At 65.5% G+C, this 55,226-nt stretch carries 56 protein-coding genes (2 of these 56 only partly in view); 17 read left to right on the forward strand and 39 right to left on the reverse strand.

Translation table 11 applies throughout. The annotated features are described in order from the left end of the window. Positions 1-1,112, reverse strand: partial view of an FAD-binding oxidoreductase gene (locus OOB33_RS03885; protein WP_102768791.1) — the 5' portion only. It extends 298 nt beyond the left edge of the window; 1,112 of the gene's 1,410 nt are visible here — the first part of the coding sequence; the start codon lies at positions 1,110-1,112; its stop codon lies off the left edge, out of view. Continuing rightward, positions 1,109-3,547 carry a penicillin acylase family protein gene (locus tag OOB33_RS03890; protein WP_271007736.1) on the reverse strand — a complete coding sequence of 813 codons (2,439 nt, stop codon included), beginning with the start codon at positions 3,545-3,547 and terminating at the stop codon, positions 1,109-1,111. The genes OOB33_RS03885 and OOB33_RS03890 overlap by 4 nt, the downstream gene beginning before the upstream one ends. Positions 3,548-3,736: 189 nt before the next feature. On the opposite strand from OOB33_RS03890, the gene OOB33_RS03895 reads away from it, so the two are divergent. The 3 genes from OOB33_RS03895 to OOB33_RS03905 all read left to right on the forward strand — a co-directional run bounded on the left by OOB33_RS03895 (position 3,737) and on the right by OOB33_RS03905 (position 6,343). Then, positions 3,737-5,236 (forward strand): OmpP1/FadL family transporter, encoded by a 1,500-nt coding sequence (locus tag OOB33_RS03895; protein ID WP_271007737.1) that lies wholly within the window; start codon positions 3,737-3,739, stop codon positions 5,234-5,236. Positions 5,237-5,435: 199 nt separating this feature from the next. Then, complete coding sequence (locus OOB33_RS03900) at positions 5,436-5,672, forward strand: hypothetical protein (protein WP_171828513.1); 237 nt, start codon at positions 5,436-5,438, stop codon at positions 5,670-5,672. A gap of 71 nt (positions 5,673-5,743) precedes the next feature. After that, positions 5,744-6,343 carry a cob(I)yrinic acid a,c-diamide adenosyltransferase gene (locus tag OOB33_RS03905; protein WP_102768787.1) on the forward strand — a complete coding sequence of 200 codons (600 nt, stop codon included), beginning with the start codon at positions 5,744-5,746 and terminating at the stop codon, positions 6,341-6,343. Positions 6,344-6,351: 8 nt separating this feature from the next. Here the strand turns inward: OOB33_RS03905 and OOB33_RS03910 are convergent, their stop codons facing one another. Next, positions 6,352-7,338 carry a helix-turn-helix transcriptional regulator gene (locus tag OOB33_RS03910; RefSeq protein ID WP_271007738.1) on the reverse strand — a complete coding sequence of 329 codons (987 nt, stop codon included), beginning with the start codon at positions 7,336-7,338 and terminating at the stop codon, positions 6,352-6,354. A gap of 103 nt (positions 7,339-7,441) precedes the next feature. Between OOB33_RS03910 and OOB33_RS03915 the strand changes: the two genes are divergently transcribed. Then, positions 7,442-8,596 carry a hypothetical protein gene (locus OOB33_RS03915; protein WP_271007739.1) on the forward strand — a complete coding sequence of 385 codons (1,155 nt, stop codon included), beginning with the start codon at positions 7,442-7,444 and terminating at the stop codon, positions 8,594-8,596. Between the two features lie 23 nt (positions 8,597-8,619). Here the strand turns inward: OOB33_RS03915 and OOB33_RS03920 are convergent, their stop codons facing one another. From OOB33_RS03920 to OOB33_RS03945, 6 genes are all read right to left on the reverse strand, one after another. Then, the gene (locus OOB33_RS03920; RefSeq protein WP_133155244.1) at positions 8,620-8,841 is read right to left on the reverse strand and encodes a hypothetical protein; all 222 of its coding nucleotides are present in this window, start codon (positions 8,839-8,841) and stop codon (positions 8,620-8,622) included. 26 nt (positions 8,842-8,867) lie between these two features. Next, positions 8,868-9,338, reverse strand: a complete 471-nt coding sequence (locus tag OOB33_RS03925) for a PIN domain-containing protein (RefSeq protein WP_271007740.1) — start codon at positions 9,336-9,338, stop codon at positions 8,868-8,870. A gap of 20 nt (positions 9,339-9,358) precedes the next feature. Further along, positions 9,359-9,856 carry an AbrB/MazE/SpoVT family DNA-binding domain-containing protein gene (locus tag OOB33_RS03930; RefSeq protein ID WP_271007741.1) on the reverse strand — a complete coding sequence of 166 codons (498 nt, stop codon included), beginning with the start codon at positions 9,854-9,856 and terminating at the stop codon, positions 9,359-9,361. Between the two features lie 220 nt (positions 9,857-10,076). Then, positions 10,077-10,595, reverse strand: coding sequence for a GNAT family N-acetyltransferase (locus OOB33_RS03935; RefSeq protein ID WP_102768782.1), 519 nt, complete (start codon positions 10,593-10,595; stop codon positions 10,077-10,079). Positions 10,596-10,768: 173 nt separating this feature from the next. Then, complete coding sequence (locus tag OOB33_RS03940; RefSeq protein ID WP_171828517.1) at positions 10,769-11,452, reverse strand: 3'-5' exonuclease; 684 nt, start codon at positions 11,450-11,452, stop codon at positions 10,769-10,771. Next, positions 11,449-11,772 carry a nucleotide pyrophosphohydrolase gene (locus tag OOB33_RS03945; RefSeq protein WP_102768780.1) on the reverse strand — a complete coding sequence of 108 codons (324 nt, stop codon included), beginning with the start codon at positions 11,770-11,772 and terminating at the stop codon, positions 11,449-11,451. Before OOB33_RS03945 ends, OOB33_RS03940 begins: the two co-directional genes overlap by 4 nt. A 533-nt stretch (positions 11,773-12,305) precedes the next feature. Here OOB33_RS03945 and OOB33_RS03950 point away from each other — a divergent pair. After that, on the forward strand, positions 12,306-13,454 hold the full coding sequence (locus OOB33_RS03950; protein ID WP_102768779.1) for an SGNH/GDSL hydrolase family protein: 1,149 nt from the start codon (positions 12,306-12,308) through the stop codon (positions 13,452-13,454). Positions 13,455-13,562: 108 nt separating this feature from the next. Here the strand turns inward: OOB33_RS03950 and queE are convergent, their stop codons facing one another. From queE to OOB33_RS04000, 10 genes are all read right to left on the reverse strand, one after another. Further along, on the reverse strand, positions 13,563-14,198 hold the full coding sequence (queE, locus tag OOB33_RS03955; protein WP_271007742.1) for a 7-carboxy-7-deazaguanine synthase: 636 nt from the start codon (positions 14,196-14,198) through the stop codon (positions 13,563-13,565). Positions 14,199-14,231: 33 nt separating this feature from the next. Beyond that, entirely contained in the window at positions 14,232-15,338 is a 1,107-nt protein-coding gene (locus tag OOB33_RS03960; RefSeq protein ID WP_271007743.1) for a 6-carboxytetrahydropterin synthase, read from the reverse strand. A gap of 216 nt (positions 15,339-15,554) precedes the next feature. Continuing rightward, a complete protein-coding gene (locus OOB33_RS03965) occupies positions 15,555-17,267 on the reverse strand; it encodes a SulP family inorganic anion transporter (RefSeq protein ID WP_271007744.1) in 1,713 nt (570 codons plus the stop codon). A gap of 30 nt (positions 17,268-17,297) precedes the next feature. After that, positions 17,298-19,337: a GGDEF domain-containing protein gene (locus OOB33_RS03970; RefSeq protein WP_271007745.1), complete on the reverse strand. Its 2,040-nt coding sequence runs from the start codon at positions 19,335-19,337 to the stop codon at positions 17,298-17,300. Further along, on the reverse strand, positions 19,334-21,409 hold the full coding sequence (locus tag OOB33_RS03975; RefSeq protein WP_271007746.1) for a diguanylate cyclase: 2,076 nt from the start codon (positions 21,407-21,409) through the stop codon (positions 19,334-19,336). Before OOB33_RS03975 ends, OOB33_RS03970 begins: the two co-directional genes overlap by 4 nt. 327 nt (positions 21,410-21,736) lie before the next feature. Further along, positions 21,737-22,177 (reverse strand): PaaI family thioesterase, encoded by a 441-nt coding sequence (locus OOB33_RS03980; protein ID WP_102768773.1) that lies wholly within the window; start codon positions 22,175-22,177, stop codon positions 21,737-21,739. Further along, positions 22,170-22,652: a hypothetical protein gene (locus tag OOB33_RS03985; protein ID WP_102768772.1), complete on the reverse strand. Its 483-nt coding sequence runs from the start codon at positions 22,650-22,652 to the stop codon at positions 22,170-22,172. Before OOB33_RS03985 ends, OOB33_RS03980 begins: the two co-directional genes overlap by 8 nt. Positions 22,653-22,746: 94 nt before the next feature. Further along, positions 22,747-23,406, reverse strand: coding sequence for a class I SAM-dependent DNA methyltransferase (locus OOB33_RS03990; RefSeq protein WP_165794635.1), 660 nt, complete (start codon positions 23,404-23,406; stop codon positions 22,747-22,749). A gap of 48 nt (positions 23,407-23,454) precedes the next feature. Beyond that, positions 23,455-24,225 carry a class I SAM-dependent methyltransferase gene (locus OOB33_RS03995; RefSeq protein WP_243392824.1) on the reverse strand — a complete coding sequence of 257 codons (771 nt, stop codon included), beginning with the start codon at positions 24,223-24,225 and terminating at the stop codon, positions 23,455-23,457. A gap of 174 nt (positions 24,226-24,399) precedes the next feature. Next, on the reverse strand, positions 24,400-26,610 hold the full coding sequence (locus OOB33_RS04000; RefSeq protein ID WP_243392823.1) for a helicase-related protein: 2,211 nt from the start codon (positions 26,608-26,610) through the stop codon (positions 24,400-24,402). A 264-nt stretch (positions 26,611-26,874) separates the two neighbouring features. Here OOB33_RS04000 and OOB33_RS04005 point away from each other — a divergent pair, with 264 nt between their 5' ends. The 4 genes from OOB33_RS04005 (at position 26,875) to OOB33_RS04020 (ending at position 29,751) form a co-directional block, all read left to right on the forward strand. Then, the gene (locus OOB33_RS04005) at positions 26,875-27,234 is read left to right on the forward strand and encodes a YciI family protein (protein ID WP_243392886.1); all 360 of its coding nucleotides are present in this window, start codon (positions 26,875-26,877) and stop codon (positions 27,232-27,234) included. A gap of 176 nt (positions 27,235-27,410) precedes the next feature. After that, a complete protein-coding gene (locus tag OOB33_RS04010) occupies positions 27,411-27,971 on the forward strand; it encodes an SRPBCC family protein (protein ID WP_102768769.1) in 561 nt (186 codons plus the stop codon). A gap of 45 nt (positions 27,972-28,016) precedes the next feature. Then, positions 28,017-28,436: a VOC family protein gene (locus OOB33_RS04015; protein WP_102768768.1), complete on the forward strand. Its 420-nt coding sequence runs from the start codon at positions 28,017-28,019 to the stop codon at positions 28,434-28,436. Further along, positions 28,429-29,751 (forward strand): RNA polymerase sigma factor, encoded by a 1,323-nt coding sequence (locus OOB33_RS04020; RefSeq protein WP_102768767.1) that lies wholly within the window; start codon positions 28,429-28,431, stop codon positions 29,749-29,751. Before OOB33_RS04015 ends, OOB33_RS04020 begins: the two co-directional genes overlap by 8 nt. 10 nt (positions 29,752-29,761) lie before the next feature. Here the strand turns inward: OOB33_RS04020 and OOB33_RS04025 are convergent, their stop codons facing one another. Both OOB33_RS04025 and OOB33_RS04030 read right to left on the reverse strand, forming a co-directional pair. Then, positions 29,762-30,415: a DUF2242 domain-containing protein gene (locus OOB33_RS04025; RefSeq protein WP_271007747.1), complete on the reverse strand. Its 654-nt coding sequence runs from the start codon at positions 30,413-30,415 to the stop codon at positions 29,762-29,764. 135 nt (positions 30,416-30,550) lie between these two features. After that, complete coding sequence (locus OOB33_RS04030) at positions 30,551-31,021, reverse strand: SAM-dependent methyltransferase (protein WP_271007748.1); 471 nt, start codon at positions 31,019-31,021, stop codon at positions 30,551-30,553. A 333-nt stretch (positions 31,022-31,354) separates the two neighbouring features. Here OOB33_RS04030 and OOB33_RS04035 point away from each other — a divergent pair, with 333 nt between their 5' ends. Continuing rightward, positions 31,355-33,208, forward strand: a complete 1,854-nt coding sequence (locus OOB33_RS04035; RefSeq protein WP_271007749.1) for a DUF885 domain-containing protein — start codon at positions 31,355-31,357, stop codon at positions 33,206-33,208. Between the two features lie 161 nt (positions 33,209-33,369). Here OOB33_RS04035 and OOB33_RS04040 read toward each other — a convergent pair whose 3' ends face one another. The 7 genes from OOB33_RS04040 to OOB33_RS04065 all read right to left on the reverse strand — a co-directional run bounded on the left by OOB33_RS04040 (position 33,370) and on the right by OOB33_RS04065 (position 38,589). Continuing rightward, positions 33,370-33,729: a DUF6984 family protein gene (locus tag OOB33_RS04040; RefSeq protein ID WP_271007750.1), complete on the reverse strand. Its 360-nt coding sequence runs from the start codon at positions 33,727-33,729 to the stop codon at positions 33,370-33,372. Between the two features lie 368 nt (positions 33,730-34,097). Further along, complete coding sequence (locus OOB33_RS04045; protein WP_271007751.1) at positions 34,098-34,646, reverse strand: hypothetical protein; 549 nt, start codon at positions 34,644-34,646, stop codon at positions 34,098-34,100. A gap of 197 nt (positions 34,647-34,843) precedes the next feature. After that, the gene (locus tag OOB33_RS24500) at positions 34,844-35,179 is read right to left on the reverse strand and encodes a CC0125/CC1285 family lipoprotein (RefSeq protein WP_442952987.1); all 336 of its coding nucleotides are present in this window, start codon (positions 35,177-35,179) and stop codon (positions 34,844-34,846) included. A 99-nt stretch (positions 35,180-35,278) separates the two neighbouring features. Next, positions 35,279-35,782 (reverse strand): hypothetical protein, encoded by a 504-nt coding sequence (locus OOB33_RS04050; protein WP_271007752.1) that lies wholly within the window; start codon positions 35,780-35,782, stop codon positions 35,279-35,281. Positions 35,783-35,848: 66 nt separating this feature from the next. Next, positions 35,849-36,193 carry a hypothetical protein gene (locus OOB33_RS04055; protein WP_271007753.1) on the reverse strand — a complete coding sequence of 115 codons (345 nt, stop codon included), beginning with the start codon at positions 36,191-36,193 and terminating at the stop codon, positions 35,849-35,851. 793 nt (positions 36,194-36,986) lie between these two features. After that, positions 36,987-37,511 (reverse strand): demethoxyubiquinone hydroxylase family protein, encoded by a 525-nt coding sequence (locus OOB33_RS04060; protein WP_271007754.1) that lies wholly within the window; start codon positions 37,509-37,511, stop codon positions 36,987-36,989. Between the two features lie 622 nt (positions 37,512-38,133). Next, a complete protein-coding gene (locus tag OOB33_RS04065) occupies positions 38,134-38,589 on the reverse strand; it encodes a GNAT family N-acetyltransferase (RefSeq protein ID WP_271007755.1) in 456 nt (151 codons plus the stop codon). Positions 38,590-38,664: 75 nt separating this feature from the next. Between OOB33_RS04065 and OOB33_RS04070 the strand changes: the two genes are divergently transcribed. From OOB33_RS04070 to OOB33_RS04085, 4 genes are all read left to right on the forward strand, one after another. Beyond that, complete coding sequence (locus OOB33_RS04070; RefSeq protein ID WP_271007756.1) at positions 38,665-39,021, forward strand: DUF3147 family protein; 357 nt, start codon at positions 38,665-38,667, stop codon at positions 39,019-39,021. A gap of 79 nt (positions 39,022-39,100) precedes the next feature. After that, on the forward strand, positions 39,101-39,742 hold the full coding sequence (locus tag OOB33_RS04075; RefSeq protein WP_271007757.1) for a LysE family translocator: 642 nt from the start codon (positions 39,101-39,103) through the stop codon (positions 39,740-39,742). 13 nt (positions 39,743-39,755) lie between these two features. Next, positions 39,756-40,298, forward strand: coding sequence for a DUF2939 domain-containing protein (locus OOB33_RS04080; protein ID WP_271007758.1), 543 nt, complete (start codon positions 39,756-39,758; stop codon positions 40,296-40,298). A 253-nt stretch (positions 40,299-40,551) separates the two neighbouring features. Continuing rightward, positions 40,552-40,938, forward strand: coding sequence for a hypothetical protein (locus OOB33_RS04085; RefSeq protein ID WP_271007759.1), 387 nt, complete (start codon positions 40,552-40,554; stop codon positions 40,936-40,938). A gap of 106 nt (positions 40,939-41,044) precedes the next feature. Here OOB33_RS04085 and gshA read toward each other — a convergent pair whose 3' ends face one another. Next, positions 41,045-42,598 (reverse strand): glutamate--cysteine ligase, encoded by a 1,554-nt coding sequence (gene gshA / locus OOB33_RS04090; RefSeq protein ID WP_271007760.1) that lies wholly within the window; start codon positions 42,596-42,598, stop codon positions 41,045-41,047. Positions 42,599-42,776: 178 nt separating this feature from the next. On the opposite strand from gshA, the gene OOB33_RS04095 reads away from it, so the two are divergent. The 3 genes from OOB33_RS04095 (at position 42,777) to OOB33_RS04105 (ending at position 45,211) form a co-directional block, all read left to right on the forward strand. Continuing rightward, positions 42,777-44,267 carry a GGDEF domain-containing protein gene (locus tag OOB33_RS04095; protein WP_271007761.1) on the forward strand — a complete coding sequence of 497 codons (1,491 nt, stop codon included), beginning with the start codon at positions 42,777-42,779 and terminating at the stop codon, positions 44,265-44,267. Between the two features lie 120 nt (positions 44,268-44,387). Continuing rightward, a complete protein-coding gene (locus OOB33_RS04100; protein ID WP_102768756.1) occupies positions 44,388-44,948 on the forward strand; it encodes an adenine phosphoribosyltransferase in 561 nt (186 codons plus the stop codon). Positions 44,949-44,977: 29 nt separating this feature from the next. Next, on the forward strand, positions 44,978-45,211 hold the full coding sequence (locus OOB33_RS04105; RefSeq protein ID WP_102768755.1) for a DUF2805 domain-containing protein: 234 nt from the start codon (positions 44,978-44,980) through the stop codon (positions 45,209-45,211). 10 nt (positions 45,212-45,221) lie between these two features. Here OOB33_RS04105 and kdgR read toward each other — a convergent pair whose 3' ends face one another. The 10 genes from kdgR to kduI all read right to left on the reverse strand — a co-directional run. Then, positions 45,222-46,049, reverse strand: coding sequence for a DNA-binding transcriptional regulator KdgR (kdgR, locus tag OOB33_RS04110; protein WP_271007762.1), 828 nt, complete (start codon positions 46,047-46,049; stop codon positions 45,222-45,224). A 65-nt stretch (positions 46,050-46,114) separates the two neighbouring features. Further along, positions 46,115-47,419: a pectate lyase family protein gene (locus tag OOB33_RS04115; RefSeq protein WP_271007763.1), complete on the reverse strand. Its 1,305-nt coding sequence runs from the start codon at positions 47,417-47,419 to the stop codon at positions 46,115-46,117. Next, positions 47,416-48,588: a pectinesterase family protein gene (locus OOB33_RS04120; protein ID WP_271007764.1), complete on the reverse strand. Its 1,173-nt coding sequence runs from the start codon at positions 48,586-48,588 to the stop codon at positions 47,416-47,418. Before OOB33_RS04120 ends, OOB33_RS04115 begins: the two co-directional genes overlap by 4 nt. An 11-nt stretch (positions 48,589-48,599) precedes the next feature. Further along, positions 48,600-49,766 (reverse strand): oligogalacturonate lyase family protein, encoded by a 1,167-nt coding sequence (locus OOB33_RS04125; protein WP_271007765.1) that lies wholly within the window; start codon positions 49,764-49,766, stop codon positions 48,600-48,602. 25 nt (positions 49,767-49,791) lie between these two features. After that, positions 49,792-51,132, reverse strand: a complete 1,341-nt coding sequence (locus OOB33_RS04130) for an ABC transporter substrate-binding protein (protein ID WP_271007766.1) — start codon at positions 51,130-51,132, stop codon at positions 49,792-49,794. Next, entirely contained in the window at positions 51,129-52,271 is a 1,143-nt protein-coding gene (locus OOB33_RS04135; protein ID WP_271007767.1) for an ABC transporter ATP-binding protein, read from the reverse strand. Before OOB33_RS04135 ends, OOB33_RS04130 begins: the two co-directional genes overlap by 4 nt. A 287-nt stretch (positions 52,272-52,558) precedes the next feature. Then, positions 52,559-53,422 carry a carbohydrate ABC transporter permease gene (locus OOB33_RS04140; protein ID WP_171828549.1) on the reverse strand — a complete coding sequence of 288 codons (864 nt, stop codon included), beginning with the start codon at positions 53,420-53,422 and terminating at the stop codon, positions 52,559-52,561. Further along, positions 53,419-54,306 (reverse strand): carbohydrate ABC transporter permease, encoded by an 888-nt coding sequence (locus OOB33_RS04145; protein WP_271007768.1) that lies wholly within the window; start codon positions 54,304-54,306, stop codon positions 53,419-53,421. Before OOB33_RS04145 ends, OOB33_RS04140 begins: the two co-directional genes overlap by 4 nt. Positions 54,307-54,387: 81 nt before the next feature. Further along, positions 54,388-55,149, reverse strand: coding sequence for a 2-dehydro-3-deoxy-D-gluconate 5-dehydrogenase KduD (kduD, locus tag OOB33_RS04150; RefSeq protein WP_271007769.1), 762 nt, complete (start codon positions 55,147-55,149; stop codon positions 54,388-54,390). 55 nt (positions 55,150-55,204) lie between these two features. Continuing rightward, positions 55,205-55,226 carry the final stretch of a 5-dehydro-4-deoxy-D-glucuronate isomerase gene (gene kduI, locus OOB33_RS04155; RefSeq protein ID WP_271007770.1) on the reverse strand. It continues 815 nt past the right edge of the window, so the window shows 22 of its 837 coding nt (coding positions 816-837); the start codon falls outside the window, past its right edge; the stop codon is at positions 55,205-55,207.

Genomic DNA, 55,226 nt, shown 5'->3' on the forward strand with positions numbered 1-55,226 from the left:
GCCTCGACCTCGCGCACCGATTCATTGATGCTCTCGGCCAGGCGCGAGATGGGCACGCAGGTGTCGGTGGTCACACAGCGGCAGCCGGGGCGGGTCTGCAGGGCTGACAGGTAAGCATGGTGGCGGGCTGTCCACAGCCGCGTGCGCGCCTCGGGCGTGCTGGCCCATTCAAAGGCCTCGCCGCCCTGCTCCGCTGCCAGCGCCTGCACGCTCTGCGCCTGCTCGGCCACGCTGGCGGCCGAGCCATGGAACTCCATCAGCAACATCGGTGATTCACGCAGGCCCAGATGGTCATGGGCATTGACGGCGCGCACGGCATGGGCATCGAGCAGCTCGCAGCGGGCGATCGGAATGCCCATCTGGATGATGGCGATGGTGGTCTGAACCGCGGCATCGATGCTGGGGAAAAAGCAGATGGCAGCCGACACCGCCTCGGGCAGCGGATACAGACGCAAGGTCAGCTCGGTGATCACGCCCAGCGTGCCCTCGCTGCCCACGAACAAGCGGGTCAAGTCATAGCCGGCACTGCTCTTGCGCGCGCGGCTGCCGGTGCGGATCTGCTCGCCGCTGGCGGTCAGCACGGTCAGGCCCAGCACGTTCTCGCGCATGGTGCCGTAGCGCACCGCATTCGTGCCACTGGCGCGTGTGGCGGCCATGCCGCCCAGCGAGGCATCGGCCCCCGGGTCGATGGGAAAGAACAGGCCGCTGTGGCGGATCTCCTGGTTCAGCTGCTGGCGGGTCACGCCGGCCTGCACGGTGACCGTCAGGTCCTCGGAATGCAGCTGCAGGATGGACTTCATCCGGCTCAGGTCCAGGCTGATGCCGCCCTGCACCGCCAGCAAATGACCTTCGAGTGAGGTGCCGGTGCCGTAGGGAATGACGGGCACGCGGTGCTGCTGCGCCAGTTGCAGCACGAAGGCCACCTCCTCGTTGCTCTCGGCAAAAACCACGGCATCGGGCGGCGCCACGTCGAAGGGCGACTCGTCTCGACCATGCAGTTCGCGCTGAGCCAGTGCGGTGCTGCAGCGGGCACCAAAGCGCCGGCGCAAAGCCTGCAAGACCTCGTCCGGCAGAGAAAACGGTGCCTGCGCAGAATCAGCCAAGGCCCTCATTCGCTGAGCCGAATGCTGCGGTAGTTGGGATCGGCCTGGATCTCAGCCTCACTGAACGGCAGCTTGATCCAGGCACCACCCTTCATGTAGATGTCCGAATAGACCTTGGTCTGGTCCGAGAAATGGGGCGAGAGGATGTGGCTGGACTGCGAGTAGGTCAACACCCCCTCGGCCACCGGTCCCTTGGCATCGAAGGTGACGAACTGCATATAGCTGTTGCCGTAGACCGGGTCACCATACAGGCCGGCATTGAGATTGCCGCGGACATTGTTGAAGGTGTAGGGGCCGCCAGGAATGGGGATGGGTGCGCTGTCGCGCACGATGATCTGCCGACGGGCCGTCACTTCTTCGAGCGGGATGTTCTGGGTGGCGAACCATTGCACCGCATCGGCCAGCAAGGTGGCCGCTTTGCTGTTGGCGGTGTTGAAGCCGCGCGGGGTGTCAACCGGATCGGCCGGGTTGTAGGCCACGCGCCAGTAGCTGGCGTCCTTGAGCTCACCCGAGAGTTCGTAGAACTTGCGGAACAGCAAAGCCCCCGGGTCGAGCAGGCCCTCGGTCTTCTTCCAAGCGGCCAGCACGGCGCAGGCCTTGCTGAGATCGGTCAGCTTGCCTGTGCTGTCCTTGGTGCTGGGCGACGTGCCGCTGCAGGCCGCGGCCAGGAACTCGTCCAGCCATTGCTCGGCCTTGAAGAAACGGGCCTTCTGGTAGACCTGCTGCAGCTGGGCCAGGGTGAAGCCCTTGCCGGTCAGGCCATCGCGGCCCTCGATGCGATCCAGGGCCTGGGCAATGCCCATGCGGGTGCGTTCGCCTTGAGGAGCGCCTTCGGCATTGGGGCCGGTGGCGATGATCTTGGGGTAGCCGCTCAGCCGCACCTGATCGTTGGGCAGCCAGTGGCTGTCGTTGGCGTTGACGATGAAGTCATCGCGCAAGACATAAGGCCGCTGGGCCGCGGGGATGGCGCCATTCCAGTTGCAGGCCGACTTGCTGCCATCCATCAGCACCAGGCCACGCGTGGCCAGCAGGAACTGACCGGTGGGGCTGTTCACGCAGCTGGCCAGCTGGGCATCGCTGACATTGGCCGCCACCGAGTAATTGGCATAGAGCGCGCGGCCGTTCTTGTCCGCAGCCATGGTGTTGACCCAGGGCAAGGCGTTGAAGGTGGCCAGGTTCTCGCGCAGGCTCTCGGCGCTGCTGGCCTTGCCGTTGAGCAGGGCCTGGTCCAGCAGCTTGGTGTTGCCGTAGTTAGCGTCGCGCAGCGCGAAGCCAGCCGCACCGCTCCAGGCAAAGCTGGCGCCATCGCTGACCATCGGTCCAAAGTCAGTGCTGTAGAGCGTGCGCGTGATGGTCTTGAGGCTGCCATCGGGCTGCAAGGCCTGCACCGACAGCGGCGTCTGGCTCATGGGCTTGTAGCCCCCATCGACCCAGTAGCGCGTCGGATCGGCCGGATCAAGCTTGAGCTGAAACAGCGTGAAGCGGTTGTCGGTCGAGAAGGTGTGGGTCCAGGCCACATCCTTGTTGAAGCCGATCAGGGGCACCACCGCGCCGAGCAGCGTGGCCCCCATGACGTCGTACTTGCCTGGGATGGTCAGGTGCAGCTGGTGCAGACGCAATGCGCCCCACCAAGGAAAGTGCGGGTTGCCCAGCACCATGCCGGCCCCGCTCTGCGTGGCACCCTTGCCCAGGCCATAACCGTTGGAGCCGATCACATGCTCTTCCAGCTGGCGCAAGCCCTGCAGCAGGGGTGTGCGCGCCAGGGCGAGCTGGGTGGACTTGGCGCGCAAGGCCTTGGCCGACAGCAGCACCGGCTCGGCGCCCGCCGGCTTCACCAGCGGTGGCTGGGCGCTGCCCAGGGCGTGAATGAACTGCAGCGAGCTGCCGGCGATGGCCGCCTGGGTGAAGCGGAAGTAGGCGTCGTCCTCGTTCATCGGGCGCACCCAGGCGGCGCCCTTGCAGTCCAACGGCAGGCCGTTCAAGCCCTTGTCGCTGAGGTAGCGGTTATAACCGGCCACAAAGCCGGCGACCAGATCGCGCACCTCCGCACCGGCTCCGTTCTTCATGGCCTGCGCCTGGGCTGGCGTCATCAAGGCCTTGTAGAAAAAGTCCGAGGACAGATTGGGCGTGAAGTCGCCAAACTGCCCGAGGTAGTTGACCGGTTTGCCGCTGGCATCGACATCGCCAAAAAAGCGCGAACGCTCGCCACGCAGGATGATGATTTCCTGGGCAAACAGGCAGATGTGATCCTGGGCAAAGGCATAGCCATAGCCATAGCCCGCCCCCTTGAAGTTGTCGGCCTTGATGTGCGGCACACCGTAGCTGGTGTAGCGGATCTCGGCGGAAAACTCAGGCGCCGAGATCGGCTCAGGCGCCAAAGGGTTGCTGTCGCCATTTCCGCCACAAGCACAGAGCAAAGCAGCGCTGGCCAGGGCCGAAAACACAGGGTTGATACGGAGAGGGTTTCCCGAACTTGTACGTATTTGCACGAAGTTGTCTCCAATGTGACTACCGTCCGTGGGTAGATCGCTCTAATTCGCTATCTGCGCGGGCGCTAATTTGTAGCCCCAGGCTATCATCAAAATGGTAAAAAGCCCATCAAAAGGGCGTACCACGACAACACTGGAGACATTATGAAATTCAAGCTTTCCGCGCTTGGCATGGCCGTCATCGGCGGCCTGTGCGCCCAATCCGCCCTGGCCTCCGGCTACCACTTCGGCTCGCAATCGGCCTCGGCCCAAGGCACGGCGAACGCCAACACCGCGGAAGCTTCGGACGCTTCGGTGCTGTTCTACAACCCGGCCGGCATGACCCGCCTGGACGGCACGCAAGCCTCCGGCGTTCTCAACGTGGTCCTGCCCAAGGGCACGTTCGAAGACCAAGGCAGCATCACCAGCTTTGGCCTGCCCACCAAGGGTGGCAACGGCGGCAAGTTCGTGCACACCACCGCCGTGCCCCATGCCTACCTGACCCACAAGCTGAACGCAGACACCTCGATCGGCATGGCCTTCTTCGTGCCCTTCGGCTCCAAGAGCGAGTACGACAAAGACTGGGCCGGCCGCTACAACAGCATCGGTACCGAGCTCAAGACCATCGCGCTGAACCCCTCGATCGCCTTCAAGGTCAATGAAAAGCTGAGCGTGGGTGCAGGCCTGACCGCGCAGTACATCGAAGGCAATCTGGCCAAGGGTGCGGACTTCGGCTCCGGTGCACTGGCCCTGATCATCGAACAGCAGGTCGCGGCCAACTCTGCCCCCGGCGTGCCGGTCGATATGGTGCGTGCGGCCGTCATCAACCGCCTCGGTGGTCTGATCAAAGCCGCTTCCGGCAACCCGCTGTACTCCGGTGGCGTGGAAGTGGAAGGCAAGGATTGGGGCCTGGGCTTCAATCTGGGTCTGATGTATTCGCCCAACCAAGATACCCGTTTTGGCATCGCCTACCGCTCCAAGATTGCGCACAAGCTCAAGGGCGAAGCCGTCTGGAACGTGGCCACCCCGGCAGCCAACCTGGCCACGCTGCTGAACGGCGTCCTGCCCGGCGCTGGCACCACGGTGCAGCAACGTCTGGTCGGCCTCTACACCAACAGCGACGCCAGCCTGAAGGTCGACACGCCCGAGTCGCTGTCACTGTCCTTCTTCAAACAGCAGGACAAGCTGGCCGTGATGGGTGATGTCACCCTGACCCGCCACTCGCGTTTCAGCGAACTGCGCATCGATTTCGCCAACAACCTGCCGGATTCGCTGACCCCGGAGAACTGGATCAACACCATCCGCGGCTCCTTCGGTCTGAACTATCAGTGGAGCGACGACCTGAAGCTGCGCGCCGGCATCGCCTACGACCAAAGCCCGGTCAAGGCCACGACCCGCACCCCTTCGATTCCTGACAATGACCGCACCTGGATCTCCGGTGGCCTGAACTGGAAGCTGGACAGCAAGAACTCCATCGACTTCGCCCTGAGCTTCATCCGTGTGGCCCCGAGCCAGATCGATATGTACGACAACGGTGCCCAGGTCAACGCCGCGGGCTCCGCCGTCTGCAATCCGTCCGGCAACACCTCCAGCTGCGCCACCATCAAGGGCCGCTACAAGCTGAACTCGGCCCTGCTGGGTCTGCAGTACAACCGCCAGTTCTGACGCGATACCGCTCACGCGGCGCCTCGGCCTGCCAAAGCCACCGGCTCACCCCGGTGGCTTTTTTCTTGCCTCCTGCAAACAAACACGGGCGAAACAAGGGCTGACAGTCAAAGCCGTGGACGACAGCGCCAGGCCGTGACACCATGGGCGTATCGGCTGCTCTGCCGATGTTTGTCAGTTCGATGGAGGCTTGAACACCATGGCTGATCTCTCGACCCTGCTGATCTTGCTGGCTTTGCTGCTGGCTCTGGTGGGTGCTTTGCGGCTGGATCTCTTGCGCCTGGCCGTGAAAAACCTGTTGCAGACACTCACGCCCGAAGCCAAACCCTTGCGTGACGACCCCGGCTTGAAAGTCAGTGCACCCGCCGAGCCGCCGCGCCATGCGCAAATGGCCGGACACAAGCCGGCCTTTCATCGCAGTGGCCGTCGCCACTGAAGCCACCGGGCCATTGAACTTGGGGCAAGATGCCGGCTTCTTCACAGACCACGCCGGACCCGGCAAGCCCCATGGCCAATCGACTTTCCAATATTGCCACCCGCACCGGTGACGACGGCAGCACCGGCCTCGGCGATGGCAGCCGCGTGCCCAAGGATCATCTGCGCGTGCAGGCCATGGGCGATGTGGACGAGCTCAATTCCAACCTCGGGGTGCTGCTGGCCGAGCCCCTGCCCGAGGATGTGCGTGAGCTGCTGGTGACCATCCAGCACGAGCTGTTCAATCTCGGCGGCGAGCTGTGCATGCCCGGCTACGAGTTGCTCAAGGAAGGCGCCGTGCTGCGCCTGGACCAGGCCCTGGCCCATTACAACGCCGCCCTGCCCCGGCTCAAGGAGTTCATCCTGCCGGCCGGCACGCGCAGCGCCGCCATCGCCCATGTCTGCCGCACCGTGGCCCGCCGCGCCGAGCGCGCCGTGGTCACCCTGGCCGCCTCGGAGACCATCAACGCCGCGCCGCGCCAGTACCTGAACCGCCTGTCCGACCTGCTCTTCGTGCTGGCCCGCGTGCTCAACCGTGCCAACCTGGACGGCCTGGGCGGCGACGACATCTACTGGCACAGCGAGCGCCTGGCCCGCCTGGATCAGGACGAAACGCCGAGCTCCGACGCCTGAGGCTTGCCTCAGGCAGCCAAAGCGTCGACCGCGCCGCGCAAGCGCTTGGCATACGCCGTGCGCAAGCTGGCCGGCCCCAGGACGTCGACCTGGCCGGCATGGCGCAACAAGTCCATCAAGAGCTCGGTGGCATCGACATAGGGCACCTCCAGGCGCCAGCGCCCGTCGTCCAGCCACTCACTGCGCTGGCTCGGGTGCCACTCCTCCTTGCTCACCCATTGCGCGGCCTCGGCGCTGAACAGCAGATGGGCTTGCTGGGCCTGGGCGCCGGCAAATATGCCGTAGCCCTGATCCAGCTCCGCCTCCAACTGCTTGAGCGGCACGGCCTTGGCGCGCTCTGACAGCAACTCAACGCCCTCCATGGCATCGAGCGCAAAGCGGCGAAAGCCCTCGCTGTCATGGCACCAGGCATCGAGATACCAGGTGTTGCGGTAATGAACCAGGCGCTGGGGTGACACCGTGCGGCGGCGCAGCTGCCCCGCCCGACCACCCTGGCTGCGGCTGCGATAACCCATGCTCAGGCGCTGGCGTTTGACCACGGCACTGCCCACGGTCTCAAAACACTCGGCCACCACGCGGCGGCGGGCCGTGCTGATCAGCTTGATGCGCTGGGTCAGCTCCTTGGCCTCGGCCTCATCCACACCCAGCATGCTGGTCAGCTTGTCGAACATGGGTTGCAGATGTCGGCTCAGGATGCCCTCTTCGTCCAGGCTGGACAGCATCTGGTGCATGGTCAGCAAGGCATGCAGCTCTTTCTCGCTGAACCAGACCCCTGGCAACTCGTGCTGGCGGCCCCGCCATTGCTGGCCGAAACGGTAGCCCTTGGCGCTGGCGTCGTATTCGATGGGCGCGTCCATGCGCTCACGCAGGTACTGCAGATCACGCTTCAAGGTGGCCGGTGACACCTCCAGTGTCTCCAGCAAGCTGGCAAAACTGACGCATTCGCGGCTGCGAATCATCATCTCGATCTTGTAGAAACGCTCGGTGCGATCCATGCGATCTCCTGTTTTTCGGTAGCTCACGTCATGAGCCAGTGAGCCCAGACACTGTGCCACAAGGTCGCTCAAGTTCGTGGTGACCGGCACCAGGAGATTTCCCATGGCATCGATCGCAGCACGCACCCTCACCCCCGTGAACGCCAGCGCCACGCCGGGCGCCGCACGACAACAGGATCTGGCCTTCATCCACGTCGGCCACACCATCCCGAGCACCGAAGAGCAAGACCTGACCCTGACGTCGCCCCTGCCGGCCCATCAGGCCCTGGGCCAGGCGCTCGGCTGGGACTATGCCCATCACGGCCTGACCCCGCCGGTCGAGCACCTCTACCCCAACTCGCCCTTGCGCCAGGGCTGGCTGGCCGGTGCCGCCACCTTCGGCGCTCGCACCCTGCCCGCCACCATCCACACCCAGCGCTGGCTGGCCCTGCGCAGCCATGCCTGGGCACGCGGCCGCAGCTTTGAGCTGGTGCAGCTGACGCCCAATTTCCTGCAGCAGATCGACACGGCGTACTGCCCCATCCTGCGCCAGGCGCTGAATGACAAGCCTGCCGATGCACTGCAAAAATCCATCGACCGCGTGCGTGACGATGCCGGCTATGCCGCCGGCAATCTGGTCAACCTGAGCCGACAAGCCAATGCCGCCAAAGCCAGCCATGATTGGCACAGTGCATCAGCCCTGGCGAGCAGCCTGCAACAGGGTCCGATCCGACAGACAGCGGGACTGGACGCCACACAATGGGCCCGCATCGCCACCCTGTGCAGTTTTGTCACCGCCCTGCCCCACGAGGAGGCTGCACGCATCCCGCTTCATGTCTTGCCACCCAACCGCTTGCGCCTGTTCAACCCCATCCAGGCCTTGCAAGCCCTGGTGACGCGCCAACTGGCGCGCCCCGGTTGGAGCCAGCGCCTGGCCCGCATCGAAGCCCTCCTGCCCAGCGACAAGCTGCGTGGTGACTTCAACCGCTTTGTGCTGGCCCTGGCCCCCCGTGTACTGGCCGTGAAGTCACTCGATCGCGAGGAGGACATCCGCTGGGCCCTCGAGGATGCATGGTCAGACTCGCTTCTGCAGCGACGTTGGACCCTGTTCGCCCTTCAACTGAGCCCGGCGCAAGCCGAAGCACTGGTGCAACGGGCGGCCGCCAAGAAGCTCAGCGCCCAGTATGTGCAAAGCCACTGCGAACACAGTGCCACCGAGGGTTGGGCCTTGGAATACCACGGCTACTGCCCGGCCGCCATCCGGCCGCGTCTGCACTGAATCTCAAGCCGTGATCGGGAGCCTCAGCCCGGCAGGCCCACGGTAAGCCGTTCCAGTTCCCCGGATTGATCCTGCAAAGCCACGTGGTAACCGCGCTCACCGAACCAGCTCGCCCATTGCCGGGCGAGTTGCTTGCTGGTCAGCCAGGGGCCGGATCGGTCGAGGCGCACACGATTGGCGCGGCGCTCGTAAAACACCACCCGCCACATACCGGTGGTCGGAGAACTTTGGTCGAATCGATTCATGATGCTGAGGCGCGCAGCCTAGCAGACTAACCCGTTACATCGTGTCCAGCAGATGACAGGCCGGCGAGAAATTCTTCGCCGCTCACGCCCTTCAAACCCGGGAGCTGACGGCGGCTGATCAAGCGCTGGCCGCGCAATCTCAGAGCCGGGTCACTGCACAACCACAGCTCGGCCTTGGCATGCGGCGACAAGGCCAGTTCCAGGGCGGGCGAAGCCTCGCGCGAACGTCGCCGATCCGCTTGCGCGGGTGGCCCCACCACCTCGGCGTAGGGCAGGAAATCAGCCAAAAGCTCCTGCTGCTGGACCTCGCTGAGCGCCAGGCGAGGAAAACGCAAGGCCGTGATCAAGGCCTGCGCCATCTCGGCATTGACCAAGGGCACACAAGCCCCGGACTGCCAAGCCTGACGCAGCGCCTGAGCGGTGTCATCGCTGCACAACAAGGCCTGCAGGAGCAGAGGCAGGTCCAGGACGACGCGGCGGGCCTGCACGGCTTTCATGGACCGCGTGCGGACCCGACTCACCGCTTCACCGCCTTGGCGCGCGCGAAGACTTTTTGCGCCGACACCGGCTTGGGGCTCGCCTGCTTGCGGGTGGCGCTGCGGGGTTTGGGCGCTGCTTTCGCGGTCTCAGTGGTTTTCACCGCTGCCGCCTTGCGTGTTTTTGCCGCCGCGTTTCTTGTTGCGATCGATTTCGCGGCACTCAATGGTTTTGCCAGCGTTTTTTTGACCGGAACCGTTTTTTGAGCTGCAGGCTTTTTTCCTCCGGAGGCTGCTTTTTTTCGAGCCGGGGTCTCGATGGTTTTGTCGGCCCAGCGCAGGGCGGACTCGATGGTTTTGGCGTCGATGTCGAGCTCGGCGAGTTTGGCGCGCAGCGCGTCGCCTCGCTGGATTCGCACGGGGGTCAGGATGATTTGGCCGGCTTGGGTGTGGACCTCGAAGTACTGCACGGGTCCCAGGGGCTGGGTCACGCTTTTCGGAAGCGTCAATTGATTCTTGGAAGTCAGCTTGGCCAGCACGTGTCGTCAATTCAGAAAGTAAGGGGGCATTACTTTACCCTCTCCTTGCTTTGACTTTGGCCCGTCGCCATCGAAAAACACACGCATCTCTTCAGCTGCAAGAATCCGCTTGAATAAAGCGCTAGGTCTTTCAAAAAAATGGACGAAAAAAAACCAGCGACCCGAAGGCCGCTGGTTGTCATGAGACTGGAGAAGCTCAGGCGCCAAAGCGCCGATGCTCTCAGACCAGGGATCGATGCAAGCGCAGTTCTTCCAGACGAACGCCACCGACTTCGGTGGTCTTGGCGCTGCCCAGCTCGCGCTTGAAGCCGGCCAGGTCAAAGAAGCGCAAGGCACGTTCATTGCGCAGATAGGTCCACAGCGTGACCTTGGTGCAGCCTTCTTCTTGCAGGCCGTCGCGGGCCGCATCCCACAAGGCCAAGCCCACGCCCTTGTCCCAATGGATGGGGTTCACATACATGGCCCAGATCTCGCCGGTGCTCGAAGGCGTGCCCTTGTCGCGCGAACGGTCGAAACCGACAAAGCCCATCAACTCGTTGTCGATATGAGCCACCACCACCTGGGGCTCGCACAGATCGATCGCTTCGCGCCAGAAGGCTTGGCGCTTCTGCACCGACAGGGCGTCCAGCACGGAATCGGGCAGCAGACCTTTGTAGGCGTCTTGCCAAGCCGCGACATGGATTTCTGCAATGCCCTTGGCATCACGCAGCGTGGCGGGGCGAACCTGAATACTCGACATACAAGAAAGAACTCAAAAGGAAACCAAGAACGAACCACTCCCGAAGTTCCGAACCACCAGCCGCCATCGGCTCAGACCGGGCGGCAAATGCTCTTGTGCGGGAACACGAAACGGAAGGGCGGTATTTTGCTTGCCATTGCGCGCCGGGCCGGCGCTTGACAGCGCGATATTTTCTAGGCCGAAAGAAGAAGGGCCTGCGCCCCCAGCCTGGCCTTGGCATGCGCTTGCACGGCGCGCTTCAGGGCCGTCTTGCTGCTGCGCTGCAGACAGGACAAGACCGCATGGTCCACCGCCAAAGGCCCCAGATCCCCGGCGAAACGCTCGGCCACGTCCTGCTTCATGCGCAAGAGCAGGTGGGCCGTGGTGCTGGCATCGGCCAGTGCACGGTGGGCCCGGCCCGAATCGGGCAGTTGGAAATGTCGCGCCAAGGTGCCGAGCTTGCAGTTGGGCGCATCGGCATAGAGACGGCGTGCCAGGAGCACGGTGCAGACAAACTCGTGTGCAGGATCCGGCTCGCAACCCGCCCAAGCCATCTCCGCCTGCCAGAAGCCGCGATCGAAGGAGGCGTTGTGGGCCACCAGAGGGCAGCCACGGGTGAACTGGGCCAGTTCGCGCATCACCTCAGCCGCCGGCGGGGCGTCGTCCAACATGGCGTTGCTGATGCCAGTGAGTTGCTCGATGAAAGGCGGCACCCAGACGCCCGTGTGCATCAAGCTCTGAAAACGATCGACGATCTGACCACCCCGTACCAGCACAGCGGCAATCTCGGTGGCTCGGCCACCACTGCCAGGGCCCAGACCCGAGGTTTCAAAGTCGATGACGGCCACCGTCTCCACGCCTTTGCTGAACACGCTCATGCTTTGGCGGGCACCGGGTGCTTGATGGCATTGAGGGCCAGCTTGCGTTCGACAGCGGCGGCGATATCCACCGAACTTTGGTCGGCGATCTGCAGCAGGTAGAGCAGGACATCAGCGATTTCTTCGCCCAGATGCTGGTGCTTGGCGGGGTCTTGGGCAATGGCTTGGGATTCCTCGGGCGTCAGCCACTGAAAGATTTCCACCAGCTCAGCGGCTTCCACCACCAGGGCCATGGCCAGGTTCTTGGGGGTTTGATAGGGCTGCCAGTCGCGTTCGGCAGCAAAGCTGCGCAAGCGCTTTTGCAGGTCTTGGATGTCCATGGGATGCAAGTGTGGCATGCCCTCAGCCCGCTTCCAGCGCACTGTGCAGCTTCTGAAGAATCTCTCCCCCTCTCTTATTCATAGGTATTTCAATTTTTTAAGTTGGTAGTCTTAGTAGAGGGCAATCGTTTCTGTGGACAAGTCATTTTTCATGAATGAGATCAATGATTTAGCTCACTTCAAACCATGTGGGTACGACCCGGGATTGAAGACTGCACAACCGACAACAAGTCCGGACTTTCCACTTTCCCTGTGGATAAACCCCTGCTTGTCCTTTTTTTATCCACAAGCTTGTGCCTTGACAGCCTGAAATCCACCGACGTCCTGTTTCCGACCGGCGACAACTTGTCCCGCGTGTGACAAGTTCCTGGAGGATTCACTCTAAATTCAGGTTTTTGGAGCGAATTCAGGCCTCGTTCTGGGGCAAACACGCAGAACCCCGGGCCAAGTTGGTGCCTAGAGTTCGCTTCAGCCCCAAGACGAGGCCCCGATCGGGGCCCGGCCTCCCTCTTCGCAAAAGCAAAGGTTGTCCCATGCAACAGTTTCAGAAGCTCCTCGTTCCGCTGGCTGCCGCCCTGGCCTTGAGTGCCTGCGGTGGCAATGGCGACCCGGTGCCCGACGCTCCCGCGCCGGCCAAGATCACGGCCGTCAAGGTCTTCGGTGACAGCCTGGCCGATTCCGGCACCTTTGGCTTCCGATTCACTGTGCAAGGCGCCGACACGCAGATTTATCCGGAACGCATTGCCGCCAGCATGGGCAGCAGCCTGTGCAATTACTACGCCTTCACCGGTACCACCTTCACCACCAACAGCAAGCCGGGTTGCAGCAACTACGCCATCGGTGGCGGTGTGATCAACCAGACCAATGCCTCCGATCCGCGCGGCATCGTGCTGCAGATGATCACCGCCTCTTTGTCCGGCCCCTACAAGGCTTCGGATCTGGCCCTGATCGATGGCGGTGGCAATGACGCCGCTGATCTGGTCGGCGCCTACCTCAAGGCTCCGACAGACAAGGCCGCTGCCTTCTCGACCCTGTTGGGCACGGTGCTGAGCGCCAGCCAGGTCACCACCATCGTGACCGGCGGTGCGGCCACCATGGCCACTGGCGGCGCCACTTACATGGAAGCCCTGGCCGACAAGTTTGCCGATGGCATTCAGAGCTATGTGCTGGGCAAGGGCGCGCAGCAGGTGGTCGTCCTGAACCTGCCCAGTATCACCATCACGCCGCGCTTCCAGCGCGTGCTGGATGGCATTGCCCTGGCCAGCGGTGGCGGCACCGCCGGTGCCACGGCTCGCGCTCAATCCGAAGCCTTGTTCAAGAGCTGGATCACGGCCTTCAACAAGCGTCTGGAGAGCCGCTTTGCCGGTGAAGCCCGGGTTGCCGTGGCCGACTTCTACAGCATGATGAACGACCAGTTCGCCGATCCGGCCAAGTACGGCCTCAGCAATGTCAAGACACCGGCCTGCCCGCAAACCGGCACCGGCGCCGATGGCCTGCCGACCTACACCTTCCCGACCTGCACGCAAACAGCGCTGTCGGCCAGCATCCCGGCCGGCGTCAGCGGTGGCGCCAACTGGTGGAAGACTTACGCCTTCTCGGATGGCTTCCATCCCACTCCGGCCGGTCATCAGCAGATCGCCGATCTGGTGAACCGCAGCCTGGCCGCCAAGGGCTGGAAGTAAAAGGAACGCGATTCAGCGATCCATGCACGGGCTCTTGTGGCCCGTGCGGACAAAAAAAGGGGAGCTTGAAGCTCCCCTTTTGTTCTTCAGACCACCTGGCTCCGTCATTCACTCGATGCCAATGACCTTGTGCATCTGCACCGACATGCGCCATTGCGGGTGTTGCATGCAGTAGTCCACCACCTCGCGGGTGTGCTGGGTCTTGAGCACGCTGTCCAGCGGCTGCAGGAAGAAATGCTGGAAGTCCAGCCCGGCAAAGCGCTCTGGCCGCGCCAGCGGCTGGGGATAGACCAGCTTGAGTTCATGGCCGCGCGTCAGCACCAGTTCGGCATCGGCCTTGGGGCTGACGCAGATCCAGTCCAGGCCTTCCGGCGCCGGCTGGGTGCCGTTGGTCTCGACGGCGATCTCGAAGCCGCGCGCGTGCAGAGCCTCGATCAGGGGTACATCCACCTGTAGAAGGGGCTCACCCCCGGTGCAGACGACATAAGGCCTTCCAGGCCGGTCTGAGGGCCAGCGCGAGGCAATGGCATCGGCCAGGGCCTCGGCCGTGGCGAACTTGCCGCCGCCCTGGCCATCGGTGCCCACGAAATCGGTGTCGCAGAAGTTGCAGACAGCGCGGGCGCGGTCTTCCTCGCGCCCGCTCCAGAGGTTGCAGCCGGCAAAGCGGCAGAACACCGAGGCTCGGCCCGCTTGTGCGCCCTCGCCTTGCAAGGTGTAGAAGATTTCTTTGACGGCGTAGGTCATGCGTGTGTGCTTGCTTCGTTCGCTTCGTGACGTTCAGACCGGGATCAGGTCCACCGCGGTGGCCACACTGACGATAGAGCCGCAGCCGCGGGTCTCGTACATGTCCACACGGTCCAGCTGCGGCAGGTCGACCCGGGCCTTGCCCAGCACCCAGGCCGCCAGGCTGGCGGTATCGCCATCGGGTAGATCGGCAATCTCGTAGAGCGGCCGGTGGTCGATGGCCTTGAAGATGGGGTCGAACAAGGTCTTCACATCGCCAAAGTCCACAGTCCAGCCCATCACCGCATCGAGCTCGGCGCTCAGGTGCAGGCGCAAGGTGTAGGTGTGGCCATGGATGGCGCGCAGCGGGCTGTCGGCCGGCGCGGCCTTGAGCTGGATGGCGCTGTCCAAGGTCAGCTCTTTCCAGATGCGGTAGTTCTGGCCGTCGAAGTTGGCGCCGCAGGAGCCCGTCTCGTAGACGGTCAGCCAACTCAGCTCGGGCAACAGCGGCTTCATGCGCGCCCACAGCCAGGCCGAGATCACCTCGCTGGTCGGGTTGCTCAGGCCCTCGATCTCGTTCAGGCAGTGGTAGTTCAGCTCGGCATGGAAGGGTGCCCAGACCTCGTCCAGATGGTCGTAGTCGATGCTGATGTCGCGCTCGCCCAGGTCCTGGTTGGCATGGACGATCACCTCGAAACCATGGCCGTGCATGCGGCCGCATTTGTGGCCCATCGGCACATTGGGCAGTTTGTGGGCCGCTTGAAAACGGTAGCGGCGCCAGACATGGGCCATGCCCTTGACGTCCAGATCGACCCCGCTGTGCTGGGTGCTCTGGATGCCCACTTGCTGAATGCCGGGCACGCCGAACTCATGCTCCAGGCGCAGGCGGATCCAGCGGGCGATGTTCTCGTCGGTGGGTTGTTCGATGGTCTGGTTCAGCAGGGCATGGTCCAGCGGCGCCACGCAGGCTTCCAGCCGGCGCCGCAGTTCTTCCACTTCGGCGCCTGGAAACGGCGCCCAGCCCGCGGGCAGCTGGGCTCGGATGGTGGCGAAATAGCTGTGCCCATGCAGGCCGCGGCTGCGGTGGCCCGAGGGCAGCGCCGGGATCTGGCAGGCCGACTCAAAGCCACAGGAGGCGGAGTACAGGGTGTCGGTGTTCATCAAAGACTTCGCCTTGCAATATCAATATGGTTTTTAGATTTTTAAGAATGGTAGTCGTAGTAAGGGTGAACCCTGGCTGTGGACAAGCGCAATTTTCTCAGTCCTGACAAGTGTTTGGCAGCTTCCAAAGCATGTGGACGCCAGGCCTTGAACTTTTCACTCGAGAGATAACAACTTTGGATGCAAGCGCCGGCCTGTGGACAAGCGGGCACTTGTTCAAGATTCATCCACAAGTTTGTCCACAGGGTTCGGCTGACCCTGGACCATGCCCTGGTGGTGGCTGAGGAAGACCTCGCCCTCGAACCAACGGGTCCAGTTGGCGGCGCGCAGGCGGTCCAGCACGGGGCCCTTCACCTCGCTCAAATCCAGGCGCAGGCCCTGGCGTTTGAGGTGGCTGTGCAGTTCGCGCAAGGCCTCCAGGCCGCTGAAATCGATGCTGTTGACCGGGGACATCAGCAGCACCACGCGGCGCATCGGCTCAGCCCCCGGTTCGGTGTGGTTCAAGAAACTTTGCACCACCTCGGTCAGGCTGCGCGCATTGGTGAAGAGCAGGCTTTCATCGATGCGCAGGCCCAGCACGCCGGGCTGGCATTGCACGGCATGCCGGCCGACATTGCGGTAATGCTCGGTGCCGGGCACCCGGCCGATCAAGGCCACATGGGGCCGCGCCGTGCGCTGCAGCAGCAGGGCGATGGAACCCAGCACGCCCAGGGCCAGGGCCGCGCTGACGCTCCAGCACAGCACGATGGCAGCCACGCCGGCCATCAGCAGCGCCTCGGCGCGGGCATAGCGCCAGGCCTCGACAAAGGGTTGGAACTTCAGGCCAGAGAGCACGGCCACCAGAATCGTCGCCGCCAGCACCGATTTGGGCAGCGAGGCCAGCGGCCCGGCCAGCAAGCCCATGGCCAAGCCCATGAAAAGGGCGACAAACACGCCGCTGAGCCGGCTGCGGCTGCCGGCTTCATGCAGCAAGACGCTGCGCGAAAAACTGCCCGCCACCGGCATGCCGCCGCTGAAGGCCGCACAAAGATTGGCTGCCGCCAGGCCGCGCAGCTCGGCGCCGGCCTGCACTTTCTCGCCGCGCCGGCGCGCCAGCGATTCCGCTACCACCAGGCTGGAGACGTAGGTGATCAAGGCAATCAGCAGGGCGCTGGGCGCCAGGTTCCACCACAGTTCGGCTTCCGTGCGTGGAAGGCTGGTGTGCAAATCCATGGGCGGCAAGGTGCCGACCAGGGCCACGCCGTGTGACGCCACATCACCCGCGCTGGCTGCAGCCATGGCGAGCAACAGCAGACCCATGGGTGCCAAGCGCGCCAGCCCCGGCCGCAACCAGCGCCGCCCGGCCAGCAAGAGGCCGCAGGCCAGCAGGCCGAAGCCGGCCGTCCAGCCATGCCAGGCAAAGCCGCTGCTCTGGGCGCTCTGCCACAAGCCGGGCAATTCAAAGCCTTGCGCCGGGCTGCCCAGCAAGACCGGCAGCTGGCTCAGTGCAATCGTCAATGTCGCTCCGGTTTCAAAGCCGTGCAGCACCGGCACCGAGAGCAGCGAGGCCAGGGCATCCAGGCGCAAGGCCGCGGCCAGCAGCAGGATCAGGCCCACCTCGGCCGCCAGCACCAGGGCACCTTCCGAGGGGCTGACCCCCGGCGGCAGTGCGCCCAAGGCCTGGGCAATCATCAGGGCCAGCACCGCCACTGGGCCGACCGCCAAGACCGGGCTCGATCCCCACAAGGCATAGGCCAGCAGAGGCAGCAGGCTGGCGTAGAGTCCGATCTGCGGCGGCAGGCCGGCCAGCATGGCATAGGCCAGGCTTTGCGGAATCAGCAGCACGCTGACCACCAGGGCTGCCATCACGTCGGCGCGCAGGGCATCGGGTGAGCGCTGCAGCAAACGACGGCGCAGTGTGGCCAACCAGGGCTCGGAGGCAGAGTTCATCGGCCGGATTGTCTCAGCCGCTGGGCTGCCTCAAGCCGCTCCGGGCCCGAGGATCTGCTGCAGGCTGACCTGATCGTTGGAGCAGGCGGCTTCGAAATCCGCCGCGATCGATTCCAGGCTGGCGCGGTCGGCCGCACGCACGGCGGCAATGCCCATGGCCCGGTTGCGGCCGCGTGATTTGGCGGTGTACAGCGCCATATCGGCCCAGTTGACCGCCTGCTCCCAGTGCAGGGGCAGCTCGCCCGGTGGCAGCGGGAAATGGGCAAAACCCAGGGACACGGTGATGCGCAGCGGCCCGTCGGCGCTGTGCACCGGCGTGTCGGCCACCGTGTGCAGGATGCGCTCGGCCAGCGAGGCCAGCTGCTCACTCGTCACCGCGGAGGCGAAGACCAGGAATTCCTCGCCGCCCCAACGCACCACCAAATCGCCTTGCCGAACGGCATGCGAGAGCCGCCGCGCCACCTCGCAGATCACCACATCGCCGATGCCATGGCCATGCTGGTCGTTGACATGCTTGAAGTGGTCGATGTCCACCATCAGCAGGGCACCGTGGAAATCCTGTTGCGTCTGCTCGTTCATCACGGCCAGGAAATGGCGGCGATTGGCCAGATCGGTCAGCGGGTCGCGCTCGCTTTGCGCGCGCAACAGCAGTTCATTGGCCTTGAGTCGCTGGTTGGCCAGGTGCATGCGTCGCACCATCACCCCACCCAAGAGCAGTGACAGGCCCAGCAAGACCGCCACCGCATAACTCACCTGGCTGGCCAGCTGGCGGTTGCTGAGCTGGCGGTCGACCAGGGCCTGCTGGCTGACCAGCAGGTTCAGATCGCGTTGCTTGCGTTCGCTGTCGTACTTGATCCTGAGCTGCTGCATGGCCGACTCACGGTTGCGGGCATTGAGCTGGGCACTGAGCTTGCGTTCCTCGTGGTAAGCCAGGATGGCCTCGCGGGGGCGGCCCACCGAGGCCCAGGCCTCGCCCTGTTCGCGCAGCTGGGTCGAGAGCTGCACCAGATCGGTGTTGCCCTGGTTCAGTTCGCGCAGCCGGGTCAACTCCTGGCGGGCCTGCTCGAACTGACGCAGCTGGATGCGCGTCACCACCATATTGCTGCGGATGACCCGCTCAAATCGCGCGTCAGGCAGGCTCGACAACATGGCCAGAACCGGTTGCGCGGCCTGCAGGGCACGCAAGGGCTGGCCGACCTGCATGTAGTAGTCGTTCAGGCCGATGTAGAGCTGGGCCGTCAATCGCTTAGAGCCGGCCTCACGCGCCAGCGCCAGTCCTTCATCGAGGGCCTGGCGCTGGGCTTTGCGGTCTCCCACGCGTGCCGCCAGGATGGCTTCGTTGGATTTCACCTGACCCATGGCTTGCGGATCACCCTGGGCGGTCTGCAAGGCCAGCGTTATCCAGCGCCGACTCAGCTCGGGCTGACTCTGGTCTTGATAGAGCATGGCCAGGGTGGCCATGCTGAAAGCGCTGCGGCGGTGGTCTTCGGCCGCCTGGGCCAGCTCCAGCGCATATTTCTGGCCGGCTTCGGCGGCCGAGACTGCGCCCTCGGCCATCTGCGTGCGGGCCAGCAGGCGCAGTGCCGACCAGGCCAGGCGATAGTCGCAGACTTGCTGGGTGACAGCTGACTTCAGCGTCTGGCGCGGGCAGTTTCGTTCCAGCGTCTGCAGGGCCAGGCGGGCCCACTCGGCCGTGCTTTGCAGGTGGCCATCGCGGCTGGCGATCTCGCCGCGCAAAACCTGGCTGCGCGTCAGCTGGCCGGCCTGCAGGGCCAGCTGATCGGCCATCTTCTGAGCGCCGATCCGGTCGCCATGAACCAGGCGGACCATGCCCTCCGCGAAATCGATACGCGCTTCCTGTTCGGGGCCGGGCCGCTCTGTCCCGGCCAGCTCCTGGCGCAGTGTCTGCAGGGCATGCAGCACCTCATCCAACTGATCGTCTTCGCGCCGCACCAGCTGATCGAGCTGGCTTGGCAGGGCGGCAGCCAGTGCCTGCGGTGGCTGAGCTGCCCAGGCCGAACCCAGCAGCAGGCCGGTGCCGAGAATGCTTGCGTGCAGCGCCCGCTTCACAGCCGGCTCTCCTCGAAACGGGCCGGGCCGTTCAGGGTCAGCAGCTGGACCTGACCCGATTGCCAGGCGGCTTCCATGCCCTTGGCCAGCTCCTGCAGGCCGTCTTCATCGCTGGCCTGCATGGATTCAATGCCATAGGCCTTGTTGCGGCCATGGGCCTTGGCCAGGTACATGACCGTGTCCACCAGGTCGATGGCGCGTTCCCAGTTGACTGCCACCTCATACGGCGCCACCGGAAAGCTGGCAAAGCCGATCGATGCCGTGACCGGGATGTGTTGCGCACCATGCCGCACCGTGGGTGCGGCAATCTGGTCGAGCAGGCGCTGGGCCAGGGTGCTGGCATAGCTGACCTCGCGGGTCTCGACCAGGATCAGGAACTCTTCACCGCCCCAGCGCACCACCAGGTCTTCATCACGCAGCGTCGCTTGCAAGCGGCGGGCGATTTCAATCAGCACCGTGTCACCGGCGGCATGGCCATGCTGGTCGTTGATGCGCTTGAAATGGTCGATGTCGATCAGGAACACCGTGCCGCTCAGCATGCCCTTGTCGGCCAGCCGTTTGATGGCGGCCTGGAAATGGCGGCGGTTGGCGAGGCCGGTCAGCGGGTCGCGCTCGCTGGCCATCTTGAGCGCGGCATTGCTGTGCGCCAGAGCCCGGTTGGTCTTGCGGATGCGTTGGTAGGCCAGGCCCAGCAGCACGGCAGACAACACGATGCAGCCGCCCAGCGCCGCCCACAGGCGCAGCTGCAGATCGCGGGCGCGCAACTGCTCGGTCTTGAGGCTGTTGTCGCGGTTGAGCAGCTCGATTTCCTTGGCGCGGCGTTCGTCTTCGTAGCTCTCCTGGATCTCCAGCAGGGTCTTTCGGGTTTCGTCGCGCAGCACCTTGTCGATCTTGCGGCGGTGCTGGTGAAACGCCTCCACGGCCGCGCTGAGGTCGCCGGCCCGCTCCAGATGCATGCCCAGCTCCAGCCAGGCATTGGCGACGATGGTGTCGGCACCCCGTTGCTCGTCGCGCGCCAGGGCAGCCAGCACCTCGCGCTTGCCTTCTTCCACACGGCGCAAGCCGATCTTGGCGATGCCCCGGTTGTGGCGGGCCAGCAGCTCGTAGTCGATGTGCTGGGTGGCCAGGGCCAGAGCCAAGGCCTCATCGGCGAACTTGAGAGCGTGGCTGTAGCGGCCCTGATTGAGGTGGAAATCGGCGAAATTGCCCAGGGCCAGCGAGGTCAGTGTGTCCGAGCCCGCCTGGCGGGCGGCATCCAGAGCCGCCTGCTTGGCCTGCTGTGCACCGTCCATCAAGCCCAAGGTCTGCAGCACGATGCCGCGCATGGTGTAGATGTCGTAGAGCAGGGCCGGGCTGGGGTCTTGGTCAACCTCGGCCAGGGATTTGTCGCTGAACTGGCGGGCCAGGTCCAGCTGTTGGGCCTGGTGGTAGATGAAGGCCAGGTTGCTCAGGGTCTGGGCGCGGCGCCAGGGCTTGCCGATCGCATCGGCCAGCTTGAGCGCCTCGGTGGCATTGGCAATCGCTGCGTCGACATCGCCGGTCTCGCTCTGCACAAAGGACAGGAAATCATGGCAGCGCAGCAGCAGCAGTGGCCCGGTTTCTTGCACCGTGTAGCCGGCCAGGGGGGCCATGGTGCGCTCGGCCTGGCGCAGCCCGTCGCTGAAGCGCTGCTGGCGGGCGCGGATGTAAATCAGGGCCAGGTTGGCAGCGCGCCGATTTGCTTCGTTGGGCCACTCTTCCAAGTCCTTGATGATGCTGGCCGTCAGTGCGGCATCGCGCATCTCGGTACTCAGATAGCCCCGCAAGGCCAGCAGCTGCACACGCGCCAGACTGCCCGGCGCGGTGCGTGGCTGCATCTCATGCAGCACATGCTCGCTGGCCGCCGGGTGGCTGCGCCCTTCGCGTTCGACGCGCTCGAGCTCGTCCCAGATGGGGTCTTGCTGTTCGGTCTGAGTGTTCTTGCCGCTGGTTTGCTGCGCCCGGTTCGAGGCATCCGGCTCGGGCACGCCGGGCTGGCAGGCGGTCAGCCCGAGCAAACTCAGGCTCAGCAGCCAGCCGGCACAGGCCGGCATGGCGCGCGCCCGTGCAGGCACAGGCGATTCAGCCTTCGTGAAAACGGATGCTCGGCTCATTGACGGCGGTATCGGCACAGCAGGGGTCGAATTGAGTGCAGGCTCAGGGGTGGTGAGCAATCAAGCGGTCAAGACCGAGAACAAATGGACAGGCCGGGATGGGGCCGCGGATTTCTTCCAGCGTGGTGCGCAAGAAACCCGCTGCAGTGAGCCGGTCACACCCGACCCGCGATCTCAGGCCCGGCCCATGGACCGCCCGGGCAGTGTAGTGAGCGCATAGCGCCCAGTTCCCGGTGATTTCCCCGGGGTTGGGTCGGCGGCGGGGCCTCAGCGGGCTTGAACCAGCACCATGGTGGCCTGCATCAAGGCCACAACCTTGAAGTCGCGGGCGTCCTCGCTCAGAAAGGCCCGCACCTCGCCGCTGCACACGGTCAGCAGGCGGCCGGCGTTCTGCACCTTGCCCACGGCCAGGAAATGCGTGCCGATGGCCGGCCGCATCAGATTGATCTTGAACTCGGCCGACACCACCTCGAAGCCCGGCGCCGCCAGGCTCAGCGCCGCGTAGCCGCAGGCGCTGTCGACGATGCTGGTGATGGCGCCGGCATGGACAAAGCCCTGCTGCTGCGAGACTGCGGGCGAGTTGGGCATGGCGATGTGCACCTCGCCCTCGCCCACCCAGGCCAGGCGGGCGCCGAGGGTGCGCATCAGGCCCTGGGCCTCGAAACTGCGGCTGATGCGGGCGGCGCGGTCTTCGCAGTCCTCACTCATGGGGCAGCCCTTCGGCCATGGCCAGCAAGGTTCCGAGCATCACGAAGGCAATGGCCACCAGCAGCGCCAGTCCAAGCGGCTTCAGCCAGGACTTGCGCGGGTAAGTGCGTCCGTAACGGGCCAGCACCAGGCCAACCTGTTCCTTGCCGTTGGCGTAGTACCAGGCCACCAGAAAGACCAGGCCGGCGACACGCGTCAGCAAGTCTGCCGCTTTCTCACTCGGCAGCACGGCGCTCACACCGACCGTCACCACGAGGAACACCAGATAAGCCCAGACCCACTGCAGCGAGCGCGCCGCCTTGTCGGGATGTCCCATGGCCAGCCAGTTGGATCGCTGCAGCAGGGCGCCAAACACGGGGCTGAAGATCAAGCTCCAGCTGGCCGCTGCGTTGGGGTTCCACAAGCGCGGCGCCGTCGCTGCGGGTGGTTCGATGGGTGCTGAATCGGGGGCCAGGGACGGCGATGCATCGATCATGGGCTGCGTTCCTCGTGGTCTTGAAGCCGGGCTTTGAGTCAGGCTATGAGCCGGGCTGGATCTGGAAACACCAGCATAACGGGGGATCGGGACGTCAGGCGGCGGGCTGGGCGCTCGTCATCCGCTGCGCCAGGATCACCACATCCACGGTGGCCTGCGAGGCGTTGGCGGGGCTGGGCAGGCGTTCGAGCTCAAGATCGCCAAAGCCGGCCGCCGCGAGCCAGCTGGCAATCGTCTCCGGCTGGCGGTAGAACAGATGCACCCGGTCGCCGCTGCTGCTCAGCTGCACGCCGCTGTCGGCCGGGTCACCGGTGATGCTGCTGAGCAGCAGGTGGCCACCGGCGCGCAGCAGGCGGGCCAGCTCGGCCAGCACCTGGCACGCGTCGTCGTCGTTGAAATAGCTCAGGCCGAAGCAGAAGGCCAGGGCGTCGAAACCAGGGCTCAGGGCCGACAGGTCGCGGCAGTCGGCCTGGTGCGTGGAGATGCCGGGCAGGCGTTGCTGCGCGGTGGCCAGCATGGCGGCCGATTGGTCGACGCAGAGGATGTCGGCATCGGGCCGGCAGCGGCGCACAAAAGCCGCCACATTGCCGGGCCCGCAAGCCAGGTCGAGCAGGCGCGGCGCCTTGTCGGGCAGGCGATCGACCAGGGCCTGGTAGTGGCGGTCGTAGTCGCGCAGCTCGAAGTATTTCTCGGCATAACGCTGGGCATGCTTGTCAAAGCAGGCCACCGATTCGGCGTTGTAGTCCTCGGACACGGCATTCCTCCATGGGCTGCCGATATTAGCCGCCGAGGAAACTTGCGCTCAGCGCTGGAAACGCAGCAGGTGGCCGCTGTACTTTTCGGCCGCCTCGGGCGCCGAGCGCAGCAGGCGGTCGTCCAGCGCGAAGCCCAGGCCGGCCATGCGTTTGCTGAAGGCTGGGCGGTTGCCGCGGTTGGGATCCACGACCAGCACCTCGCAATGCGGCAAAGCGTGGCGTTCGATGAAGCCACAGAGTGCACCGCCGTCGTCGCGTTCGTAGAGGATGTCGCTGCCCATGATCAGGTCGAAGCGGCCCTGCACGCGCGGGCGATGGCGGCGTGCTGCGGCCGGATGGCGCTTGGCGCTGGCCGCGGCGGTGGCCAGGGCAAGGAGCTCCTCGTCCCAGCTCTGGCCCGACCAGTCGCCGTGGCAGTAGCGCATCGGCGGCAGGTCGTTGAGCCGCAGGTTTTCCATCAAGAAGTGGCCGGCCAGGGGGTGGCAATCGCTGGCCGTGACCAGGGCGCCGCGGCGGTGGCTGACCAGGCTGGCCAGGCCCAGGCCGCAGCCGATTTCCAGAATGCTTTCGCCCTCCACCAGGGGGCGCAGGGCCATGGCCTCGGCCAGGCGCAGGCCCGAGGGCCAGAGCAGGCCGAACAAGGGCCAGGTGGCCGAAGAGATGCCCAGGGCTTCGGCCTCACCGAGGGGATCGCTGAACTGCTGGCGGTCCAGCAGGGAGCGGATCTGCAGATCGGCCACGCCGGCAATGGCGATGGATTCCAGCTTGTAGGCCAGCGCCGGGTCGGCGTCGGTCAGGGTCAAAGCCGTGTCAGACATGGCGGGAGCTTTCGAGTTGCATGCACACATCCAACCGGAATGCTCGGGACTTTCTTTGGGTGAACGGGTGAACAAGTGAGCGGCGCTGCGCGCCTGGTGAACCCGTCACCCTCACCCCTTCACCCCTTCACCCCTTCACCTGTTCACTTGTTCACTTGTTCACTTGTTCACGACTCACCGCCGCCCGCCCCGCGTCTGCCACAGCGGCTTCTTGCCCTTCAAGTGGCGCTCGATGCCGTCGTTCAGGCGGCTGCGCAGGTCCACCACCTCGGCCACCTGGCCGTAGACGCCGGGGAAGCGCAGGTCCAGCCAGAGCCAGAGCGTGCAGCTGCGCAGGGCCTGCTCCATGCGGTCGAGGCGGCTGTGTTCGTCCACGTCCTGCAGGAACCAGGGCGAGCCGGCCTTGCCGTTGAGGGCGTGGCGGTGGGCCCAGTCCAGGTACTCCTGCACCTGGGCATCGGTGCGGCTGTCCACCGGCGCTTGCGCGTAGATGAAGCGTTGCTTGAGCGTCAGGCCGCCCGCGGCCTGGTCGAGCTGGGCGGCCAGGTCCAGCATCTGCTCCAGCTCGGCCACGGCGAAGTGGGCGTCGTCCAGGCGCAGCTGTTCCATGAAGACACTGAGCACCTCGCGCAGGCGCTTCAAGCCCAGGCGGCTGGCAATGGTGTTGACATGCCACCAGTTCGGCGCCACCGCGGCCTTGAAATCGCGCGGTGCCCGCGGCTGCTTGGGCAGCAGCTCCTTCAGTACCTTGGCGGCCTGCGGTTCGGCCTCGCGCAGCACGCCGCAGAAGCCTTCGTCGTGCATGCCATAACGCCCAGCCCGGCCGGCGATCTGGTGCACCTCGGAGACGGTCAACGCGCGGTCGCCCTGGCCGTCGAACTTGCTCATGGTGCTGAACAGCACGCGCCGGATCGGCAGGTTCAGGCCCATGCCGATGGCATCGGTGGCAACCAGGATGTGGGCGGCGCCGTTGGCAAAGCGCTCGGCCTCGCGCCGCCGCACCTCGGGCGGCAGCGCGCCGTAGATGACCGAGACCGGGTGGCCGGCTTGGGCGATCTGGTCGCGCAGCATCAGCACCTCGCGGCGGCTGAAGGCCACCACGGCGTCGCCTTTTTTCAGCGCGGCGATGGGCACGGGGGCGGGCAGCAGCTGCACCTCCTGCTTGCGCTCGAAATGCCGGACCGTGCAGCGCTCGCCGCACAGGCCCAGCAGGCTCTCGATCGCCGGCACGGCATAGGCGGAACAGATGATGATCACCTCATTGGCCGGCACCGCGACGATGGCTTGGGTCCAGGCCCAGCCGCGGTAGAGGTCGAAGAGCATCTGCGCTTCGTCGATCACCGCCACGTCGATGGGCTTGTTGGTGTTGACCATCTCGATGGTGCTGGAGACGACGCGGGCGCCATCGGCCGGCACGTTCTCCTCGCCCGTCAGCAGCGAGCAGGGCACGCCGCGGCCGACCAGACGGTCGCGCCCTTCCAGGGCCAGCAGGCGCAGCGGCGCCAGGTAGGCGCCCTCGTGGGCTCGCGCCAGGCGCTCGAAGGCGGCGTAGGTCTTGCCGCTGTTGGGTGGGCCCACGTAAAGCGTGACCGTGCGCTGCAGGCGGCGCGCGGCATCAAAGGTGTCGGGGTAGCCCTGGAAGGCCAGCTCGCTGTTCAAACCGGCCAGGGTGTTGAGCTCGGCAACGCGGTGCTCCCAGCGGTCCTGGGCGCGGGTGCAGCCGGCCTTGAGCAGCTCGAAAGCCTGGGGCATGGCGCATTCGGCCTGCAGGCGGGGCAGCAGGGAATCGAGATGCTCCGGGTGGCCGGCCTCGCTGCGCGCCAGCAGCTGGGCCAGATGGGCTTGCAGCTCCGCCGCGTGGGCATAGGGCGGTTGCTGGCCCAGGGCGGCCTTGAGGGCGTGCAGGTCGCCGTCGCGGTAGAAGGCCCAGACCGGGCCGTCGTCCTCCAGCGGCACGCGGAAGGCCACCGGGATCTGCCAGCCCGGCAGGGCCAGCTTGAGGTTGAGGCGGCAGAGCCGGCTCCAGCCCTGGCCCTCACGGCTCAGGCCCAGGCCGTCCAGCAGCACCGTGCGCTGCTGCATCAGCGCGCGCACGGTGGGCGCGGTGCCGACGACATCGAGATGCGCCAGGGCCACGGCCATCAGGCGCGGCGCGATCCAGCGGCTGGGGCGGGCACCGGCCACGGCTTTTTGCAGCAGCACCAGGCCGGCGCGGTCCAGCGCCGCCTCCTGGGCGCTGGCCTCGCCACTGGCGGCGCCGAAATCAGCCGGCGTCAGCACCTGGGGCAGTTGGTAGGCCGCCTGGCGGATGCGCAAGAGCTGCTCGGGCCCGATGCCGGCTGGCAGGCGGCTGGCGTGCTGCGGCCGGGGCAGGTTCAGGGGCACAGGCTTGCCGGCAGACGCCGCCGACGCGGGCTCGGCGCGCGACGGATCCGGCGAACCGGCGGAAGAAGAAGTCGTAGAAAAAGGATCACTCACCCTGGGAGTGGACCACATGTTCAAGCCGCCCTGGCCGCTCCACAATGCGCGCCAAGCGAGCTTTGCAAGGAACCCCGTGCTATGTCGACCCCGAATCCCGTCCCCGCCACCGCGCTCGAGAGCGCGCCGCCTGCCGCTTCGGCCAGCGCCGCCCCGGCCGATTCGTCCTACATGCTCCTGATCGTGGAGCCCCTGGGTCAGCGCCAGGCGCGCGGCCGCGCCGGGGGCGAGCAGGCCTATGCCCGCATGCTGGCCTTTGGTGCCGATCTGCAGGCGCGTGGCCTGCTGGAAGCCAGCAACTCGCTCGCTTCCACCCGCCAGGCGGTGCGCCTGCAGGTGCGCGAGGGCCAGACCCAGCTGACCGATGGCCCGTTTGCCGAGGCCAAGGAAATGATCGGCGGCTTCTTCCTGCTCAAGAACTGCAGCCGCGCCCTGGCTCTGGAAATGGCGGCCCGCTGCCCGGCGGCCGAGTGGGCCACGGTGGAGGTGCGCCAGGTCGGCCCCTGTTTCGAGGACGCAGAGCCGGCCTGATCCTCAGCGCTGAGGAGGGATAGACGGACGGACGCACGGAAAGTTCGTGCGAGCTCCGCCCCGGTGATGTCGAAAACGCAGGGCCTGCTTCGTCGTGTGGGCAAGGGCGGCCAGAGGGCGCGCCTCTGGCCATGCGGCCTCATCGCTCAAACCCAGTTCGGAGAAAGAAGCTCTTTATGGTCCTCACCCTGTTCAAACTGATCGGCGGCCTTCTGGTCCTGTTGCTGCTGGTCTTGCTGTTCCAGGCCTCGCGCCAGCCGGACCATTTCAAGGTCGAACGTCAGCTGCGCATCCAGGCCTCGCCCGAGACCTTGTTTGCCCTGATTCAAGACCTGCGCCAGTTCAACCGCTGGAACCCCTACGAGAAGAAAGACCCGCAGATCCAGGGCCAGTACAGCGCCCAGACCGCCGGCCCCGGGGCGCGTTACGCCTGGCAAAGCAAGGAAGTGGGCGAAGGCAGCCTGGAGATCACCGAGCTGCAAGCCCCGCAGCGTGTGGCCATGCGCCTGGATTTCATCAAGCCCTTTGAGGCCCACAACCAGGCCGAGTTCCGCATCGAAGCCCTGCCCGGCGGCGCCTCGCAGGTGAGCTGGACCATGACCGGCCCCTCTCCCTTTGTCAGCAAGCTGATGGGGGTGATCTTCAATATGGACCGCATGATCGGCCGTGATTTCGAGGCCGGGCTGCAGAACCTCAGGGGCCTGGCAGAGCCGGCGCCCGCTGCATCGGCGACCTGAACCGTCATCAGATCCAAACCCAGCCACCGCGAGACCCACCACACCATGCATCAGCAAATCTTCGTCAATCTGCCCATCCGCGACATGGCGCGTTCGCGCGCCTTCTTCGAAGCCATGGGCTACGCCTTCAACCCGCAGTTCAGCAACGAGCAGGGCGCCTGCCTGGTGCTCGGTGAGAACCTCTTCGCCATGCTGCTGGTGCACGAGTTCTTCCAGGGCTTCACCGGCAAGCCCATCGTCGATGCACGCCAGGGCACCGAGTTGCTGCTCTGCCTGTCCTGCAGCAGCCGCGCCGAGGTGGACGCCTTGGTGGCCAAGGCCGTGGCCGCCGGCGGCAGCGCACCCCGCGCGCCGCAGGACCATGGCTTCATGTACGCCCATGGTTTCGAGGACCTGGACGGCCACATCTGGGAGCTCTGCTTCATGGACACCAGCGCCTGTGCCGACCCCGGCAGCGATGCCTGAAGACAGCGCCCTGCACGACACCGTGGCGGCCATCTGGCGCCAGGAGTCGGCCCGCATCGTCGCCCATGCGGCCCGCCTGGTGCGCGATCTGGACCGCGCCGAGGAGCTGGCGCAAGACGCCCTGCTGGCCGCCCTCGAGACCTGGCCGCGCGACGGCCTGCCCCACAATCCGGCCGCCTGGCTGATGACCACGGCCAAACACCGCGCCCTCGATCACCTGCGCCGCGTGGCCATGCAGGCGCGCCAGGAGGAAGCCCTGGCCCAGGATCTGCAAAGCCTGCAGGCCGATGTGGAGCCCGATTTCGCGCCCGAGTTGATCCGCAGCCTCGACCAGGCTGCCGATGCGGCCCATATCGACGACGATCTGCTGCGCCTGCTCTTCATCGCCTGCCACCCGGTGCTGCCGCCGGCCAGCCGCCTGGCCTTGACCCTGCGCCTGCTCGGCGGCCTCAGCACGGCCGAGATCGCCCGCGCTTGTCTGCAGCCCGAGCCCACCGTGGCCCAGCGCATCGTGCGCGCCAAGCGCACCCTGGCCGACAGCGGCCTGCCTTTTGAGCTGCCCCAGGGCGAGGCGCGCAGCGAGGCCTTGGGCTCGGTGCTGGCCGTGATCTATCTGATGTTCAACGAAGGCCACGCCGCCAGCCAGGGTGAGGACTGGATGCGCCCCACGCTGTGCGAAGAGGCGCTGCGCCTGGCCCGGGTGCTGGCCGGCCTGAGCCCGCAGGAGGCCGAGGTTCACGGCCTGCTGGCTCTGCTGGAGATCCAGGCCTCGCGCCTGGCGGCGCGGCTCGATGAACAAGGCCAGCCCGTGCTGCTGATGGACCAGGACCGGCGCCGCTGGGATGCTTTGCTGATCCGCCGTGGCTTGGGCGCTTTGGCCCGCGCCGAGGCCCTGGCCCAGCACGAGGCGACCGGCCCCGGGCCTTACCAGCTGCAAGCGGCGATTGCCGTCTGCCATGCCCGCGCGGCCACGGCCGAGGCCACCGATTGGGCGGCGATTGTGGCCGGCTATGACGCCTTGATGGCGCGTTATCCCTCGCCCGTGGTGCGCCTGAACCGGGCGGTGGCCGTCAGCCGCCAGTCACCCGAGCAAGGTGGCGGGCCGGCCGTGGCCCTGGCCCTGCTGCAGCCGCTGCGCGAGCTGCCGGCCTTGCGTGACTACCCCTGGCTGGCCAGCGCCGAAGGCGATGTGCTGGAGCGGTTGGGGCGGCGCGAGGAGGCCCGGGTCGCCTTCGAGCGCGCGGCGGCCTTGAGCGGCAATGCGCAGGATCAAGCCCTGCTGCGCGCCCGGGCGCAGGCCCTGAAGTCGGATTGAGGTCGGCGGACTACTTGTCGGCGACCCGCTCGCCCAGCATGCGCTGCATCAGGCTGAAGAAGCGGTCGTAGAAGGCGCCGGCCGGGATGGTCTCGCTGGCCACCTTGACCAGGGACTCATCGGTCGAGGACATGGGCACCGAGATGGAGCCCAGGGCGCTCACGCCGATGCTGGTGGAATTGCTGCTTTTTTTCAGCGAGTAACGGTCTTGCTGGGCGGATACAAAGGCGGTGGTCACCTGGTCCTGGCGGCCATCGGGCGCGCACACCACATTGAAGCTGATCTCCACATGGACATCGCCATCGGGCTGGAAATGCTTGCGACCCGTGACCGAGCTGTTGTTGCTGCTCGGCGGCACGGCATTGGCCGGTGTCGGGCTGATGACATAGCCCTGGCTCAGCAGGGCGCGGCGCGCCGCTTCGCAGGTGTCTTCGACGCTGCCGTCGAACAGGCGCGAAAAGGTCTCGTCCGCCTGGAAGCGCTCGTTCTGGTAGACCGTGGTCTTGCCGGCCTTCTCGGCCGGTGCCTGGAAGGGCATCTGCACCGCACAGCCCGCCAGACTCAGGGCCGCGGCAGCGCCCAGACCGAGCAGGCCGGCCCGGGCCCGCAGGGCCAGGCTTCGCCGTGTCATCGGGCTGGGGGGCAACCGGACGGGCTGCATCATGGCTGAGCGCTCCTTGTGAGGTGTGGGTGAACGGGGGTATCAGGGGTATCAGGGCTGACGCAGGCCAGGCCTGGCGCGCAGGGGGCATTATCCCGTGAGTGCTGAGCAGGCTTGTTTAGTAGCCCATATGCGGTCTCAGGCCTTGTGCGACCAGTAGTCGCGCATCAGCTCATGCGACCAGGGCGGCTGACGCAGCGGCCCCCGCGGCAGGAACTCGGCCATCACCGGCTTGATGTCCAGCACCGGCGTGCCGTCGATCGCATCGAGCTCGGCCACGAAGAGCTGCGTCCCTTCCACGCGCAAGAGTCGGCAGATGGTGCTGCCGATGCGGTTGGGCCGGTTCTTGGCCCGCTGGGCAAAGATGCCCACGGCCGGCCAGGCCGGGTTGTTGCGCGGGTGGCGGGCGCCGCGCACCACCTTCTCGGGCGCCACACAGTGGAAGAGAAAGAGCAGCTCCACATGGGAAAACGCATCCAGGCCCTGCAGAGCCTCCGCGTCAAAGCCCTCGGCCAGGCGGATGCACGATTCCTCGCCGCCCCAGAAATCATCTTCCGACGCGGGGCGGCGCGCGTGGACGGTGGCGATGGCTTCGATCTCGGTCTTCATGGGTCCTCCCGTGCTGGCTGGGGTCGTCGTTTGATCGCGTTGAGTGGAGTGGGGTGCGGCTCAGTCTAGCCCTGCCCTTGCCGCGGTCTGCGGCGTTTTACGGTGTCTGCAAGGGCCTGCGCGCTGAACCTGGGCGTATCGAAAGCAAAGCCCGAAGGTCGCCGCGCTTGCGCTTGGCGCGCCAGCCGATCAGCCCCTGCCGCACGGTGCGCGCAGGTGCCGGCAGCGCGCAGGTAACCCAGCGGTAACGCGCAGGGAGCTGGCTACACTGCCCGCCTGGCCGGCCCGCCGCCGGTTTCTCGCTTCCCCCGACTCTCGCCCCCGCACCTGCCCATGAATACGACCTTCATTTCCCGCCCTCGTCTGCGCAGCCTGGTGGCCAGCCTGGTCTTGCTCGGGAGCCTCAGCGGGGTGCAGGCCGCAGGCGGCCTGGCGCTGGCGGGCGCGCAGGCAGCGAGTGCCGCTGCGCCCTCGGCCGCCAGCCGCGCCTTCGACCGCGAGGTCGATGCCTTTCTGAAAGAGTACTGGCGTCTGGTGCCCGAGATGGCGGTGGCCGCCGGCCAGTACGCTGCCGCGGCCCAGCTGCCGGCGCCGACCGAGGCCTTGCGGCAGGCCCAGCTGGCCTTCGCCGAGCGCTGGATCCAGCGCCTGCAGGCCCTGCCCACCAAGCTGGCGCTCGATGCCGGCCAGCGCAGCGACCTGGCCCTGCTGGACAACCACCTGCGCGGCCTGCAGTGGAGCTTGAGTGAGCTGCGCAGCGACCAGTGGAACCCGTCCGAGTACAACGTGGCCAATGGCTTCTCCGAGCTGCTCAGCAAGGAAGACTTCGCGCCCCTGCCGCAGCGCCTGGCCCTGGTGGAGCGCCGCCTGCAGCAGGTGCCGGCCTACTACCGCGCCGCCCTGCTCAAGCTCAAGGACCCCAGCTCCATGCATCTGCGCCTGGCCATCCGCCAGAGCGAGGGGGCGCTGGAGACCTTCCGCAGCAGCATTCCCGAGGCGGCGGCCAAGGCCAAGCTCTCGCCGGCCCGCAGGGCCTATCTGCTGAAACATAACGAGGCGGCACAGCGCAGCCTGGAGCAGTTCATCGCCGAGCTCAAGGCCCTGGATGCGCGCCAGACGGCCGCCGGCACCGGCCGCGATTTCCGCCTCGGCCGCGCCCTGTTCGAGAAGTCTTTTGGCTATGAGATCCAGGCCAGTGTCGATGCCGATGGCCTCTACCAGCGCGCCCTGGCCGAGAAGGCCGCCCTTCACCAGAAGATGGGCGAGCTGGCCCTGGGCCTGTGGCCCCAGCTCTTTCCGGACGAGGCCGTGCCCGCCGAGCGCCTGGACCTGATCGCCCGCGTCATCGACAAGCTCAGCGAGCGTCACGCCACGCCCGAAGGCTTTGTCGACGAGATCAAGGCCCAGATCCCCGCGCTCTCCGCCTGGGTCACAGAGCATGACCTGCTGACCCTGGACCCCAGCCGCCCCCTGCTGGTGCGCGAAACCCCGGCCTACATGCGCGGCGTGGCCGGCGCCTCGATCAGCGCGCCCGGCCCGCTGGACCCCAAGGGCATGACCTACTACAACGTCGACCCGCTGGACAAATACAGCCCAGCCGAGGCCGAGTCCTTTCTGCGCGAGTACAACCACTGGGCCCTGCAGGTGCTGAGCATCCACGAGGCCGTGCCCGGCCACTATGTGCAGCTGCTGTACTCGAACAAGTCCAGCTCCAAGGTCAAGAGTCTGTTCGGCAACGGCGCCATGATCGAAGGCTGGGCCGTCTACGCCGAGCGCATGATGATGGAAAGCGGCTGGGGCTCCGTCAACGGCCAGCCCAGCCCCGAGATGGGCCTGATGTACGCGAAGTGGAACCTCCGCGTGGTCTGCAATGCCATCCTGGACTATCAAACCCATGTGCTGGGCCAGGGCGAGGCCGAGGCCATTCAGCTGCTGCAACGCGAAGCCTTCCAGGCTCGGACCGAGGCCAAGGAGAAATGGCACCGCTCTCAAGTCAGCGCCGTACAGCTGAGCAGTTACTTTGCAGGCTTCTCAGAAATCCTGGCCCTGCGCGAACAGCTCAAAGCCGCACAAGGCCCCGCCTTCAAGCTCAAGGCCTTCCACGAGAACTTCCTCAGCTACGGCAGCGCCCCGGTCAAGGTGGTCAGCGAGGCGATGTTGAAGGCGGCCGGGGCGGCGAAGCCGTGAGGGGTGGCGGCGGGCCTGGCTTTGACGGTCGGGCTTGCCGATGGCTTGTGAATGCTTCTGTCCGGGATTGCACACGACTGATGGAGGGGCTCGTCTGACCTGCCCGCATCAGGCGATTCCCGGAAGGGGGGCGGACTTATGAACCTGAGGCCCCTTGAAATTTAAGGTCTGACCCCGCTGGCCCAGAGCGAAGGGTTGAACAGCATTTGCGACACCTCGTTTTGCGAGGGCCAGCGCTGCAATGCCGAAAAATCGACTTTCCAAACGTCGATCTCAAAGAGTTGATCGTAGACATCTACGTTCAGCGAAGCGATGACCGGAGTTCCATCGGCATCCGAGAATTGCGTTTCCGCCACCTTCCGACCCAGCTCCCATTCAATTGACGATCCTCCAATTCGCAAGCCGCCCATTCCGCCGCCCGAAAGGGGCTCGACCAGCAGTTGCTCCGCACGCTCATGCCTGCATCCAATAGAAAGCAGGTGCTGGGTCAAAGGAATCTCGTGGTCGAGCAATGGCCGCATGACAGTTCAACGATTCAACTGAGCGTCTGTTTAGCGCAGTCTGCCGCAGTGCCGCGGTCGGGCCTAGTTTGATAGATCCCGCTCAGCCTCCAGTTGCTCAAGGTCGGCATTCTTTGGATAGTGGTACCAAGTCTCATGCGGTGAAAGTTCGCCGCACTCGATACATTGAGTTTTCTGCCATTTGTAGGAACACCCAGGACAAACGCCTCGAGTCCAGAATGTATTCCACACAGTTCCGCAGGATGGCATGCAATCCCACCTGTCTTCTGGTCTGGGCCGCCACTTGCAGTGGGGGCAGTAGATTTCTGCTCTATCTTGCATAAGTCAGTCGCCTTGACTGCGACACGCCAATGTTTGAACTGAGGGGTTCAGGCGTCACGCTCTAAAACTGCGATGACACCCTCTGGTAGAGCTTGACCGCGCTCTATGTCACCGTAGATGTACTCGAAGGACAGCCATTCGAAGTGCGTGAGCCCAACAGCTTCCGCGAACGCCTTAGCAGGCTCAAGCTTAGCAACCTGGTCTAAGTCTTCTGGATCGAGCAGCATACGAAGTCGTGCGGTATCGAATGAGCACAATGCGGAGCCGAGAACGCGATCCGCTGCCTCCACGTCCAGTTTGTTCACGACATTGAGCCTTGGCTCCCATTCGCACTCATGCTGAGTGACCAGGTCGGGCCCCTGATAGACCTCCACGGACCATCCGTAATCCTCGGCATACATGTAGTGAAGCAACACCCCGACATTGCTTTCAATCAGTTGATTGTTGGGCTCAAACATGGGGCCTTCCGCGAGGATCGTGACCCACCCGTTCTCAGCGGGAAAGACATAACCGTCAAGGCCTGCGCGTCGCAGAAGAGATAGACCATCAGTCGTGGTGCTCGATTTCAACTGATAACTGTCGCTGAATTCGCTCATGTGATTGCCGGGTAGGTGCTGGGAACTTGGATGACAAGTATTTACTACAGCGGTGGGCGAAGCCATCCGCTGCAGCAAAGGTCGAGCGGTGCCTCATACATGCAATACACCCTCTGGCCTGCCGTTTCGACTCCGGTTGAGTGATGAGGTAGGCGAATGACTGAATAGGGCAGAGCCAGATGAACGAACGACTTCCCCTACTTGCACCTGACGATTCCCACAATCTTCGGATGTGTTCCAGACACCGGAACCATCAGTCCGCCGACTGGCAAACTCATGCTGAAGGAAGTTGATCCAGGCCCAGAGAGAGTGTGTTCGTAGTCGCCACCACAAAGCTCTCTAGCCCTACGGTGCCAGTACTCTTGAGCCAACTCTCTTGAAACGCCGCCATTGCCAAGAAAGGTGACTTCGTAAACCTTTGGCTCCAACTGCTTCTCGGAATATCCGCCAAGCGACCCAAGTGGTTGATACGGGGTTGCGCATCCAGCAATAACAACAGCAGATAGCGCCAATAGAAGTTTTCGTAGTCTCATTTGCACTTTCGTAGCGATGAATGAAGCTGCCCAATGCTTGAGTTAACTGGCATACGACAGGGTGACGTAGCCGGGAAGCGTGTCCGGTTGAGAGATGGGCTACGGCGCATTGCGTGGACGCATGTCTCTGCCAGTTGGGTCGGTGTCCAACACAGACTCATGCAGGCCAGAAATCGACTCTCCCGTTGGCTCAAAGTCCTCGTTCGTCTCTACCAGCGCCCAACCAAGGTCCTCGACGCCCGGCTCGCGTATTGACGGATCACCCAGCAAGTAGCAGATGTCAAAGAGCAGCCGTGCCTGCATGCCTCGAGTCAAGTCAACGATGTCCTCGCGGGACACACCCATTGCTTGCATTCGCGCAAGTGCATGCCCGACGCCAGCAAATGGCTGACCTGGATTCCGCTGGGAGTTGGCGATCTCCTGATCAATCCATGCGTCGTTATTCTCAGAGACCACTCGCTCCCACGCTTGGCGAAGAAACAAAAACCGGTGGAGCTGATTGGCGCCTTCGGACACTTGCGAGGCCGCCCAGCCTTCAGGATCACGGGCCCCAAGCTCCCGGAATAGCTCGACGAGCTTTCTCTCGTCTTTTGGAATAGGCATCAATTCTCCTCTGCGCCATAGCGTGAAAGTGAGCAAACGCCCTAGGTGGTCCGCTCCAATGACAGGCTATTGCGCCGCGAGCACTTTTGCATAGATCTCTTCCCTCGCCAGCGGCGAACTTGCATTGTCGAACCTCTCGAAGAGCCCCAAGCGAAAGAGCCGCTCGTTCATGCTCATGCCGCCGATGCAATCAATTGCAGTCTTACAGAACGCCGACCAAAGAACATAAACAGCTGCATGCGTCGAATCGTCGGCTATCCAACTATTGCGAATGTAGCGCTCGACCTGTGTTCGCAGTTCATCCACGTTGTCTGCATTGAACTTCCATTCGACCAGCAGACGAGCCAACCCTTGAACAACAGCGTCCGTCGATGTGCGACCAATCGCAGACGCCGTCTCGTCAATCGTCACTTGCGCCATAACGTTTGAGCTAACTGACCCGCAACGGCAGGACGCTGCAGGGCCAGAGTGAAATTAGGCCCGAAGGTGGCTTGCCGTTGCGGGTCCAGTTGAGAGACGGGTTATGTGGATGGTGGCTATTGCACAATGGCTCCTCCCCATGGCGAGACTCTGACCTTAATTAGACGCTGGCCATTCGCATCGAGTACCCAAATGGAAACCAAAGATGCACGCCCAATGTGCGACACCTCATCGTCGACCTCTTCAACCTTAACTCGTTCAACTATCGCGGTAGTGGAGAGGCAATAAGTGGCGAAGTCAGGATCTTCTCCAAAGTCGATGACTTGAACTGTAAGCACCCGTTTGCCCCTGGCCTGCGCGCATTCTGGTCGCCTGGGGTAATACGCTACCTGAACGGCAAATGGTGACGAGTAGCCGAGGTCATATAGCAATAGTTGGGATGGCCGCACACTGGGCGGCATAGCCATCTTTGAAATAACCACATCCAAATCTGACGCGCCCGCCGCTAGCCCCTGACAAAGAAGCAATATGAAAAGCAGCCGTCTACATGTACGCATTGCAGTTGCCACCTAACTTCGTTGTATTTGCATCGTTGACGAATTCTGCCCAACATTTGAGCAATCGACCCTCGTGGAGGCCACAGATTCTCAACGCCGCAAGGCTTTCATCCGCGAAGGTCAGCCTCTCTGGGTCAGTAACGTACTCGCATTGGATCGTCTACAACTTGCGGTCGAGTTCCTACTGACGGACGACATCTTGCGCTTCGGTCCAAGTTGTTAAGGGCTCACGCTCGCATGCCAAACCATATGACTGCCTCAGTAGAGGCCGCAACCACCGGCGAGAGCACTTGCGGCCAGAGTCGCCCGCCCCTCAAGTGGGCCGCAGAGTGATCGTGATGCTGCCGCTCGTCTTCGACGATTGCAGAGATGGCCGCCACGGCGGCTTCATCCTTTCCCTGCAGCAGCTCTAACTGGTGCTCCAGATGGCTTAGAACGACGCGTTCGACTGCGACCGTGGTTGCTGCAATTGCCTTGCGGCCAAGCAGGCCGGTCACGACGCCAAGCACAAAGCCCCCAAGCGCACAGAGCCAGTAGCTGCGACAGCGCCGATGCCCGCGCCGCTCGAGTTCCGACCAGAAGATGGACCTGTGTCGTCGTTCGTGCGACCTGAACTCTTCCAGCTCGGCAACCATGTCTCGGGCAGTCAGTCGTGCCGCGATGATTTGCCCTGTGTAGATGCAAATGGCGCCATGCTCGCCGGCATGGTTGACTTTCAGAATTCGAGATCCAAGCGCGGGTTCGACGGCCATTGTTGGTCTGCTGTTCTCAGTCAAAAAGCGAAGCTAGGCGGACGCCGTTTGAGGCGAACTGCTTGAGTCGAGGGTTAGAACGCGGCATTTGATACCGAGAATGACCAGAAACACACCACCGAGTACGGCGCCAATGGCAAGCGCCGCAAAGTATGCGATGACCTGCCAAGTCTCCACTAAGGTGGCTGGAGTGAAGTGGGCGAGTGCAAGCGTAGTTACGACACCACCAATCATTGCGCCTGCAACGAAGGCAGCCGCAACTCGAACAGCAACCGATCTTGGCTGGAAAGAACGAACGACCATGAACGCCACAACCAATGCAAGCGCCATGCAGAGGGTTAGAAGCAATGCGGAGAACAATGGGCCCATAGCGTTCTAACTTGGTCGAAGGTGGGTCGCGGATGAGACTCGCCGGGCATGCAATCAATCGAGCCAATTGCGGACTACAGAATCTCAGCGCAGCTGGGCCCTCACGAGCGATGGCTGTATTTTGAAACAGCAGCAGCGCTGACAGCACGGGTCAACGGAACATGTCTCACGCTACCCTGCTTCAGCGGACCTGCAATCCTCTAGGACTGTGGGCCGCATGGCAGGGCAAATCCTGGCGCGCCGACATCCGGCCTCAGCCCCGCCTCATCTCAAAGCTCGCCTCCCCATGCGCATCGATGCCCAGGTAGGTCCAGCCAGTGGCGCGGTAAAAGGCTTCGGCGCGGGTGCCGGGTGCGGTGCCTAGGTTCAGGCGTTCCAGGCCCTGGCTGAACAGCCAGCTGACCATCTCAGTTTGTAAGCGGCGGCCGAAGCCGCGGCCTTCGTGGGCGGGGTCCACGAACAGGGCCCAGATATTGCCGGTCTGGGCATTGCCCACGGCAAAGGCCAGCACCTCGCCGCTTTCCTGATCTTCCATCACCCAGCCGCGGCCGGTGTCCTCGATGGCGGGGATGTAGTGTGCTTCGCGGATCACATCGCTGGTGAGCGGGTTCTCGCGCACGGCGCGGCGCACGCGGTGCATGCCGGGGATGTCGGCACGCGTGGCCTGGCGCAGCAGCGCTGGGGCTGGGGATGGATGGAGGGTGGTCATGGCGGCAGTATCGTGGCATGAAGCGAGGGTTTGCTCATGCGGCGGGCCGGTCCAGCAGCCGCCTACACTGGCCGCATGAACAGCTGGCTCTGGATCAAGTACCTGCTCACCGCCGCCGTGGTGGTGGTGGTGTCGGAGTTTGCGCGGCGCAATGACAAGCTGGGCGGGCTGGTCGCCGCCCTGCCCTTGATCACGGTGCTGAGTCTGGTGTGGCTGCAGCTGGAGCAGCAGCCGGTCGAGAAGATCGCCAGCCATGCGCGCTACACCTTCTGGTATGTGCTGCCGACCCTGCCCATGTTCTTGGTCTTTCCCTGGCTGCTGGCCCGCTGGGGCTTCTGGCCGGCCCTGGGCTGCAGCCTGGTGCTGACGCTGGTCTTGTTCGCGGCGTTTGCCTGGTGCATGGCCCGGTTGGGCGTGGTCGACCTGCTGTGAGTTCTGGCGCCCGGCTGGCCCTGGTTTAAGCTGGCCCTTCTCTTCTTTTCTCTCGGTGTTCTGGAGCGCGGTGATCCTCATGTTTGGCACGCAAGACCTGACCCTGTTCATCATTTCGGGCCTGCTGCTCAATATCGCGCCTGGGCCGGATTCCCTGCTCATCATGGCCCGCAGCGCCAGCCAGGGCTTTCGGGCCGGTTCGGCCGCGGCGCTGGGCGTGGGCAGCGGCATTTTGGTGCATGTGCTGGCGGCAGCGCTGGGCCTGTCGGCGCTGATGGCGGCGTCGAGCTGGGCGTTCGGTCTGGTCAAGCTGCTGGGCGCGGCCTATCTGGTCTACATCGGCCTGAGCCTGCTGCTCCGCCGCGCCGCGGCCGAGGGCCCCCGCGAAGCCGCCGCGACGCTGCCGCCAAAGCAAAGCCTGCGCAGCATCTATCTGCAGGGCCTGCTGACCAATGTGCTCAACCCCAAGGTGGCCTTGTTCTTCCTGGCCTTTGTGCCCCAGTTCATTGCGGCCGATGCGCCGAGCAAGCCGCTGGCCTTTGTCTTCCTCGGCCTGGTCTTCAATCTCAACGGCATGCTCTGGTGCCATTTCCTGGCCTGGAGCACGGCGCAGGCCAGCCGCCGCATCACGGCCAGCCCGCGCGTGGTGAGCTGGCTGAACCGCGCGATCGGTGCCGTGTTCCTGGGTTTTGGCCTGCGCCTGGCGCTGGCCCAGCGCTGAGGATGGGTGCTGCATGAGCCTCAAGCGCTTCAAACTCAAGCACTGGCTGCTGGCCGCGCTGGCCCTGGCTGGCCTGGCCTTGTATGCCAGCCCCTACCTGGCCTTGATGCAGATCCGTGAGGCCGCGCGAGAGCGTGATGGCGCGGGCCTGGCGGCCTGGGTCGACTTTCCCAGCCTGCGCGCCAGCGTCAAGCAGGGCGTGCACGAGCGCCTGCTCTCCTCCGCCAGCGACCGCACGCAGCCGCCCAGCCCGGCCCGAGCCATGGGCGCAGCCGTGGCGGGCGCCCTGCTCGGCCCCATGGTCGAGGCCTTGATCACCCCGGCCAGCCTGGCCCGCCTGCTGCAAGGCGTGCCCCCGGCCGCCGCGGGCCTGCCCGCCTCGGCGCCGGCGCCTGAGGTCGCCGCCCGGCGGTTGGAGACGCGCATGGCCTACGAACATCCGAACCGCTTTGTCTTCAGCATCCGACCGCTCGGTGAGGACGAGGAGCCGGTGGAGCTGGTGCTGCATCGCCGGGGCTTGTTCGCCTGGCGTGTCGTCGAGCTGCGCCTGCCCTAGTTTTCAAAATGGACGGCTTGCCTCTCCTGGCTGCCACCCCTTCGCCAAATACTGTTGCCGAGCCCGTCGCATTCGCCCCAAAAGGGTGATAGCTGAGCCCGCGCCATGCGATGAATACTTGGCCCGATTCGCCTCCGGTCTGCAAAGCCTAGTCTCTGGCACGGCCGGAGCCGTGGTTTAAGATCCGGCGGACCCGTACGTTAGGGCGATCCAGGAAGAGTCTTTGTAAAAGATCAGGGGGAGGAAATTGGACATGAAGAGCGCGATCAAGAAAGCAGTCATTGTTGTCAGCTGCGTGTGCCTGTCGGCCTGCACGACTTTGCAGACGGTTGCTATCGCCAAGGACGACGCGACAACGCAACGCCCGAAGCTGGCCGAGAAGGAGGACATCACCGTGGTGCTGGCCACGGGCGAGCAGATTGCCTTGCGGGTCACCCAATCCGATCAGGAATATCTCAGCGGCCTGAGCGGCCCGTCCAGCGAACCCAGGCGCATTGCCTGGTCCGAAGTTGTGCGAGTCGACCAGCGGGTACCCGATGCCTTGAAGAGCACCCTGCTCGTGCTGGGTGTGCTCGTCGCCATCGGCGTGGCTGCGGGCTATATGGTAGGCAAGCATTTGGCTAGGAACCTCGCGTTTTGAGGCCAGTCTGCGCCGCAGCGCTCCTGCCAGTGGACGCAGGTTCGGGGGCGGCCTTCGCAGCTATCGGGCCGGCGCGAGTCGGGAATAGCGCCGCAGCGCGGGCTCCTCAGACTTCCATCCGCTCCGGCGCCAGATACTGCTGCCGGTAGGCCTCGAAGGGCAGGGTGTCCGCCGCCTCGATGCGTGCCTGTTCGGCCAGCGATTCGGCGGCCTGGGCGGCGAAGCGCTGGGCCAGTTCGGCGCTGTAGGGCAGGTCCAGCAGCTGGGCACGGGTGGCCTCGGACTGCTGGCGGATGAAACCGATGTAGGAGTCATCGAAGCTGCGCGCCATGGCAGCGAGCACCCGGGCCGAGGGGGTGCTGTCGGGTTCGGCCAGGGTGCGGCGGGCGGCGGCCAGGGCGTCACGGTAGTCGTGGCCGCCATGTGCGGCGTCGAGCGCGGCGGCCATGGGCGCACAGCCGTCCAGCAGCTCGGTGCCCCAGTCTTGCAAGGTGCGGCTGCCGCCGTCCGGGGTTTGCAGGCGCAGACCCGGCTCGCGGCCGCGTGCGGCCACCAGGTGCTGGTTCTGGCCCAGGGCGCGGATCTCTTCGGGGGTGTCCGGCGGGCTGTCGCTGAGCAGGCAGTGCAGCAGGAAGACATCGAGGAAGCGCACGGTCGGGGCCGCGATGCCCACCGGCACAAAGGGATCGAGGTCCATGCAGCGAACCTCCACGTACTCGACGCCGCGCTCGCGCAGCGCGTGCAGCGGGCGCTCGCCCGAGCGGATCACGCGCTTGGGGCGGATGGTGCCGTAGAACTCGTTTTCGATCTGCAGCAGGCTGGTGCTGAGCTGGTTGTAGTCGCCGCCGGGGTTCTGCACGCCGATGGCTTCATAGGCCGGATAGGGCCGGGTCAGCGCGTCCTGCAATGAATCGGCATAGCTTTCCAGGCAGTTGTAGCTGACCGCCAGCGAGGCCTGCGCGTCGCTCTGGTAGCCCAGGCGGCCCATGCGCAGCGAGGTGCCATGCGGCATGTAGAGCGTGCCGCCATTGAGCGACTGCAGCTCGTGCTGGCGACCCTGCACAAAGCTGGAGCACAGGGCCGGCGAGGCGCCGAAGAGATACAGCAGCAAGAAGGAATGGCGGCGGAAATTGCGGATCAGGGCGAAGTACTGCTCGCTGCTGACGCCGGGCAGGGACCAGTTGTAGTGGATGCCAGAAATCGTCTGCATGCGCCGACCGTAGCGCTGGCCCAGGCCCATGCGGTAGACGCTCTTGCTGCGGCCGACATTGGAGTGGCCATAACGGCCCAGGGGGATGGTCTCGTCGGTGGGCAGGCCGCAAGGCATGGAGCCGACCCAGAGCCGCTCCTCCTCGCTGCTCTGGCCGCAGCAGCTCATCTCGTGCAGGGTCTGGTAGACGGCCTGATGCACCTCAGTCAGCTCCTGCAGGCAAGACTCGACCCCGGCATGGACGCCGGTGATCAGCTCGACCTGGGATTCGCTGAAATCGGTGGTGATGTGCGGGTGCGTCAGGGCCGAGCCCAGGGCTGCCGGGTGGGGGGTGAGTGCCAGCTGGCCGTTCGGGCGCGCGCGCAGGCTTTCCTTTTCGATGCCGCGGCGTATGCCCAACAAGTCAGCCGCACTCAGTTGCTCCAGACGCTTGTTGGTTTGGCTGTTCATGCTGTGTGTCCCCGATCACCCTCTTTGCAATCGCGCACGGTACCAGAGGGCAATGAATCTTGTCTCGGCGCGGGACACTTGTCTTTTGTGCTAAGGGCACACACAGGGCCCGGGTTTACCCGGCCCCCCAAGGGTGGGCTGGGCGTTGCGGGCGGGCCTGGGTACGCTGCGGCCTCCCATGAAGTCCTACAACCCCGATGCCGCCATCCGCTGGCTGCCCCTGACCGTCGTGCTGGCCCTGGCTTTGCAGCTGGGCGTGTTCTGGGTCGACCAGGCCAGCGAGCCCGACCCGCGCTGGCTGCCCGGCCTGGCCGAGCTGAGCCTGGGCTTCAACCTGGTCCTGGCCCTGTTGGCCACCTTGGCCCTGCGCCGCGCCCGCGAGCGCATCCGCGCTGCCAACCGCAGCCTGGCCGAGGCCATCGATGCCCTGCCGGCCAGCGTCGAGATCTTCGATGCCGACGACCGCCTGGTCGCCTACAACCAGCAGCTGGCCGCCAACTACCCGCATATGGTGCCGGACTTCCAGCGCCACGCCAGCTTCGAGGAGCTGGTGCGCCGCTCGGTGCGCGAAGGCGCCATCCCCGCCGCCGTGGGCCGCGAGGAGGAATGGCTGGCCCAGCGCTTTGCCGACCGCGCGCGCGGCCAGGAGGCCTTGCTGCAGCGCCTGAGCGATGGCCGCTGGCTGCGCATCTTCGAGCGCCGCACGCCTTCGGGCGGCATGGTCGGCGTGCGCCTGGACGTCAGCGACCTGATCCTGGAGCAGCAGCGCCTGGCTGCCAGCCAGGCCCATCTGCAAGCCTTTGTGCGCGCGGCGCCGAATGGCGTGCTGACCCTGGACACTGAAGGCCATGTGCTGGAGCTCAACCCCGCCGGCGAGCGCCTCTTTGGCTTCAGCGCCGCCGAGCTGCGCGGCAGCCACATCGACCTGCTGTTCGGCATCTGCATGGGCGACAGCCCGGCCGAGCTGCTGGGCGAGCCGCGCGAGCTGAGCACGCGCCGCCGCGATGGGCAAGAACTGACCCTGCAGCTGAACATGGCCGAGGTGCGCACCGACACCACCCACCGTTTCGTCTGCATCATCACCGACCTGAGCGAACGCAAGCGCCAGGAGGTGGCCCTGCAGCTGGCCAATGCCCAGCTGGCCCGCCAGTCCACCACCGATGGCCTCACCGGCGTGGGCAACCGCCGCCATTTCGATCACCTGCTGCAGCAGGAATGGCTGAACAGCGCGCGCGAGGGCCACAGCCTCGCCTGCGTGATGGTCGACATCGACCATTTCAAGCAATACAACGACCACTACGGCCACATTGCCGGTGACGAGACCCTGCGCCGCGTGGCCGAACTGCTGCACACCTGCGTGGGGCGCAGCGGCGGCACGGTCTGCCGCTTCGGCGGCGAAGAGTTCGTGCTGCTGCTGCCCGACACCGACCTGGCCCAGGCGCAAACCCTGGCCCAGCGCTGCCTGGACAGCCTGCGCCTGGCCGCCATCGAGCATGCCGCCTCGCCGCTGCGCCGCAGCCTGAGCCTCAGCATCGGCCTGGCCGCCTGTGTGGCCGAGGCCCATGCCAGCCCGCTGCGCCTGGTTGAGCAGGCCGATGCGGCGCTCTACGCCGCCAAGCAAAACGGCCGGGCCCGTCTGGTCTGTGCCCCGGCGGTGCGCGCGGCCTGAGCGGAGCCCGCCGCAGCGAGGCGGCCCCGAGCCAGCCCCGAGCCTGACTCATTGCGGTCCAGGCTCGCTACCATCGGGGCTTCTGTCTGCTTTCGTTCCGGCCCCTCGGAACCCCCCGCCATGCCCACTTCTGCCGCCGATGCCGCCATCGGTCACTACCTGCGCAGCCACATCCGCACCGTGCCCGATTGGCCCAGCGCCGGCGTGCAGTTCCGCGACATCACGCCTCTGCTGTCCAATCCGCGGGTGTTCCGGGTGCTGATCGACCAGTTCGTGCACCGCTATTTCGACCTCAAGCCCGATGCCATCGCCGGGCTCGATGCGCGCGGCTTCATCATCGGCTCGGTGCTGGCCTACGAGCTGAACATCGGCTTCATCCCCATCCGCAAGAAAGGCAAGCTGCCCTTCACCACCGTGGAAGAAACCTATGAGCTGGAATACGGCAGCGCCACGGTCGAGATGCACACCGACGCGGTGCGCCCCGGTGAGCGTGTGGTGCTGATCGATGACCTGATCGCCACCGGCGGCACCATGGGCGCCGGCGCCAAGCTGCTGCAGCGCCTGGGCGCCGAGGTGGTGGAGTGCGGTGCCATCGTCGACCTGCCGGAACTGGGCGGTTCGGCCCAGTTGCGGGCGGCGGGACTGCCTTTGTTCACCTTGGTTGACTTCGCGGGCCACTGAACCGGGCTCAAGCAAGGGACAATCGCGCCATGGCAAAACCCATCCCCCGTCTCAGCGCTGAAGAAATCAAGCGCGTCATCGCCACCGCCTGGACCGATCTCCCGCCCTACAGCAAGGTGCTGATGGAGCATGGGCTCGGCCAGGGCGAGCTGGTGCAGCTGATGAAGCGCGAGCTCACGCCCACGGCCTACAAACAGTGGGCCGCCCAGGGCAAGGGCGTGAAAGCGCCGACGCGCAAGGCCCAGTGGCCTTACGGCAAGTAAGTCAGCCGTTTCAGACGCGGCCGGCTGCTGTCGGCGGGTCCAGTGGGAACTTGGTGCAGCCCAGCCGGGTCGAGATGTCGCGGCTGGCGGTCGTCAGCATGGCGATGATCTCCGGCGCCTTCTCCTCGTCGTAGCGGAAGGTCGGGAAGGAAATGCTCATGCCCGCGATCGGTTGGTTCAGCCGGTCGAAGATGGGGATTCCCAGGCAGCGGATGTGGTCGTCGAACTCTTCGCGGTCTTCGCCGTAACCCTGGGCGCGCACGCGCTCCAGCTCGGCCAGATAGGGACCGCGCTCGACGATGGTCTTGTCGCGGAAGCGCTTGAACTCGGCACTGTCGAGGATGCGATCGCGCCGCTCCGGGTGTTCCCAGGCCATCAGCACCTTGCCGATGGCGGTGCAGTGCAAGGGCGCGCGGCGGCCGATCTTGGAATACATGCCCAGGGTGTGGCGCGAGTCGATCTTGTGCACATAGATGATCTCGCTGTCGATCAAGGTGCCCAGGTGCACGGTCTCGCCGGTTTTGTCGGCCAGCATCTGCATGTGGTGCTTGGCCAGGTCCACCAGGTCGGGGTACTGCAGCGCCTTGGCGCCCAGCTCGAAGGCTTTCATGCTCAGGCCGTAGCGCTCGCTGTCGGCCTGCTGGCGCACATAGCCCAGGGTCATCATGGTCTGCAGGAAACGGTAGACCGTGGCCTTGGGCATGGCCAGGCGCACCGACAGCTCGGAGATGCCGGTCTCGCTGCGCTCGGACAGGGCTTGCAGGATGGCAAACACCTTGAGCACCGCGGCCACCGATTCGGGCTGCTTGCCGCCGCTGTCGACTGAATCGTCATCCATTGTTTTGTTTTCCCCGGGCTGGTGTTTCATTTGAAGTGGATTGTCCACGGCTTGGCGTTTGCGCTCTACCGGGCTAGCCCGGCCCCGGCCCCAGCAAGAACTCGGGCCTCGACCTGCTCGGCCGGCTCGACCGGCGCCGCCAGCACCGGCTGCCAGCCCAGGTCGGCAGAAATCACCGCGCCCGGGCTGGCCGCACGCAGCTCGGCCAGCAGGTCCACCGGCTGGCCGTTGTGCAAGGAGCCGCGGTCGGCGAAATGCTGGCCCTTCCACCACTTCACCAACTGCCGGCTCGACAGGCCCGGCGCGCTGCGCCAGACATTGGACTCGCTGAGGATGCGCGACTGCACGCCCACGCCGATGCTGTAGTCATAGGTTTTCAGGTTCGGCACGCTGAACAGATTGTTGTAGAGGTGCACCTGACCGTAGCGCACGCGCGGGGTTCGCGCCTGGGTGCGTTCCCAGTGGTTGTGGTGGAAGCTGACGCGCAGATGGCCGGCGTCTTCGCTGCGGCTGTCGCTGCTGCCGATCAGATGGGTCTTGTCGTGGTCGCGGAAATGGCTCCAGCTGACCGTCACCAGATCGGATTGCTGGGTGATGTCCAGCAGGCCATCGTGGTGCTGCATGGGCCGGCCCAGGGCCCAGCGCTCGGCGCGGTCGGGGCGCTCGCCGTCGTCAAAGGTGCAGTGGTCCACCCAGACCCGGCGCGCCCCGCGCAGCGAGAGGTTGTCGTACTCGGAGTTCCACTCGCCGCTGGCATTGTCCTTGGGGTCCCAGGCGGGGAAAAAGTCGTAGGCATCGGAGAGATGCAGGCCGCGCACGATGATGTTCTGCACCCCGTCCAGCAGCAGCATGCCGTTCTTGAAGCCGGCCTCCGGGCCCAGGCCGACCAGGGTGGTGTCGGAAGGAATGCGCACCGTGGTGTGGGCCGATTGCCGGCGTGCCGAGCGCAGCCGCGCCTCTTCCTGCGGCCCGCTGGGCGGCGCCTTGCCCCAGGTGGCCGGGGCGTAGGCGGCTTCAAAGGCGGTCCAGCTGAAGTCCGGGTCCCGGAAGTCCTCTTCCTGCAGCGGCCGGCCCTGGGCATCGGCGCTGAGGTCGATGCGCCCGCGCACCTGGATGATGCGCGGCCGGGCCGGGCCGGCCAACGCGGCCAGCAGCTCGCCGCGGCTGCTGACGGTGAACACATCGGCCGCGGCGGCATCGGCGCCACCGCGCGTGCCGCCATTCAAGGAGGCCCAGCCGTCGCCAGGCGCCAGCACGCTGCGGGCCCAGGGGCTGAGTTCGGTGTTGGCTCGCTCGACCGGCAGGGCGCTGCAAGCGATCAAGCTGCAGGCCGGCAGGATGAGAAGAAGGCTGCGGCGGAGGGGCTTCATGGCAAATCCTGGTTGCGGTGTTCGAACAGGCGATTGGCTGCGTCACCCTCGGTCTGGTGTGGCCGGCGTGCGGTGGAGGGGCCCCAGACGCCCTCGCGCCGGGCGTGGATGTGGGCGCCGATGCGGCTTTCGCGCACCACGGCCAGGCCATTCGGTGCCGAGGGGCCGGCGCGCCACTCGCCCTTGGCCACGCCCTGGTCCCAGGCGCGGCCGAGCCAGACGCTGCCCGGCGCCAGGCCAGGTTCGGCCAGGAAGCGGCTGTCCTGCACGATGAAACCGATAGACTCGTTCGCCGCTGTGCTCGGCGCCAGCACGATGCCGCCCTCGCCCGGCGTGCGCCGCCCGGCGCGGCTGAGCACGGTGCAGCGCTCGAGCAGCAGGCGGGCATCGCCGAAGATGAAATCGACATCGCCGGCGATCAGGCTGTCATGGACCCAGACGCGGCTCAAGCCCTCACCCTCACCCTCACGGCGGCGGCTGGCATAGAAGGTGTCCTGATGGCCCCAGAGCTGAACCCGGTCCAGCTCGATGCGGTCACCGCGCGTCATCAAGGCCACGGCCTGGGCGCCGCCGCCCTCGCCCACCTCGGGCGGATAGCCCTGGCCGTCGCGCACGCCGTCCAGGGCGCTGTTGACGATGCTGAGATGGCGCAGCGTGACTTCGTCGCTGAACACCGCCACGCTGGCGCTGCCGGCCGTGCCATGGCGAGCCGTGCTGCTGGCCGGAAAGCAGGGCGAGGCGCTGACGGCTTCGCGCGGCTGGGCGGCAAAGCGGCTGGCCACCAGGCGCACCGCGCCGGGCTCGCCGCCAGCGCCGTAAATCGTCAGTGGCGGCTTGTCGTGGATGCAGACGTTCTCGACGTAGCGGCCCGGCGCCAGGCGGATGAAGTAACGCGCCGGTGCACCGGCCACCGGCGCAGCGCTGCGCGAGGGCAGGGCATCAATGGCCGCTTGCAGGCTGCTGTGGCTGCCGCTGCCGTCGGCCGCCACGCTGAAATGAGCGGGCAGCTCGGCGAGGGGCCGCGCCGCTGCGGGCTGCCAATCCGCGAGGAGCGCAGCGCGGGTCTGCAGCCGGGCTTGGCCTTCGCTCAGCTGCGGACGCAGCTCAGGGTTGGCCTGCCCGCTGCCGGCCAGCAGGGCAAGGGCCAGTGCAAGTGCACTTCGACCCATACGTAGTACCTTCACTCCAGATCAGCCAAATAAAGCGCCGGCTCGCCCTCCGCGTCCGAGCTGAACAGCACCTGGCGCTGGTCGGGCGTGAACGAGGGGTGCGGGTGGGTGACCTGGCGGTTGCCTTTGTGCACGCGCCAGGAGCTGTTGTGCCGGGCGATGGGCCGGGTGCTTCCGGCGCGCAGGTCGAAAAGATGGAGGAAGGGGTCGTTCTGGATCTCGTGGCCGCGTGTGTTGGCCACATCGGTGGGTGTGCCGCTGCCGTCGCCCACCAGCAGGCTGCCGTCGCCATTGCTCATCAGGTGCGAGCAGGGCGGCATGGCGCTGAGGCGGCGGCTCTCCAGCGTCACCGGGTCGAGCGAGCAGATCCAGCGATCCGTCTGACCTTCCAGGTAGGAGACAAAAATCATGGACGAGCCGTCGGGCACCCAGAACTCATGCGTGATGCTCTCGCCCGGTTCGTGCTCGCGGCCGCAGCGCAGGCCGCTGCCGTCCTCGTTGATGAACCAGATGCGGGCGTCGATCAGGTCGTGCGGGCCCTCGTGGCAGAAGGCCACCGTGTGGTCGTCGAAGGGGCGGTACTGCGGGTGGCCGAGCCAGCCCTTCTTCTCGAGGATCACCTGGCGCTCGCCGGTGGCCAGGTCGATGCGGAAGAGGCGGCAGCGCGGCTGCGCGTGGTACATCTGGTGGAACTTTTGCCAGTCCGACAGCGGGAACCAATCGTCGGCATGGATCTCGATGCCCACCATCTGCGTGCAGGCGCTGTTGGACACCCAGGTGCCGTAGCCGACCCAGCCCTGGGGCACGGTGTAGACCACCTCCTCGCTGAGGTCGCCCAGGTCCAGGCGGATCAGCTGGCGCTCGGCGCGCACGAAGTAGAGGTGGCGGTCGTCGGGGCTGAGGAAGCCGCCAAAGGTGTTTTCACCCGCACCCTCGCTGAGCTGGGTGGCGACCTGGCTTTGCAGGTCCAGCAGGTGGTAGTTCCAGTCCGTGCCCGGGCCGAACTCGGCGCCGAAGATCAGGCGCTGGCCATCGTTGGTGAAGCACTTTTGGTAGAAGTAGTTGCGATGGCAGGTGACGTCGGTCGGTGTCAGGCGGGTGACGCGGCCGCCCTCGCTGGCGCTCAGGCGCAGCTGGGGGCAGTCGGTGAAGTGGAGCTGGCGTTCGGTGCGTTTCATCGGGTCGTTCCAGGCAGGGGCGGGGTCACTTGATGCGCTGCAGCAGGGCATTGCCCTCGGTGATCAGGCGGCGCGCGGCGTCTTCGTCGCCGGTCTTGCCGTAGGCGATGGTCTCGAACACCTCGCGCATGAATTTGTGCAGGCGGGCATGTTCGAACAAGGGCGCCGGCAGGGCGATCTGGCCGGCCGCGCGCTGCTGGCGGATCTGCTCATGCGCTTGCAGCTCCAGCGGCGGCAGCTTCTTGGCGGCCAGCAGCACCTCGACCTGGGCCTTGGCCACGGGCACGCCGCGGGTGCGGCCGAGGATCAGCGCCGCCTCGCGGCTGGTCAGCAGATAACTGAGCAGCTCGGCGGCCAGCGCGGCATTCTTGCTGTTGCGGCCCACGGCCAGCATCACGGTGGGGCGGCCGAACATGCCGCTGTTCTTGGCGCCGGGCAGGGTCGGGTAGTCGCCCAGCACCAGGCGCTGCTTCTTGTCCAGGGTGGCGGCGCGCAGGCCGATCACCGAATCCCAGGTGTAGTTGCCTGCCCAGTTGCCGACCACCCAGTCCTGTTGCTGCTCGGTGGCCTTGTCGGCGCCGCCCAGGCTGGCGCGCAGCTTCAGCGGCGTGGCGACATGGCCGTCCACCAGGCGGCGGTAGGTGCGCACCCAGTCCAGCGCGGCGGCGACATCCATGGCCACGCGCGGCGAGGCCGGGTCCACATAGGGCGTGCCATGCTTTTGCTGCACATAGCTTTGCGACAGCAGCATCATGTCGTAGAGCTCGCCGTCCAGCGGGTAGGCCTGCGGGCCCAGGCGGGTGCGCATCAGGGCGCCGGCGGCGAAGAGTTCGTCCCAGGTTTTGGGCAGGGCCATATTGGCGCGATCAAACGCCGCCTGGTTCCAGAGCAGCACGCGGGCGCTGTAGCTGACCGGCAGGGCGTTCAGGTGGCCGGCCACCATGCCGGTCTGCACGTCTTCGGGCTCGAACTGATCCAGGGCCAGGTGCTGGCGCTGCTGCAGCAGGTCGGCAAAGCCGTTGCCGCGCTTGGAGAACATGGCCAACCAGGCCCAGTTGATCTGCATGAGATCGGGCTCGGAGCCGCCGGCGATCTGGGTCGTCAGGCGCTCCAGATAACCGTTGAAACCCATGTACTCACATTTGATCTTGACGCCCGGGTGCGCGGCTTCGAAAGCGGCCACGGCCTTGAGCGTGGCCTCATGCCGGCTGGCGCCGCCCCACCAGGCAAAGCGCAGCACGGTCGGAGCGCCTGTGCTGGCGCTGCCGTCCGGCCCGCTCGGCGAGCAGCCGGGCAGCAAGCTGCTCGCGGCACCGGCCATGCCGGCGGCCAGCACCGTTCGCCGTTGCAGCAGGGCGGGCTTCACAGCAGCAGGTTCGCGCCGGTGTCGGCGTCGAACAGGTGGGCGCAGGCCATCTGCAGATGGAACAGGTGGCTGTCGCCGCGTTGCTTGTCGGCCAGGCCGTTGAGCTGGTCGGCCGGCACGCGCGCGGTCAGCGGTTGGTCGCCGATGGACAGGTGCACGAAGACTTCGCTGCCCATATGCTCCATGAAGCGCAGCGTGGCCGGCACGGCCAGGCTGTCGCCCTGAGGCCGGGCCTGGGCGCTGATGTGTTCGGGCCGCAGGCCGAACTTGATGGCGGCGGCGCGGCCGCGCAGGCGTGCGGCCTTGGCCGGCGGCAGCGGCAGGCGCTGCGCGCCGAGCAGCACAGCCAGGCCGTCTTCGCCGGCATCGCCGCCGATGGCTTGCAGCTGGGCCTCGAGGATGTTCATCTCGGGCGAGCCGATGAAGCTGGCCACAAAGGCATTGGCCGGCCGGTCGTAGAGCGCGGTCGGTGTGTCCACCTGCTGGATCACGCCGTCCTTGAGCACGCAGATGCGCTGGCCCATGGTCATGGCCTCGACCTGGTCATGGGTCACGTAGATGACGGTGGCTGGCTGGCCCGATTCGCGCAGGGTGCGGTGCAGCTCGGTCAGGCGCACGCGCATGGAGGCGCGCAGTTTCGCGTCGAGGTTGGAGAGCGGCTCATCGAAGAGAAAGACCTCGGGCTTCTTGACGATGGCGCGGCCCACGGCCACGCGCTGGGCCTGGCCGCCGGAGAGCTGCTTGGGGTAGCGGTCCAGCAGATGCTCCATCTCCAGCAGCTGGGCGGCCTGACGCACGCGCTGGTCGACCTCGGCCTTGGGCGTGCCCGCCAGCTTGAGGCCGAAGGCCAGGTTGTCGTACACCTTCATATGCGGGTAGAGCGCATAGTTCTGGAACACCATGGCGATGCCGCGCTGCTTGGGCGCCAGATCGTTGACGCGCCGGCCGCCGATCTGCAGCTCGCCGCCCGAGATGGTTTCCAGGCCGGCGATCATGCGCAGCAGCGTGGACTTGGCGCAGCCCGAGGGCCCGACAAAGACCATGAACTCGCCGTCCTGCACTTCCAGGTCCACGCCATGCACGGCCTTGAAGCCATTGGGGTAGACCTTCTCGATTTTCTTCAGGCTCAGGTGGGCCACTGTTGTCTCCGTCAGATTTCTATTCGGTCGATTTGTGAAAGGTCTGGACGGCAGGGCGCCCTATTCCGCTCATGTCCCCCGGCCTTCGGCCTCCTCCTTTACTTCGCTTCATAGGACCCCCTGCCGTCCAGCCCCGCGACGCTGCGGCCTTTCCGGGCCCGAGTAAGAGCAGTCCATCGGGGGCATGGGGTGGGCGGTGAAGCGAAGTAAAGGAGGAATGGCCGGGCGCAGCCCGGACAGGGGGACATGAGCGGAACCGCCCGCCCCATGCTCCCGAAGCGCGCCACTCATCCCTTCACCCCACTCGAAGTCGCCCCTTCGATGAAGTGCTTCTGCGCCAGGAAGAACACCGTCACCGAGGGCACCAGGGCCAGCACGGAGATGGCGATGACGCTGGCCCACTCGACCTCTTCGGTGGCGCCGATGCTCATCTTCAGCGCCAGCGAGACCGGGTACTTTTCGACCGTGGAGAGGTAGATCAGGGGGCCCATGAAATCGTTCATGGTCCAGATGAACTGGAAGACGATGACCGAGATGATGGCCGGCTTGAGCAGGGGCACGATGATGTGCCAGAGCAGCTGCAGGGCGTTGCAGCCGTCGATCTGCGCGGCCTCTTCCATGTCACGCGGGATGCCCCGCAGGAACTGCACCAGCATGAAGACGAAGAAGGTGTCGGTGGCGAAAGCCGAGGGCACGATCAGGGGCAGGTAGGAATCCAGCCAGCCCACCTCCTTGAACACCAGGTACTGCGGCAGGCGCAGGATGATGAGGGGCAGCATCATGGTGCCCACCATCACCGAGAACAGCAGCTTCTTGCCCCAGAACTCGAAGCGGGCGAAGGCGTAGGCGACCAGCACGCAGGAGATCACCGTCACGAGGATGCGCGGGATGGTGATCAGAAAGCTGTTCAGAAAGTAGGTGGCGAAGGTGTACTCGGTGCTGGTCTTCCAGCCCTTGGCGTAGGCGCCGAAATCGAAGTGGGCCGGCCAGAAGCCGATCTCGGTGTAGATCTCGGTGTTGCTCTTGAACGAAGCGCCCACCAGCCAGAGCAGCGGGTACAGCATGACGATGGCCACGGCGCCCAGGGCCAGATAGCGCAGCCAGGGCCGGCCGCGCTCGCGCACCAGGATCAGTTCGGAGCCGCCGCTCATCGCTTGCTCTCCTTCTCGCCGGCGTAGAACACCCAGTAGCGCGAGCTCCAGAAGGACAGGCCGCTCAAGGCTGCCACCAGGGCGAACAGCACCCAGCTCAGCGCTGCGCCGTAGCCCAGGTTGAAGAAGCGGAAGCTCTGGTCGTAGATGTAGAGCGCCAGCACATAGGTGGAGCTCAGCGGCCCGCCCTCGGTGATCATGTAGGGGCCGTTGAACTCCTGGAAGGCGTGCACCATCTGCATGATCATGTTGAAGAAGATCACCGGCGTGATCAGGGGCACGGTGATGCGGAAAAACTGCTGGCGCTTGCTGGCGCCGTCGCATTCGGCCGCCTCGTAGAGCGCGATCGGCACGTTCTGCAGCGCTGCCAGAAAGATCACCATGGCCGAGCCGAACTGCCAGGTGAAGAGCAGCACGATGGTCCACATCGAAAAATGCTCGTCGGCCAGCCAGGAGATCGGCTCGATGCCGAACTTGCCCAGGGCGATATTGACCAGGCCATGCTGGGAAAAGATGAAGCGCCAGAGCACAGCCACCGCGATCGAGCCGCCCAGGATGGAGGGCAGGTAGAAGGCCGAGCGGAAGAAGTTGATGCCGCGCATGCGGAAGTTCAGCACATGGGCGATGAAGAGCGCAAAGCCCACGCGCAGCGGCACGGCCAGCATGGCGAACAGCAGGGTCACACCCAGCGATTTGCGGAACAGTGGGTCCTGCGTGGCCAGCTCGCGGTAGTTGTCCAGGCCGACGAACTCGGGCGGGTTGATGATGTCGTACTGCGTGAAGCTGAGCGCCAGGCTCATCACGAAGGGAAACAGCTTGAACAGCAGCACGCCCAGCACAAATGGCAGGACGAACAGAAAGCCCAGCTTCTTGTTCTCATACATACACCGTGTCTCCGGCGGTCTCGTCGTCTGTCGCGACGGTTGGGGAGCAGGGCGCAGTCGCGCCCTGCGGGTGGGTCCAGCTCAGCGGGCCAGCCAGCCGCCGTCGACGGCGACGGTATAACCATTCACATAATCGGACGCTTTCGAGGCCAGAAACACCACCGGCCCGGCCAGATCCTCGGGCAGGCCCCAGCGGCCGGCGGGGATGCGCTCCAGGATGGCGGCGCTGCGGCCTTCGTCGGCGCGCAGCGGCGCGGTGTTGTTGGTGGCCATATAGCCGGGCGCGATGGCGTTGACATTGATGCCGTGGTTGGCCCATTCATTGGCCATGGCCCGGGTGATGCCCATGACCGCGCTCTTGGAGGCGGTGTAGGAGGGCACGCGCACGCCGCCCTGGTAGGACAGCATGGAGGCGACGTTGATGATCTTGCCGCCGCTGCCCTGGGCGATGAAACAGCGCGCCACGGCTTGCGAGAAGAAGAACACCGACTTGAGGTTGAGGTCGATGACATCGTCCCAGTCGGCTTCGCTGAACTTGATGGCGTCTTCGCGGCGGATGATGCCGGCGTTGTTGACCAGGATGTCGACGCGGCCGGTCAGGCTCTTGGCCTGGCTGAGCAGGCCGTCGATGCAGCCGATGTCGCTGAGGTTGGCGCGCAGGTCGAGGAAGCGGCGGCCGGTGGCTTCGACCTGGGCGCGCGTGTCGGCCGGGTCGGTGACGTTGACGCCGACGATGTCAGCCCCGGCTTCGGCCAGCGCCACAGCCATGCCCTGGCCCAGGCCGGTGTTGCAGCCGGAGACGATGGCCACGCGGCCTTGCAGTTGAAATTGATCGAGGATCATGAGGTGCTTTCGTGAGGGGTGGACCCGTGGGTCGGTCGATGTCGCGTGGGTCCGCTCAACGCAGCGCAGTCATGGGC

It is taken from the genome of Paucibacter sp. B51, from assembly GCF_027863535.1.
GTDB classification, from domain to species: Bacteria; Pseudomonadota; Gammaproteobacteria; order Burkholderiales; family Burkholderiaceae_C; genus Paucibacter_A; species Paucibacter_A aquatilis.

Bases quoted from the DNA above. Each gene is read 5' to 3' on its own strand.
- OOB33_RS03895 (WP_271007737.1), top strand. From the start codon at position 3,737: ATGAAATTCAAGCTTTCCGCGCTTGGCATGGCCGTCATCGGCGGCCTG.
- OOB33_RS03900 (WP_171828513.1), top strand. From the start codon at position 5,436: ATGGCTGATCTCTCGACCCTGCTGATCTTGCTGGCTTTGCTGCTGGCT.
- OOB33_RS03905 (WP_102768787.1), top strand. From the start codon at position 5,744: ATGGCCAATCGACTTTCCAATATTGCCACCCGCACCGGTGACGACGGC.
- OOB33_RS03910 (WP_271007738.1), bottom strand. From the start codon at position 7,338: ATGGATCGCACCGAGCGTTTCTACAAGATCGAGATGATGATTCGCAGC.
- OOB33_RS03915 (WP_271007739.1), top strand. From the start codon at position 7,442: ATGGCATCGATCGCAGCACGCACCCTCACCCCCGTGAACGCCAGCGCC.
- OOB33_RS03920 (WP_133155244.1), bottom strand. From the start codon at position 8,841: ATGAATCGATTCGACCAAAGTTCTCCGACCACCGGTATGTGGCGGGTG.
- OOB33_RS03925 (WP_271007740.1), bottom strand. From the start codon at position 9,338: ATGAAAGCCGTGCAGGCCCGCCGCGTCGTCCTGGACCTGCCTCTGCTC.
- OOB33_RS03935 (WP_102768782.1), bottom strand. From the start codon at position 10,595: ATGTCGAGTATTCAGGTTCGCCCCGCCACGCTGCGTGATGCCAAGGGC.
- OOB33_RS03940 (WP_171828517.1), bottom strand. From the start codon at position 11,452: ATGAGCGTGTTCAGCAAAGGCGTGGAGACGGTGGCCGTCATCGACTTT.
- OOB33_RS03945 (WP_102768780.1), bottom strand. From the start codon at position 11,772: ATGGACATCCAAGACCTGCAAAAGCGCTTGCGCAGCTTTGCTGCCGAA.
- OOB33_RS03950 (WP_102768779.1), top strand. From the start codon at position 12,306: ATGCAACAGTTTCAGAAGCTCCTCGTTCCGCTGGCTGCCGCCCTGGCC.
- queE (WP_271007742.1), bottom strand. From the start codon at position 14,198: ATGACCTACGCCGTCAAAGAAATCTTCTACACCTTGCAAGGCGAGGGC.
- OOB33_RS03960 (WP_271007743.1), bottom strand. From the start codon at position 15,338: ATGAACACCGACACCCTGTACTCCGCCTCCTGTGGCTTTGAGTCGGCC.
- OOB33_RS03965 (WP_271007744.1), bottom strand. From the start codon at position 17,267: ATGAACTCTGCCTCCGAGCCCTGGTTGGCCACACTGCGCCGTCGTTTG.
- OOB33_RS03975 (WP_271007746.1), bottom strand. From the start codon at position 21,409: ATGCCGGCCTGTGCCGGCTGGCTGCTGAGCCTGAGTTTGCTCGGGCTG.
- OOB33_RS03980 (WP_102768773.1), bottom strand. From the start codon at position 22,177: ATGAGTGAGGACTGCGAAGACCGCGCCGCCCGCATCAGCCGCAGTTTC.
- OOB33_RS03985 (WP_102768772.1), bottom strand. From the start codon at position 22,652: ATGATCGATGCATCGCCGTCCCTGGCCCCCGATTCAGCACCCATCGAA.
- OOB33_RS03995 (WP_243392824.1), bottom strand. From the start codon at position 24,225: ATGTCTGACACGGCTTTGACCCTGACCGACGCCGACCCGGCGCTGGCC.
- OOB33_RS04005 (WP_243392886.1), top strand. From the start codon at position 26,875: ATGCTCCTGATCGTGGAGCCCCTGGGTCAGCGCCAGGCGCGCGGCCGC.
- OOB33_RS04010 (WP_102768769.1), top strand. From the start codon at position 27,411: ATGGTCCTCACCCTGTTCAAACTGATCGGCGGCCTTCTGGTCCTGTTG.
- OOB33_RS04015 (WP_102768768.1), top strand. From the start codon at position 28,017: ATGCATCAGCAAATCTTCGTCAATCTGCCCATCCGCGACATGGCGCGT.
- OOB33_RS04020 (WP_102768767.1), top strand. From the start codon at position 28,429: ATGCCTGAAGACAGCGCCCTGCACGACACCGTGGCGGCCATCTGGCGC.
- OOB33_RS04025 (WP_271007747.1), bottom strand. From the start codon at position 30,415: ATGATGCAGCCCGTCCGGTTGCCCCCCAGCCCGATGACACGGCGAAGC.
- OOB33_RS04030 (WP_271007748.1), bottom strand. From the start codon at position 31,021: ATGAAGACCGAGATCGAAGCCATCGCCACCGTCCACGCGCGCCGCCCC.
- OOB33_RS04035 (WP_271007749.1), top strand. From the start codon at position 31,355: ATGAATACGACCTTCATTTCCCGCCCTCGTCTGCGCAGCCTGGTGGCC.
- OOB33_RS04040 (WP_271007750.1), bottom strand. From the start codon at position 33,729: ATGCGGCCATTGCTCGACCACGAGATTCCTTTGACCCAGCACCTGCTT.
- OOB33_RS04045 (WP_271007751.1), bottom strand. From the start codon at position 34,646: ATGAGCGAATTCAGCGACAGTTATCAGTTGAAATCGAGCACCACGACT.
- OOB33_RS24500 (WP_442952987.1), bottom strand. From the start codon at position 35,179: ATGAGACTACGAAAACTTCTATTGGCGCTATCTGCTGTTGTTATTGCT.
- OOB33_RS04050 (WP_271007752.1), bottom strand. From the start codon at position 35,782: ATGCCTATTCCAAAAGACGAGAGAAAGCTCGTCGAGCTATTCCGGGAG.
- OOB33_RS04060 (WP_271007754.1), bottom strand. From the start codon at position 37,511: ATGGCCGTCGAACCCGCGCTTGGATCTCGAATTCTGAAAGTCAACCAT.
- OOB33_RS04065 (WP_271007755.1), bottom strand. From the start codon at position 38,589: ATGACCACCCTCCATCCATCCCCAGCCCCAGCGCTGCTGCGCCAGGCC.
- OOB33_RS04070 (WP_271007756.1), top strand. From the start codon at position 38,665: ATGAACAGCTGGCTCTGGATCAAGTACCTGCTCACCGCCGCCGTGGTG.
- OOB33_RS04075 (WP_271007757.1), top strand. From the start codon at position 39,101: ATGTTTGGCACGCAAGACCTGACCCTGTTCATCATTTCGGGCCTGCTG.
- OOB33_RS04080 (WP_271007758.1), top strand. From the start codon at position 39,756: ATGAGCCTCAAGCGCTTCAAACTCAAGCACTGGCTGCTGGCCGCGCTG.
- OOB33_RS04085 (WP_271007759.1), top strand. From the start codon at position 40,552: ATGAAGAGCGCGATCAAGAAAGCAGTCATTGTTGTCAGCTGCGTGTGC.
- gshA (WP_271007760.1), bottom strand. From the start codon at position 42,598: ATGAACAGCCAAACCAACAAGCGTCTGGAGCAACTGAGTGCGGCTGAC.
- OOB33_RS04095 (WP_271007761.1), top strand. From the start codon at position 42,777: ATGAAGTCCTACAACCCCGATGCCGCCATCCGCTGGCTGCCCCTGACC.
- OOB33_RS04100 (WP_102768756.1), top strand. From the start codon at position 44,388: ATGCCCACTTCTGCCGCCGATGCCGCCATCGGTCACTACCTGCGCAGC.
- OOB33_RS04105 (WP_102768755.1), top strand. From the start codon at position 44,978: ATGGCAAAACCCATCCCCCGTCTCAGCGCTGAAGAAATCAAGCGCGTC.
- kdgR (WP_271007762.1), bottom strand. From the start codon at position 46,049: ATGGATGACGATTCAGTCGACAGCGGCGGCAAGCAGCCCGAATCGGTG.
- OOB33_RS04115 (WP_271007763.1), bottom strand. From the start codon at position 47,419: ATGAAGCCCCTCCGCCGCAGCCTTCTTCTCATCCTGCCGGCCTGCAGC.
- OOB33_RS04120 (WP_271007764.1), bottom strand. From the start codon at position 48,588: ATGGGTCGAAGTGCACTTGCACTGGCCCTTGCCCTGCTGGCCGGCAGC.
- OOB33_RS04125 (WP_271007765.1), bottom strand. From the start codon at position 49,766: ATGAAACGCACCGAACGCCAGCTCCACTTCACCGACTGCCCCCAGCTG.
- OOB33_RS04140 (WP_171828549.1), bottom strand. From the start codon at position 53,422: ATGAGCGGCGGCTCCGAACTGATCCTGGTGCGCGAGCGCGGCCGGCCC.
- OOB33_RS04145 (WP_271007768.1), bottom strand. From the start codon at position 54,306: ATGTATGAGAACAAGAAGCTGGGCTTTCTGTTCGTCCTGCCATTTGTG.
- kduD (WP_271007769.1), bottom strand. From the start codon at position 55,149: ATGATCCTCGATCAATTTCAACTGCAAGGCCGCGTGGCCATCGTCTCC.